Annotated in this window: 66 protein-coding genes (2 of these 66 running past the window's edge); 23 read left to right on the forward strand and 43 right to left on the reverse strand. The window is 63.6% G+C overall.

Annotation, left to right across the window (positions count from 1 at the left end):
• Both JY96_RS18445 and JY96_RS23345 read right to left on the reverse strand, forming a co-directional pair.
• Window positions 1-380, reverse strand: the 5' portion of a protein-coding gene (locus JY96_RS18445) for a GNAT family N-acetyltransferase (protein WP_081961409.1). It extends 73 nt beyond the left edge of the window; only the first 380 of its 453 coding nucleotides appear in the window; its start codon is at window positions 378-380; its stop codon lies beyond the left edge, outside the window.
• A 78-nt stretch (window positions 381-458) separates the two neighbouring features.
• The gene (locus JY96_RS23345) at window positions 459-1037 is read right to left on the reverse strand and encodes a putative adhesin (protein WP_152606572.1); all 579 of its coding nucleotides are present in this window, start codon (window positions 1035-1037) and stop codon (window positions 459-461) included.
• 302 nt (window positions 1038-1339) lie between these two features.
• Here JY96_RS23345 and JY96_RS18455 point away from each other — a divergent pair, with 302 nt between their 5' ends.
• Window positions 1340-3037 (forward strand): NAD(P)/FAD-dependent oxidoreductase, encoded by a 1698-nt coding sequence (locus tag JY96_RS18455; RefSeq protein WP_081961670.1) that lies wholly within the window; start codon window positions 1340-1342, stop codon window positions 3035-3037.
• Between the two features lie 15 nt (window positions 3038-3052).
• On the opposite strand, the gene JY96_RS18460 is transcribed toward JY96_RS18455, so the two are convergent.
• From JY96_RS18460 to nifV, 9 genes are all read right to left on the reverse strand, one after another.
• Complete coding sequence (locus tag JY96_RS18460) at window positions 3053-3541, reverse strand: hypothetical protein (protein WP_235333976.1); 489 nt, start codon at window positions 3539-3541, stop codon at window positions 3053-3055.
• The gene (locus tag JY96_RS18465) at window positions 3535-3858 is read right to left on the reverse strand and encodes a ferredoxin (protein WP_035039683.1); all 324 of its coding nucleotides are present in this window, start codon (window positions 3856-3858) and stop codon (window positions 3535-3537) included. The genes JY96_RS18460 and JY96_RS18465 overlap by 7 nt, the downstream gene beginning before the upstream one ends.
• 12 nt (window positions 3859-3870) lie before the next feature.
• A complete protein-coding gene (locus JY96_RS18470) occupies window positions 3871-4170 on the reverse strand; it encodes a ferredoxin family protein (RefSeq protein WP_035039684.1) in 300 nt (99 codons plus the stop codon).
• A gap of 35 nt (window positions 4171-4205) precedes the next feature.
• Window positions 4206-5513 carry an FAD-dependent oxidoreductase gene (locus JY96_RS18475; RefSeq protein ID WP_035039686.1) on the reverse strand — a complete coding sequence of 436 codons (1308 nt, stop codon included), beginning with the start codon at window positions 5511-5513 and terminating at the stop codon, window positions 4206-4208.
• 32 nt (window positions 5514-5545) lie between these two features.
• Window positions 5546-6655, reverse strand: a complete 1110-nt coding sequence (locus JY96_RS18480) for an electron transfer flavoprotein subunit alpha/FixB family protein (RefSeq protein WP_035039688.1) — start codon at window positions 6653-6655, stop codon at window positions 5546-5548.
• Window positions 6656-6721: 66 nt separating this feature from the next.
• The gene (locus JY96_RS18485) at window positions 6722-7570 is read right to left on the reverse strand and encodes an electron transfer flavoprotein subunit beta/FixA family protein (RefSeq protein ID WP_035039689.1); all 849 of its coding nucleotides are present in this window, start codon (window positions 7568-7570) and stop codon (window positions 6722-6724) included.
• 42 nt (window positions 7571-7612) lie between these two features.
• Entirely contained in the window at window positions 7613-8002 is a 390-nt protein-coding gene (gene nifW, locus JY96_RS18490) for a nitrogenase stabilizing/protective protein NifW (RefSeq protein ID WP_052162711.1), read from the reverse strand.
• Window positions 8003-8004: 2 nt separating this feature from the next.
• Complete coding sequence (cysE, locus tag JY96_RS18495; RefSeq protein WP_235333977.1) at window positions 8005-8838, reverse strand: serine O-acetyltransferase; 834 nt, start codon at window positions 8836-8838, stop codon at window positions 8005-8007.
• The gene (gene nifV, locus JY96_RS18500; protein ID WP_035039691.1) at window positions 8835-9971 is read right to left on the reverse strand and encodes a homocitrate synthase; all 1137 of its coding nucleotides are present in this window, start codon (window positions 9969-9971) and stop codon (window positions 8835-8837) included. The genes cysE and nifV overlap by 4 nt, the downstream gene beginning before the upstream one ends.
• Before the next feature lie 343 nt (window positions 9972-10314).
• On the opposite strand from nifV, the gene JY96_RS18505 reads away from it, so the two are divergent.
• Window positions 10315-11367, forward strand: coding sequence for an amidohydrolase family protein (locus tag JY96_RS18505; RefSeq protein ID WP_161784360.1), 1053 nt, complete (start codon window positions 10315-10317; stop codon window positions 11365-11367).
• On the opposite strand, the gene JY96_RS18510 is transcribed toward JY96_RS18505, so the two are convergent.
• The 3 genes from JY96_RS18510 to JY96_RS18520 all read right to left on the reverse strand — a co-directional run bounded on the left by JY96_RS18510 (window position 11344) and on the right by JY96_RS18520 (window position 14491).
• Window positions 11344-12045 (reverse strand): TetR/AcrR family transcriptional regulator, encoded by a 702-nt coding sequence (locus tag JY96_RS18510; RefSeq protein WP_035039693.1) that lies wholly within the window; start codon window positions 12043-12045, stop codon window positions 11344-11346. The two genes, JY96_RS18505 and JY96_RS18510, sit on opposite strands and share 24 nt — an antisense overlap.
• A gap of 788 nt (window positions 12046-12833) precedes the next feature.
• The gene (locus JY96_RS22510; protein ID WP_052162713.1) at window positions 12834-13166 is read right to left on the reverse strand and encodes a putative quinol monooxygenase; all 333 of its coding nucleotides are present in this window, start codon (window positions 13164-13166) and stop codon (window positions 12834-12836) included.
• 74 nt (window positions 13167-13240) lie between these two features.
• Entirely contained in the window at window positions 13241-14491 is a 1251-nt protein-coding gene (locus JY96_RS18520; protein WP_052162714.1) for an MFS transporter, read from the reverse strand.
• Window positions 14492-14561: 70 nt separating this feature from the next.
• On the opposite strand from JY96_RS18520, the gene JY96_RS18525 reads away from it, so the two are divergent.
• Window positions 14562-15131 carry a TetR/AcrR family transcriptional regulator gene (locus JY96_RS18525; protein ID WP_035039694.1) on the forward strand — a complete coding sequence of 190 codons (570 nt, stop codon included), beginning with the start codon at window positions 14562-14564 and terminating at the stop codon, window positions 15129-15131.
• 37 nt (window positions 15132-15168) lie between these two features.
• Here JY96_RS18525 and JY96_RS18530 read toward each other — a convergent pair whose 3' ends face one another.
• Window positions 15169-16089: a LysR family transcriptional regulator gene (locus JY96_RS18530; RefSeq protein WP_035039695.1), complete on the reverse strand. Its 921-nt coding sequence runs from the start codon at window positions 16087-16089 to the stop codon at window positions 15169-15171.
• Window positions 16090-16223: 134 nt separating this feature from the next.
• Between JY96_RS18530 and JY96_RS18535 the strand changes: the two genes are divergently transcribed.
• The 7 genes from JY96_RS18535 (at window position 16224) to JY96_RS18560 (ending at window position 22043) form a co-directional block, all read left to right on the forward strand.
• Window positions 16224-17180, forward strand: coding sequence for a quinone oxidoreductase (locus JY96_RS18535; RefSeq protein WP_235333978.1), 957 nt, complete (start codon window positions 16224-16226; stop codon window positions 17178-17180).
• A 22-nt stretch (window positions 17181-17202) separates the two neighbouring features.
• Window positions 17203-17529: a YciI family protein gene (locus tag JY96_RS18540; RefSeq protein WP_035039703.1), complete on the forward strand. Its 327-nt coding sequence runs from the start codon at window positions 17203-17205 to the stop codon at window positions 17527-17529.
• Between the two features lie 22 nt (window positions 17530-17551).
• Window positions 17552-18430, forward strand: coding sequence for an alpha/beta fold hydrolase (locus JY96_RS18545; protein WP_161784361.1), 879 nt, complete (start codon window positions 17552-17554; stop codon window positions 18428-18430).
• Window positions 18430-18666: a DUF2917 domain-containing protein gene (locus tag JY96_RS24300; protein ID WP_369796169.1), complete on the forward strand. Its 237-nt coding sequence runs from the start codon at window positions 18430-18432 to the stop codon at window positions 18664-18666. The genes JY96_RS18545 and JY96_RS24300 overlap by 1 nt, the downstream gene beginning before the upstream one ends.
• A 22-nt stretch (window positions 18667-18688) precedes the next feature.
• Window positions 18689-19432, forward strand: coding sequence for an SDR family NAD(P)-dependent oxidoreductase (locus JY96_RS18550; protein WP_035039704.1), 744 nt, complete (start codon window positions 18689-18691; stop codon window positions 19430-19432).
• A gap of 29 nt (window positions 19433-19461) precedes the next feature.
• Window positions 19462-20550 (forward strand): nitronate monooxygenase family protein, encoded by a 1089-nt coding sequence (locus JY96_RS18555; protein WP_052162717.1) that lies wholly within the window; start codon window positions 19462-19464, stop codon window positions 20548-20550.
• 344 nt (window positions 20551-20894) lie between these two features.
• Window positions 20895-22043 carry a DUF4238 domain-containing protein gene (locus tag JY96_RS18560; protein ID WP_035039706.1) on the forward strand — a complete coding sequence of 383 codons (1149 nt, stop codon included), beginning with the start codon at window positions 20895-20897 and terminating at the stop codon, window positions 22041-22043.
• Between the two features lie 239 nt (window positions 22044-22282).
• Here the strand turns inward: JY96_RS18560 and JY96_RS18565 are convergent, their stop codons facing one another.
• Window positions 22283-22795 carry a hypothetical protein gene (locus tag JY96_RS18565; RefSeq protein WP_152606573.1) on the reverse strand — a complete coding sequence of 171 codons (513 nt, stop codon included), beginning with the start codon at window positions 22793-22795 and terminating at the stop codon, window positions 22283-22285.
• Window positions 22796-23032: 237 nt separating this feature from the next.
• Here JY96_RS18565 and JY96_RS18570 point away from each other — a divergent pair, with 237 nt between their 5' ends.
• Both JY96_RS18570 and JY96_RS18575 read left to right on the forward strand, forming a co-directional pair.
• Window positions 23033-23587, forward strand: coding sequence for a hypothetical protein (locus JY96_RS18570; protein ID WP_035039710.1), 555 nt, complete (start codon window positions 23033-23035; stop codon window positions 23585-23587).
• On the forward strand, window positions 23584-24129 hold the full coding sequence (locus tag JY96_RS18575) for a flavin reductase family protein (protein WP_235333979.1): 546 nt from the start codon (window positions 23584-23586) through the stop codon (window positions 24127-24129). Before JY96_RS18570 ends, JY96_RS18575 begins: the two co-directional genes overlap by 4 nt.
• Window positions 24130-24147: 18 nt before the next feature.
• Here JY96_RS18575 and fdx read toward each other — a convergent pair whose 3' ends face one another.
• Genes fdx through JY96_RS18605 form a run of 6 tightly spaced genes read right to left on the reverse strand, consistent with a single transcriptional unit; the run spans window position 24148 to window position 28874 of the window.
• A complete protein-coding gene (fdx, locus tag JY96_RS18580) occupies window positions 24148-24483 on the reverse strand; it encodes an ISC system 2Fe-2S type ferredoxin (RefSeq protein ID WP_035039715.1) in 336 nt (111 codons plus the stop codon).
• Between the two features lie 29 nt (window positions 24484-24512).
• Entirely contained in the window at window positions 24513-26369 is a 1857-nt protein-coding gene (gene hscA, locus JY96_RS18585; RefSeq protein ID WP_035039717.1) for a Fe-S protein assembly chaperone HscA, read from the reverse strand.
• Between the two features lie 12 nt (window positions 26370-26381).
• Window positions 26382-26705 (reverse strand): iron-sulfur cluster assembly protein IscA, encoded by a 324-nt coding sequence (gene iscA / locus JY96_RS18590; protein WP_035039719.1) that lies wholly within the window; start codon window positions 26703-26705, stop codon window positions 26382-26384.
• Window positions 26706-26713: 8 nt separating this feature from the next.
• Complete coding sequence (gene erpA, locus JY96_RS18595) at window positions 26714-27088, reverse strand: iron-sulfur cluster insertion protein ErpA (RefSeq protein WP_035039721.1); 375 nt, start codon at window positions 27086-27088, stop codon at window positions 26714-26716.
• Window positions 27089-27137: 49 nt separating this feature from the next.
• Complete coding sequence (iscU, locus tag JY96_RS18600) at window positions 27138-27584, reverse strand: Fe-S cluster assembly scaffold IscU (RefSeq protein WP_035039723.1); 447 nt, start codon at window positions 27582-27584, stop codon at window positions 27138-27140.
• Between the two features lie 60 nt (window positions 27585-27644).
• Window positions 27645-28874, reverse strand: coding sequence for an IscS subfamily cysteine desulfurase (locus JY96_RS18605; RefSeq protein WP_035039725.1), 1230 nt, complete (start codon window positions 28872-28874; stop codon window positions 27645-27647).
• Between the two features lie 296 nt (window positions 28875-29170).
• On the opposite strand from JY96_RS18605, the gene JY96_RS18610 reads away from it, so the two are divergent.
• Complete coding sequence (locus JY96_RS18610; RefSeq protein ID WP_035039727.1) at window positions 29171-29407, forward strand: zinc ribbon domain-containing protein; 237 nt, start codon at window positions 29171-29173, stop codon at window positions 29405-29407.
• Between the two features lie 11 nt (window positions 29408-29418).
• Here JY96_RS18610 and JY96_RS18615 read toward each other — a convergent pair whose 3' ends face one another.
• A complete protein-coding gene (locus JY96_RS18615; RefSeq protein WP_052162718.1) occupies window positions 29419-30090 on the reverse strand; it encodes a DUF2325 domain-containing protein in 672 nt (223 codons plus the stop codon).
• 150 nt (window positions 30091-30240) lie between these two features.
• The gene (locus tag JY96_RS18620; protein WP_035043617.1) at window positions 30241-30735 is read right to left on the reverse strand and encodes an SRPBCC family protein; all 495 of its coding nucleotides are present in this window, start codon (window positions 30733-30735) and stop codon (window positions 30241-30243) included.
• Between the two features lie 294 nt (window positions 30736-31029).
• Between JY96_RS18620 and JY96_RS18625 the strand changes: the two genes are divergently transcribed.
• The 8 genes from JY96_RS18625 (at window position 31030) to JY96_RS18660 (ending at window position 37706) form a co-directional block, all read left to right on the forward strand.
• Window positions 31030-31422: an NAD(P)H-dependent oxidoreductase gene (locus tag JY96_RS18625; protein WP_369796171.1), complete on the forward strand. Its 393-nt coding sequence runs from the start codon at window positions 31030-31032 to the stop codon at window positions 31420-31422.
• A gap of 114 nt (window positions 31423-31536) precedes the next feature.
• On the forward strand, window positions 31537-32238 hold the full coding sequence (locus JY96_RS18630; RefSeq protein WP_035039729.1) for an energy transducer TonB: 702 nt from the start codon (window positions 31537-31539) through the stop codon (window positions 32236-32238).
• Window positions 32239-32244: 6 nt separating this feature from the next.
• Window positions 32245-33012, forward strand: coding sequence for a MotA/TolQ/ExbB proton channel family protein (locus tag JY96_RS18635; RefSeq protein ID WP_035039731.1), 768 nt, complete (start codon window positions 32245-32247; stop codon window positions 33010-33012).
• Between the two features lie 15 nt (window positions 33013-33027).
• A complete protein-coding gene (locus JY96_RS18640) occupies window positions 33028-33453 on the forward strand; it encodes a biopolymer transporter ExbD (RefSeq protein WP_035039733.1) in 426 nt (141 codons plus the stop codon).
• Window positions 33450-33659, forward strand: a complete 210-nt coding sequence (hemP, locus tag JY96_RS18645) for a hemin uptake protein HemP (protein WP_035039735.1) — start codon at window positions 33450-33452, stop codon at window positions 33657-33659. The genes JY96_RS18640 and hemP overlap by 4 nt, the downstream gene beginning before the upstream one ends.
• A gap of 104 nt (window positions 33660-33763) precedes the next feature.
• Window positions 33764-35956 (forward strand): TonB-dependent siderophore receptor, encoded by a 2193-nt coding sequence (locus tag JY96_RS18650; RefSeq protein WP_035039737.1) that lies wholly within the window; start codon window positions 33764-33766, stop codon window positions 35954-35956.
• A gap of 20 nt (window positions 35957-35976) precedes the next feature.
• Window positions 35977-36663 (forward strand): Fe2+-dependent dioxygenase, encoded by a 687-nt coding sequence (locus JY96_RS18655; protein ID WP_035039739.1) that lies wholly within the window; start codon window positions 35977-35979, stop codon window positions 36661-36663.
• Window positions 36663-37706, forward strand: coding sequence for an alpha-hydroxy acid oxidase (locus JY96_RS18660; RefSeq protein WP_200883529.1), 1044 nt, complete (start codon window positions 36663-36665; stop codon window positions 37704-37706). The genes JY96_RS18655 and JY96_RS18660 overlap by 1 nt, the downstream gene beginning before the upstream one ends.
• Here the strand turns inward: JY96_RS18660 and JY96_RS18665 are convergent.
• The 17 genes from JY96_RS18665 to nifB all read right to left on the reverse strand — a co-directional run bounded on the left by JY96_RS18665 (window position 37690) and on the right by nifB (window position 49689).
• Window positions 37690-38673, reverse strand: coding sequence for a hypothetical protein (locus JY96_RS18665; protein ID WP_035039741.1), 984 nt, complete (start codon window positions 38671-38673; stop codon window positions 37690-37692). The genes JY96_RS18660 and JY96_RS18665 overlap by 17 nt on opposite strands.
• A gap of 93 nt (window positions 38674-38766) precedes the next feature.
• A complete protein-coding gene (locus JY96_RS18670) occupies window positions 38767-39126 on the reverse strand; it encodes a hypothetical protein (protein ID WP_035039743.1) in 360 nt (119 codons plus the stop codon).
• A 10-nt stretch (window positions 39127-39136) separates the two neighbouring features.
• Complete coding sequence (locus JY96_RS18675) at window positions 39137-40741, reverse strand: FAD-dependent oxidoreductase (RefSeq protein WP_035039745.1); 1605 nt, start codon at window positions 40739-40741, stop codon at window positions 39137-39139.
• A 38-nt stretch (window positions 40742-40779) separates the two neighbouring features.
• Window positions 40780-41076: a 2Fe-2S iron-sulfur cluster-binding protein gene (locus JY96_RS18680; protein ID WP_035039748.1), complete on the reverse strand. Its 297-nt coding sequence runs from the start codon at window positions 41074-41076 to the stop codon at window positions 40780-40782.
• 56 nt (window positions 41077-41132) lie between these two features.
• Window positions 41133-42002 (reverse strand): SIR2 family protein, encoded by an 870-nt coding sequence (locus tag JY96_RS18685; protein ID WP_200883530.1) that lies wholly within the window; start codon window positions 42000-42002, stop codon window positions 41133-41135.
• A gap of 19 nt (window positions 42003-42021) precedes the next feature.
• The gene (locus JY96_RS18690) at window positions 42022-43209 is read right to left on the reverse strand and encodes a DegT/DnrJ/EryC1/StrS aminotransferase family protein (protein WP_035039750.1); all 1188 of its coding nucleotides are present in this window, start codon (window positions 43207-43209) and stop codon (window positions 42022-42024) included.
• A 24-nt stretch (window positions 43210-43233) separates the two neighbouring features.
• Window positions 43234-43497: a hypothetical protein gene (locus JY96_RS18695; protein WP_035039752.1), complete on the reverse strand. Its 264-nt coding sequence runs from the start codon at window positions 43495-43497 to the stop codon at window positions 43234-43236.
• A 1-nt stretch (window position 43498) separates the two neighbouring features.
• Window positions 43499-43720 carry a putative nitrogen fixation protein NifT gene (gene nifT / locus JY96_RS18700; RefSeq protein ID WP_035039754.1) on the reverse strand — a complete coding sequence of 74 codons (222 nt, stop codon included), beginning with the start codon at window positions 43718-43720 and terminating at the stop codon, window positions 43499-43501.
• The gene (locus tag JY96_RS18705) at window positions 43717-44928 is read right to left on the reverse strand and encodes a cysteine desulfurase family protein (protein ID WP_052162719.1); all 1212 of its coding nucleotides are present in this window, start codon (window positions 44926-44928) and stop codon (window positions 43717-43719) included. Before JY96_RS18705 ends, nifT begins: the two co-directional genes overlap by 4 nt.
• Window positions 44929-44945: 17 nt before the next feature.
• Window positions 44946-45287, reverse strand: coding sequence for a DUF3024 domain-containing protein (locus JY96_RS18710; RefSeq protein WP_035043625.1), 342 nt, complete (start codon window positions 45285-45287; stop codon window positions 44946-44948).
• 37 nt (window positions 45288-45324) lie between these two features.
• Window positions 45325-45660 (reverse strand): nitrogen fixation protein NifZ, encoded by a 336-nt coding sequence (locus tag JY96_RS18715; RefSeq protein ID WP_369796172.1) that lies wholly within the window; start codon window positions 45658-45660, stop codon window positions 45325-45327.
• Between the two features lie 13 nt (window positions 45661-45673).
• A complete protein-coding gene (locus tag JY96_RS18720; RefSeq protein ID WP_035039757.1) occupies window positions 45674-46006 on the reverse strand; it encodes a nitrogen fixation protein NifZ in 333 nt (110 codons plus the stop codon).
• On the reverse strand, window positions 45999-46778 hold the full coding sequence (locus JY96_RS18725; RefSeq protein WP_369796173.1) for a 4Fe4S-binding leucine-rich repeat protein: 780 nt from the start codon (window positions 46776-46778) through the stop codon (window positions 45999-46001). Before JY96_RS18725 ends, JY96_RS18720 begins: the two co-directional genes overlap by 8 nt.
• Entirely contained in the window at window positions 46775-47419 is a 645-nt protein-coding gene (locus tag JY96_RS18730; protein ID WP_052162720.1) for a hypothetical protein, read from the reverse strand. The genes JY96_RS18725 and JY96_RS18730 overlap by 4 nt, the downstream gene beginning before the upstream one ends.
• A gap of 19 nt (window positions 47420-47438) precedes the next feature.
• Window positions 47439-47849, reverse strand: coding sequence for an iron-sulfur cluster assembly accessory protein (locus JY96_RS18735; protein WP_035039759.1), 411 nt, complete (start codon window positions 47847-47849; stop codon window positions 47439-47441).
• A 14-nt stretch (window positions 47850-47863) separates the two neighbouring features.
• A complete protein-coding gene (locus JY96_RS18740; RefSeq protein WP_035039761.1) occupies window positions 47864-48058 on the reverse strand; it encodes a 4Fe-4S binding protein in 195 nt (64 codons plus the stop codon).
• A 44-nt stretch (window positions 48059-48102) separates the two neighbouring features.
• Entirely contained in the window at window positions 48103-49689 is a 1587-nt protein-coding gene (gene nifB, locus JY96_RS18745; RefSeq protein ID WP_035039763.1) for a nitrogenase cofactor biosynthesis protein NifB, read from the reverse strand.
• Window positions 49690-49967: 278 nt separating this feature from the next.
• Here nifB and JY96_RS18750 point away from each other — a divergent pair, with 278 nt between their 5' ends.
• Window positions 49968-50405: a nitrogen fixation protein NifQ gene (locus JY96_RS18750; protein ID WP_052162721.1), complete on the forward strand. Its 438-nt coding sequence runs from the start codon at window positions 49968-49970 to the stop codon at window positions 50403-50405.
• Between the two features lie 12 nt (window positions 50406-50417).
• Here JY96_RS18750 and JY96_RS18755 read toward each other — a convergent pair whose 3' ends face one another.
• Window positions 50418-50657, reverse strand: coding sequence for a DUF2789 domain-containing protein (locus JY96_RS18755; protein WP_035039765.1), 240 nt, complete (start codon window positions 50655-50657; stop codon window positions 50418-50420).
• 151 nt (window positions 50658-50808) lie between these two features.
• Between JY96_RS18755 and JY96_RS18760 the strand changes: the two genes are divergently transcribed.
• Window positions 50809-51687 carry a pirin family protein gene (locus JY96_RS18760; protein ID WP_035043635.1) on the forward strand — a complete coding sequence of 293 codons (879 nt, stop codon included), beginning with the start codon at window positions 50809-50811 and terminating at the stop codon, window positions 51685-51687.
• Here JY96_RS18760 and JY96_RS18765 read toward each other — a convergent pair.
• On the reverse strand, window positions 51671-53093 hold the 3' portion of the coding sequence (locus tag JY96_RS18765) for a tetratricopeptide repeat protein (protein WP_161784363.1). It continues 56 nt past the right edge of the window; 1423 of the gene's 1479 nt are visible here — the last part of the coding sequence; its start codon lies beyond the right edge, outside the window; its stop codon occupies window positions 51671-51673. The genes JY96_RS18760 and JY96_RS18765 overlap by 17 nt on opposite strands.

The raw sequence follows: 53093 nt of genomic DNA on the forward strand, positions 1-53093 counted from the left end.
TCTCGCAGCACCATCCAGCCCTGTGCTTGGTAAAAGCGCTGCGCATTGACGTTGGCCTGGAGACACTTGAGCGTGGGTGCCTTGCTGAAATAGGGCGTACAGGCGGCCAGCAGTGCCTCGCCCGCACCTTGACGCAGTGCGCTTGGGTGAACAAAGAGGTTGTGCACGAAGCTGTCTGGCTCCCAGACCGACGCAAAACCAACCACGCGGGTGCCTTTGATCGCCACCAGGATGCGTTCACCCTCAGTGTGCTGGTCAAAGTCGGATGCCTGATGCGAACCGACAGGGTCCCAGGTGAAGGCGGCGTCGCGAGACGCGACGTACAGATCACGCAGGGCCGCCTGGTCTGTTTCTTCAAACTCACGGACGACGAGGGGCATCGCCTGAAGTCCCGAACCCTCGCACTGGGTTGACGGGTCATCTTGGTGTCTACGCATCAAAAAAGTCGGTAAATCTCGTCAGCCCTGTGCCTCGTAGTACAACTTGGCAAGCTCGAGAAGATTTTGAGGCCCTTCTCCCTCATTGACCTGGCCAAATCTTGCACGTGCGGTAATGTTCTCGGCACAGGCCGACCAATGAACATTGGCGCCACCAGGGAATTCATATTGTAAGTTGGCAAGAAAGTCTTCCAGCGATCCAACGCGGTCCACTGTAAATAGTTTGTGCCCTTCTGCAGGCTTGCCCGTTTTGTTTCTGCGAGGAGGGAGAATCATCAGGTTTGCAATCTTCTCGCCAGCTTCGTAGGTAATTGGCAATTTCAATTCGGCACCAGATGCGCCGTACTGGTTAACCTTGGCATACGCCTCCTGAAAATGGCCTGAATCTATCAGGTTTCCAATTGAATCATCCAGAAGCCACAACGATGGGTCTGCTCCGGTTCCACGGTGCCACGTCCAAACCGTCACAGTGAATCGGGCTGGAATAGTGATGAATTTTCTGATAAAGGTTTTCGGATCTCCAGGAAATGCTCCGTGCCCGGATAGGATGACAACATTATTTTGAAAAACTGTCTCGGTCAATGACAAGGTTTTTGGCATTGGGGCCTCCTGTTGAAAATTCTAAGGATGCGGTAGTTACATGAAGAAGGTCGTATGTTGTGCGCGTGAATATTGTTTTGTTGACCGGCCCTTATTCTCACCTTCGTGAGGGCCTCCTTGAATACATCGCAGAAGTCTTTCGCAAGCGTAGCCCAGCGGGCCGGTAAAGGTCGTAGAGCCGTTGAGAAGAGAAGGGGTTTGCGAGGGGGGGATTTTTGGGTGCTGTAGATTGGTGTTCACAATGTCAACATTGTGTGCTTAAATCCATCCCATCGCAGCCAACGCCGATGATGGAGCCCCGCATGAGCCACGCCAAAGCTGACAAAGCCAACTGCCCGCGCATCGGCACGCGCTACCGTGACTGGCGCCTCAATGGCCCTTACGACGCGCTCATCATCGGCTCCGGCATGGGTGGGCTCACCACGGCGGCCTTCCTGTCCGAGCTGGGCTGGAAGGTGGCGGTGCTGGAGCAGCACTACACCGCCGGCGGCTACACCCACAGCTACGAGCGCGAAGGCTATGAGTGGGATGTGGGCCTGCATTACGTGGGTGACATGGGTGCGCCCACCATGCCGCGCAAGCTGATGGATTTCCTCACCGGCGGCCGCCTGCAATGGGCCGCCATGGACCAGGCTTACGACCGCTTCTTCATCGGCGACAAGGTGTTTGACGCGCTGGCAGGCAAGCAGGCCTACCGCGACGAGCTGGTGCGCCGCTTCCCGCAAGAGGCCAAGGCCATCGACCGCTACATGGCCCGGCTGGCCGAGGTCAAGAAATACGTGCCCCTGTTCACCATGGCGCGCCTGCTCACGCCCTGGCAGCGCAAGCTGGCCCAGCCGCTGCTCAACATGCTGCTACCACGCAGCTTCGGCATGACCACCGGCGCCGTGCTGGCGGAGCTCACGCGCAACCCTGATCTGTTGGCGGTGCTCACGGGCCAGTGGGGTGACTACGGCATGTCGCCCAATCAGTCGTCTTTCATCATCCATGCGCTGGTGGCCAGCCATTATCTGCACGGGGGCTACTACCCGGTGGGCGGCAGCTGGCGCATTGCCGAGGCCATCCTGCCCAAGATCCGCGCGGCTGGTGGCGAGGTGTTCACGTATGCCCGAGTCAAGCAGATCGTGTCCGAGCAAGGCCAGGTCAATGGCGTGCTGATGGAAGATGGCACCCGCATCGATTGCGCCTGCGTGGTCTCCAGTGCCGGCGTGTTCAACACCTTCGGGCACTTGCTGCCCGCAGCCGCGGTGCAGCGCGCGGGTTATGACCAGTTGCTGCCCAAGGTCAAGCCCAGTGCAGCCCACCTGGGTGTCTACATTGGCCTCAAGCAGACGGCCGAAGAGCTGGGCCTGCCCAAGACCAATTTCTGGGTCTATCCAGGCAGTGATTTCGACGGCATCACCCAGCGCTTCATGGATGACCCGGATGCGCCGTTCCCCGTGGTCTACATCTCCTTTCCCTCGGCCAAGGACCCGGACTTTGCGCGGCGCTACCCCGGCAAGGCCACCATCGAGATCGTGGCGCCGACCAACTACGCCTGGTTCGAGAAGTGGGAAGACACCATCTGGGGCAAGCGCGGGCAGGACTATGACGCCATGAAGGCCCAATGGGGTGAGCGCCTGATGGAGGTGCTGTACGACAAGTTGCCCCAACTGCGGGGCAAGGTCGACTACTTCGAGGTGTCCACCCCCTTGTCGACCAACTGGTTTGGCGGCTACCAGCGAGGCGAGCTGTATGGGCTGGACCATGACCCGCAGCGCTTCCAGCAGGACTGGTTGAGCCCGCGCACCCGCATCCAGGGCCTGTGGCTGACAGGGCAGGATGTGCTGTCATGCGGCATCGTGGGCGCCATGATGGGTGGCGTGCTCACGGCCACGGCCGTGGCAGGCTTCAGGCAGATGGGGCCCGTGCTCAAGCGCGTCATGCAGGCGCAGGCCAATGGCGCCCGCCATGCCGGGCTTGGCGAGCAGGATGAGGCCGAGCGCGCCGCTCAGGCTTGAGGCGCGGCGGGCGCCTCATTGGCCGCTGGCTTTGATCAGCGCCTCAATGACCTCGGAGCCTGTGCCACCTTGCGGGTCCAGTTGCTGGACCTTGGCCAGGTAGGCCCGTGCTGATTCGGGATCCTGGCGCCGCAGGCGGATGAAGGCCAGCGCCTTGAGCGTGAAGGCCCAGAAGCGCGCAGGGCCTGGCGTCATGAAGTCCGCCATGTCGGGCGTGACGATGCGCCAGTCATCGGGCAGGCCGGCCTGTTCGGCAGCCACCTCCAGCCCCTTGAGCGCGGCCAGTTCGGCTTGTTCAAAGTCCGCATGGCGCGCATGGAACTTGTAGAGCAGGTAGTACAGCGAAGGGCAATTGGGCGCGCAGACCTGGGCTGTCCACAGCAGGGCCAGCGCGCGTTCAGGCGTTTCTGCCACGCGTGCCTGTTCGACCAGGGACTTGACCTGCGGCGGCACGTCGCCGCCGAACAGGTCGGTCGATGATTCGCCGGTGAGGATGTTCACCATGCCCCCGCCGAGGCCGCCAGGCGGGTCACCACTTCGCCACCCAGCAGGTGCTTCTCGAAGATCTCGGGCACGTCTTCCGGCTTGACGCGGCTGTAGAGCACGCTGTCGGGGAAGACGAGCACGTTGACACCGCCATCACAAGGGCCCAGGCAACCGGAGTAGGTCACGCCCACTTGTTCATAGGCGTTGCGCACCTGCAGTTCCTTCCAGAAGGCCTGCAGCACGGCCTGGCTGCCCTGTGCAGCACAGCAGCCCCGAGGGTGCCCGGGTGGGCGTTGTTGAGAGCACACGAAGACACTGCGTTCGGGGCGAGACATGGCGTTTTCCTTTTAGCCAAACTTGAAGAGGATGCCGTGGCCGCCGCGTGGGTACTCCCACGCCACATTGCTGTGTTCGGAGCAGATGATGCGGCAGCTGCCGCATTCCAGGCAGCCGTCGGTGATCAGGGTCACCGCGCCATTGCCTTCGGCCTTGTAGCAGGAGGCCGGGCAGATGAAGGTGCACGAGCGGTCCTTGCATTCGCTGCGGCACACCTCGGCATCCTTGATCTGGATGTGGGGGCGGCCGGCGTCGACCTTGTAGCGGTTCTGGAAGAGCTTTTCTTCCACGTTCACATTGAGGGGGATCATGGTGTCACTCCTGAGTCAAGGTGTGGAAGGGCTGATCAACGGAAGGCGCGCCACAGCTTGAAGGCGTCGCCCACCAGACCGCTGAAGGTGCGCGCCGTCTTGAAGCTGGAGAAGATTTCGCGCTCCTTGGTCTTCTTGTCGACGTTGTCCACCGTCACCATGGTGCGGGCCGCCTTGTTGAGCAGCTCGGGGTAGGTGGTGAAGAACTGCGGGTTGTCGTGGAAGACCTTGGGCATGTCGCGGTACTTCTTGAGGTCCTTCATCACGAAGGATTCGTCCAGCGCCTTCTGGTAGGCCTTGAGCGCGGCTTCATTGCATTCCTTGCCGGCGGCCTTGGCATTGATCACGGTCTCGGCAGCAAGACGCCCCGTGGTCATGGCCAGGTTGGAGCCCTCGCGGTGCACGGCGTTCACGAAGCCGCCCGAGTCACCCACGATCATCCAACCGTTGCCATACACCTTGGGCACGGCGAAGAAGCCGCCCTCGGGGATCAGGTGGGCGCAGTACTCCTTCATCTCGCCGCCCTGAATCAGCGGTGCCACGGAGGGGTGTTGCTTGAGCTGCTCCAGCAGGGTGTAGGGCGAGGTCTTGTTCTCGTTCTTCTTGAAGTCCGACAACATGCAACCGATGCCGATGGTGAGCGAATCCTTGTTGGTGTAGAGGAAGCCCGTGCCCATCATGCCGTCGGTGATCTTGCCGACCATCTCGATGACCACGCCTTCTTCATCCTTGATGTTGAAGCGCTGCTGGATCAGCTCTTCGGGCATGAAGAGGATTTCCTTGACGGCCAGGGCCACGTTGTTGGCCTTGATCTCGCCATGGAAGCCGGCCTTGCGGGCCAGTGTGCTGTTGACACCATCAGCCAGGATCACCACATCGGCGAACACATCGCCGGCCTCGCGGTCGCAGCGCACGCCCACCACCTTGTTGCCGTCCATGATCAGCTCTTGCACCGTGGTCTCGCAGATCAGCAGGGCGCCTGCTTCGCGCACCTTGGAGCTGAACCACTTGTCGAACTGCGCGCGGATGATGGTGTAACGGTTGTAGGGCGGCTTGTTGTAGTCCTCGCTGCGGAAGTGGCTGCCCACGAAGCTGGCGTCGTCCAGCACCCACATGCGTTGCTCGATGATGTGGCGCTCCAGCGGCGCGTCTTCGCGGAAGTCGGGGATGATGCGCTCCAGGGCATCGGCGTACAGGATGGCGCCTTGCACGTTCTTGGAGCCCGGGTACTCGCCACGCTCGATCTGCAGCACCTTCAGGCCCGCCTTGGCCGCGGTGTAGGCCGCCGCGTTGCCAGAGGGGCCGGCGCCCACGACGATCACATCAAAATCTTTCTTGCTCATGTCAGTGCTCCTGATCGGTCATGGGGGTGGGGTCAAGCGACCTTCTTGATGCGCTGGTCGATGTGCGCCTGGAAGGCTTGCGTCAAGGCGGGCAGCACCTGCATGGCGTTGCCCACGATGCCGTAGTGCGCGAAGTCGAAGATCGGGGCGTTCGGGTCGGTGTTGATGGCCACGATGACGTCCGAGGCCTCCATGCCCACGCGGTGCTGGATGGCACCTGAAATGCCGGCGGCGATGTACAGCTTGGGGCGAACCGTCTTGCCGGTCTGGCCCACCTGGCGGTCCGCTTCGACCCAGCCGGCTTGCACGCAGGGGCGCGTGGCGCCGACCTCGCCGCCCAGCACGCGGGCCAGGTCGAACACCAGCTTGAAGTTGTCGGGGTTCTTCAAGCCCTTGCCACCGCTGACGATCACGTCGGCATAAGGCAGGTTGATCTTGTTGGAGTTGGCGTCGGCAATGAAGTCCAGCAGCTTGGTGACGATGTTGGTTTCGATCAGGCCCAGTGCGTCTTCGCTGGTGGTGCCCGTGCGATCGGCCTCGGCGCGGGGCATGGCCATCACGCGCGGCCGCACGGTGGCCATTTGCGGGCGGTAGGCCAGGGTCATGATCGTGCACAGCAGCGAGCCGCCAAAGGTGGGGCGTGTGGCCGCCAGCGCACGGGTGTTGGGGTCGATGGCCAGCTCGGTGCAGTCTGCCGTGAGGCCGGTGAGCAAGGTGGTGGCCACGGAGCCGGCCAGATCGCGGCCTTGCGAGGTGGCACCCAGCAGCACGATCTCGGGCTTGTACTTGTTGACCAGGTCCGTCAGGCCTTTGGTGAAAGGCTCGTTGCGGTAGCCGTTGAGCACGGTGTCGCGCATGATGTAGACGTGGTCGGCGCCGAAGGTGTGGGCCTCCTTGGCGAACTCGTCCAGGTTCTCATCGGGGCCGCCCAGCACCACGCCGCACAAGGGTGAGCCCAACTGGTCGGCCAGCTTGCGGCCTTCGCCCAGCAGCTCCCAGGACACGCTGTGCGCATGGCCACGCTCGTGCTCGATGAACACCCACACGCCTTTGTAGGCCTTGAGCTCTTCAGACAGTTCCAGGTTGCGGCCGCGTCCGGCGGGCCTCAGTGCTGGCGTACTGGCGGGTTTGGCTTCACTCATGATGGGGCTCCGAGGTAGGTGATGACAGCGTGGTGGACGGGGCTTGAATGAGGGACACGCATGGAGTCAGGCGCTGAACTTCTCGACCAGGTCCTGCTCCAGCGTGGGGTGGACGGTGAAGATGGACTGCAGCAGGTTGAGCGAGATGTCGCGCAGGCTGGAGTTTTCGACGTTCATCATCTCGGCCTTCTCGGAGCGCGGGGTGGGCCCGAACACGCGGCTCACCACCGTGGGCGAACCCTTGAGGCCGATCTTGCTGATGTCTTCGATGCCGGCGTCGTCCTTGTTCCATTTGCGAACCTGGTAGGCCGCGGCGTGGATCATCGATGGCAGCGAGGCAAAACGCATCTCGTTGGTGTTCTCCAGCATCGTGATCAGGCAGGGCAGGGCGGTCTTGAGGATCTGCACGCCCCCTTCGCCACGGCGCTCCACGGTGATCGTGCCGGCCTCCAGGTCGGTCTCGACAATGCGGGAGACATAGGTCAGCAACTGCAGGCCCATGCGTTTGGCGATGCCCGGGCCCACCTGGGCGGTATCGCCGTCGATGGTTTGCTTGCCGGTGAAGACCATGTCCACCTTCTGCTCGCTGTTGAGCTTGCGGATGGCGGCGGCCAGCGCGTAGGAGGTGGCCAGCGTGTCGGCACCGGCAAAGGCGCGGTCGGTGACCAGCACGGCGTCGTCGGCGCCAAAGGATACGCACTTGCGCAGGGCCTCTTCAGCTTGCGGCGGGCCCATGCAGATCACCGTGACCTTGCCGCCGAACTTGTCCTTCAGGCGCAGGGCTTCTTCCAGCGAGAACAAGTCATACGGGTTCACGATCGCCGGCACGCCCTGGCGCATGATGGTGTTGGTGACCGGGTGCACGCGGATCTGGGCCGAGTCCGGGACCTGTTTGATGCAGACGACGATGTGCATGGTGCTCTCCTGCGAGGCGGGTTTTGTTTTGGTGGCGAGGGGTCAGGCAGCGTGTGACGCAGTGGGCACGGCCGGCACGGTGTACGAAGGCACCGTGCCGCCTTGTGAGGGCAGCGTGGCCTTGAGGTTCTGCAGCGTCACGTGCTGGTGGCCATCGGCATCCTGGAAAACCTTGAACACCTTTTCTTGCGCGGGCGTGGACTTGACGAAGTCCTCATAGGCCTTGATCAACAGGCCCCGATAGCACTGGTAGAGCGCCTGCTCGTTGTTCTCGGGCAGATGCGGCTCCTGGCGGATGTACTGGTAGAAGCGCTTGAGGATGTGCAGGCGGCTGACGTTCACGACGGCCTTGTCATAGGGCACGCCAAAGAAGGACAGAAAGTCTTCAGCTGCGGAGAGCTGACGCAGTTGCGCGGCAAAGGTGTCGGTCATGATCAGGCTCCTGTGGTGGATCTGGGGGACAGGCTGAAGGTGGGTTGCGAGCAGGTGTCATCGCAGGTGTGGCAAACAGACTCCACAGCGGCATCCTTGGATGCAAGCCCCTTGATGAGCTTGAGTTCGTGTTCCAGCTCGCTGATGCGATCCAGCAGGCAGCCAATGGCCTTGCCCACTGGATCAGGGATGAGGTGGTGGTCGAGATTGATGTCGCGGCCGGCCTTGCCGGTGCTGGCGGGCGTCTGGCGCACCACCACGCGGCCGGGGATGCCGACCACGGTGGCAGCGGCGGGCACGTTGTCGATGACCACGGAGTTGGCCGCCACGCGGGCGCGTTCGCCCACGGTGATGGCGCCCAGGATCTTGGCCCCAGCACCCACGACCACACCATGCCCGAGCGTCGGGTGGCGCTTGCCTGGGCGCCAGGTGGTGCCGCCCAGCGTCACGCCGTGGTAGAGCGTCACGTCATCACCGATCTCGGCGGTCTCGCCGATCACGACGCCTGCACCATGGTCGATGAAGAAGCGCCGGCCAATGCGGGCACCGGGGTGGATGTCGACATTGGTGAAGCCGCGCGCCATGAAGGACAGCCAACGTGGCAGGTAGCGCCAGCCACGCGTCCACAAGGCATGGGCCATGCGGTGCAGGGCCACGGCCTGCACACCGGGGTAGATGGTCCAGACCTCGAAGCGGCTGCGGGCGGCCGGGTCACGCGCCAGCACGCAGGCCACGTCCTCGCGCAGGCAAGCCCACCACGATGGCATCGGCTCGGCGGTGGCCGCAGAAGCAGGCATCGCGGCCATGGCTTGCAGGGCAGGGTCTTCGCGCTTCATGATGCCTGTCCTTGCGCGCTCATGGCTTCCAGGAAGAAGCGTTGCAGGTCATCGGGCGTGGGCGCGCGCTTGGTGTTGACGGCATGCATGCGGATGCGCTCCAGCAGGGAAGGCACCTGCGGGTCGATCACCGGCAGGCCCAGCGCCTGATACGCCACGCGCACGGCCCGCGAGCCCGAGTGCTTGCCCAGCACCGTGCGGCGCTCGCGGCCCAGCTCGGCGGGGTCGAAGCCTTCGTAGTTGCTGGGGTTCTTGAGCAGGCCATCCACATGGATGCCCGATTCGTGCGTGAACACGGCCTCGCCCACGATGCTCTTGTTGGCTGCCACCGGGCGCCCCGAGGCTTGCGCCACCAGTTGCGAGATGGCGACCAACTCGGTGGTGCGCACACCGCAGTCCAGCCCATGCAGGTGGCGCAGGCTCATCACCACTTCTTCCAGCGCCGCGTTGCCGGCGCGCTCACCCAGGCCGTTGACGGTGGTGTTGGCATGCGTGGCGCCGGCGCGCAAGGCGGCCAGCGTGTTGGCGGTGGCCAGCCCGAGGTCGTTGTGCGCGTGGATTTCGATCTCGATGTCCACGGCTTCACGCAGGCGGGCAACGGCTTCGTAGGTCGAGAAGGGGTCCAGCACACCCAGGGTGTCGGCGAAGCGGATGCGGCGGGCACCCGCGCGTTGTGCTTGCGTGGCCAGTTGCGCGAGGAACACCGGGTCGGCACGCGATGCGTCTTCAAAACCCACGGACACCTCATGGCCCGCTTCATGCACGGCGCTCACGTAGTACAGCACCTGATCCAGTGCCCACTCGCGGCTTTGTTGCAGCTTGTGCTGCAGGTGGATGTCGGAGGCGGGAATGGACAGGTGGACGATGTCGACGTCGCATTCGAGTGCCGCGGCGATGTCTGCCTCGCACATGCGGCCCCACACCATGAGCCGGCTGTTCAAGCCCATCGCTGCGATGCAATTGATGGTCTCGATCTCGGCCTGGCCCATGGTGGGGATGCCGACTTCCAGCTCCGGCACACCCGCATCTGACAAGGCTTTGGCGATGGCGCATTTCTCCGCCACGGTGAAAGCCACGCCAGCGGTTTGTTCGCCGTCGCGCAGGGTCGTGTCGTTGATGGTGGCGCTGTGCATGGTGGTGTCGCAAGCAGAGGGTGGGCAACTTGTCTGTTGCTTGGACTGCAAGCGGTGTGCCAGCGCATGCGCGGCTCATTGGTGTTGTCAACCTGTTGATTTGATTGATGTTTTACCGATGTGTGGACTGTGAGCCTGGCTGCAAATGGCCTGTCGGGTTTGCGCCATTTCCCACACAGTGGCGGGATGGTCGGCCCCACGGGACATGGTGAAAGCCCTAGCGGTACTTTTGATCAGGATGTGTACATTTGGTCGCATCTTGATTGGCGCTTGATCGGCGCTTGTGAGCGACACCACCATGGCAACTGACAGACAACCCCACTCGACAGATCGACGCCAGCTCGTGAAGTCCGCCCTCGGTCTTGGCGTCATGGCCGCCAGCGGTCTGACGCCACTCATGGCCAAGGCCGCAACAGCCCCATCGCGCATTGATGTGCACGCCCACCTTATTCCTGACTTCTACAGACAGGCGATGACGGACTACAACGTCGCAGGCGATGGCGGCATCCCCATCCCCGCCTGGTCGCCCGGTGCCGCCGTGAACTTCATGAACAAGTTCGGCATCCAGACCCAGGTGGTGTCGCTGTCGGAGCCTGGCTTTGCGTTCCTGCCTGATCTCGACGCGCGTGTGCAGATGGCCCGGCAGATCAACGACTACATCCGCGATGGCCTGATCAACGTGTCGCCTGCTTCGCCGCTGTACCGGCGCTTTGGCGGCTTTGCATCACTGCCTCTGGGCGACCCCGACAACCCCAGCGAAGTGGCCGCAGCCTGCGCTGAAGCCGTGAGGGCCATCAACACGCTGGGTCTGGATGGCATCGGCCTTTACTCCAGCTACAAGGGGGTCTACCTGGGCGACCCGAGGCTGGACCCACTGATGAGAACCTTGAACGAGTTGTGCGCCTATGTGTTCATCCACCCGGTTGCACCGCCCGTTCGCCCGGACTTGTCCATGCCCAATTTCGTGCTGGACTTCCCCTTTGAAACGACGCGGGCCATCACCAACATGCTCTACAAGGGCATCTTCCTGAGGTACCCCTTCATTCGATGGCAGGCCGCGCATGCTGGCGGCACCATCCCGTTCGTGTCGTACCGCAGCGCCTTGCTGGCCTTGAACCTGAACCCGCGCAGCAGCTCGTATTCAAGGCTCTTCTACGACACGGCGCTGTCAGCCGCACCGCCAGCCATGGCGGCCGTCCGCAAGGTGACAGACGTCAGCCACATCCTGCTCGGCACGGACTACCCTTACGCGGGCATCGTTTACGCGCTCAAACTGCCGGGTGATCCCAATTCGGAATTGAACGACTCGTTCTCGGCTTCCGAGCGCCAGCAGGTTGACCGGGGCAATGCGCTGGCACAACTGCCGCGCCTGTCAAAGCGACTTGGTCTTGGCTAGTGCTGACGGTGTCTTGTTGCCCGAAACCAGCGCCGCACCCGCCAGGCACCACGCGAAGATCAATTCGGCTTCGGCCAGCAGGGCTTCGCGGCGTTCAGGTGTTTCGATGTACGCCAGGCACAACTCGAATGTCTGCTGGACGATGAGCCTCAGTGCCAGATCCAGTTTGTCTGCTGGCAAAGGCGGCAGGCGACCCGCCTGGCCCAGATCGCTGCGCATGTCTGCCACGATCTGATGTGCCCCTTGCTCGATGGCTGATCTCGCCGGGCCATGGGGCCCATGCCGTTCACGCATGGCCACGACGAAGGTGTCCTTGTTGGCCAAGGCAAAGTCGAACAGCCAGCCCACCACGGTGCGCGACGACAGCGCATTGGGCGGCACCTGGCCGCGGGCCCGGCGCAAGCCATCCCGAAGCTCAAGGGTGAAGTCCCCGATCAGCGTGGGCATCATGTCGGCCACGCTCGGAAAATGCCGATAGATCGAGTTGTGGCTCATGCCGGCCTCTTTCGCCAGCTCGCGCAACGTCAAGCGTGCGCTGCCCTCCCTGGCCACCAGGCGAGCGACGGCATCCAGCAGCTTGCGCCGACCTTGCCCGTACTCGGTCTTGAACGAGGTATGCGCTGGCTCTGCCGTTGGCGGCTTGGAGGATTTTCGGCGGAGGGGCTGCCCGTTTGACATGCTGGGGATTCTAGGTTTGTTCGCCCAGGGTGAGGTTCACTTTCAGGCTGGAATTGCTGACGCCAGTTTCAGCGTGATGGGTTCTTTTGCGGATGGATCCGAATAGCTGGGTTGCTGCGAATGCTGCCATCCGCCGGCGGCAAACGAACTTCCGGTAAGCGCTATCAAGCTGACGTTCGCCCAGGAGGCCGGCAGGGCTTCGGATGTCAGCTATTCGACGTACAACTGAGGTCAGCGCCTCAACTGTTCGGGCTTGCGCCGAGAACGGCTGCTTCCGCAGCACGCGATGGGCTCAAGTCGCCCATCAGAGACACTCGCCGCCTCCGATTCGACGTCTGAAACCTGTCCTTCGGGCCGGCTTGCGCGCGAAACCGATGCATTTCCGCAATGGCCGTGCGGACCCTGTTTCGTTTTCAACAGGATGTCCCGAAGGCTGAGCGGAGTCACTCGCTGCGGTCAGCAACCTTGGGGAGTCTACGAGGTGACGGGCGAAAACCGCCTGTTCCTGCGGCGTCTCACGGGGCACCCCATCGACACGCGCGGTCAAGGGAAGCTATTCATCAGAGCTGTCGGAGGTGGTGTTCCGATGGCGTCGAGATCGCCTGCGACAACCAGCAGAACATTCGTGTCGCCTTCAAGCGCGACGACGTTACTCCCATGGATCTGCGCGGTGCCCAAGGGTATTGCCAACCAGCACACTCAGCGGGAATCCGTATCCAGAACTGCGGGTGCAACTTTAACGCCACCAATCACTAGCGACTCATCCGCACATCGAAAACAGTGAGGCGCTATTTCTTGGAAGCGCTAGGGCTGTGCTCTTGTCGGAGCTGTGTGGTGCAGATACTCGTGCAACGTGTGATGCCTGGCGCCTTCTCTAGCAAGTTGCCGAACTGTTCAATGGCGGCTTGAATTTCGGAGACTTGCATGTGCGTCTCCCAAGCGGCCTCGTCTTTGTAGCATTCATAAAGCAGGAAGGTGTCAGGACGTTCGCTGGGCCGGTGAACAGAGTAGAAAAGGATGCCTTCCTCTTGTGCAGCCACCTTTGTCATGGATCTCAGTAATGATTCCAGCTGCTCCTTGTAGGCGGGCTTGGGGGTGAGTTCTACAAACAAGACAAACACGTGAGACTCCTTTGGTGGTGAGTTTATGAGTTGGTGATTGCGCTGGAATACGCATTCGTGATAGCGCGGCGGTATCAGCGTGGGCTGAGCGACTTGGGCGCAATGGGCACCGCCAGCAGCGCAGCCGCTGCGATGACACCCCAAGTAATCGGCCACGAGGTGCTAGATAGGATGAAAGGGATGAGCACTGGCGTGAGAAACGCCGAGGCAAAGATGGTCATTCCCATGATGCCCAATGCCGTGCCTGCTCTCATGGGGCCGGCCATGATCGCGATTTCGGTGTACGCAACGCCATGCCATGCGCTGGCGGTCAGGCCGCTGAGGCAGAGCAGCATGGCTGTGCAGTAAGCGTTTGCGTTTGCAAAGAGGGCCGTACAAGCAGTGGCGCTGGCGGCGAGCAGGCCGATGCTCCGCAGCAGCGCGCGTCGATCTGCGCCCCGGTCTGAGCGTTGCCCGATGACAATGCGAGCGATGGATCCGGTCACTTGAACCATCACGATCACACCTGCTATCAGTGGGAGGCTGGCCGACTTCATATCCTGCAGGAATACGCCACCAAACGCGAGGACGGAAATTTGCGGGGCAGTCAGCAAGCCGCAGGCAATTGCAAGCCTCCAGACGTCCATGCGATACAGCGGCGAGGGATCAACGGACGCGGCACCGTGGTTCGAGCGAAATGGGGCAGACGCAGTGGGCTCGTGAAGCCAGAGCCAGGTGAGCAGTGCACTGAAGACGCAGAGTGCGGCCAGCGCGAAGAACACGGCTCGAAAGCCCCAGGGTTGCGCCAGCATCGGTAGCAGCGCGGCGCCAATCGCTCCCCCGGCGGGCACGGCGGTCTGGCGAATGCTCATGGCTAGTCCGCGCTGTCCATCATTGAACCAACCCATGATGGCCCGGCCAGAGGACGAGTTGACGCTGCCGCCCAGGAGGCCTACCAGCACCAGTCCCATGCAGAGATGCAGGTAGCTTGGTGCATGCACGCCCTGTGGCACCTCAAACACCCCGAGCCCGAACAAGGCCAGCCCGGTCGACAGCAAGCCGGTCAGCAAGACTTTCCGGTCTCCGTATTTGTCGGTCACGAGTCCCCAGAACACCTCTGAGAAGGTGACGCCGAGGGCCATGCAGCCCAACACCAGGCCAAGCTGTGTCGTCGTCATTTGATAGGCATTACGCATCAGCACGCCTGTGACGGGGAGCCCTGAGAAGGCGGCGGCGAAGCTCGCTTGAGCGGCAACCCCGATGGCCAGCACGGTCCATCGGTAGTGACGCTCGCTTTGGCTGGGCAGGAATGCGGGCAGAGCCGAAAAACGCAAAAAGGAAGACATGCGACACCTCTGTACCTACTAGTAGGTCTAAAGTGTAGCATGAAAACCTACCAGTAGGTACAATGCGGAAATGAGCACCACCATCGACAAACTGATCGAAACCACCCAGGCGCTGCTTTGGGAGCGCGGCTATGTCGGCACCAGCCCTCGTGCCATTCAGGATCGGGCCGGTGTTGGTCAGGGCAGCATGTATCACCACTTCCGCACCAAGGCGGCCTTGGCACAGGCGGCGGAGGAGCGCTCGGCCTCCGAGTTGATTGAGGATGTCCGCAGGGTGCTGGAGGGGCCTGGTGATCCGCTGGATCTGGTGATCGGCTATCTGAGGCTTGAACGTGACGTTCTCAAAGGGTGCCGCATCGGGCGTTTGACTGCTGACCCCGAGGTGGTGGCGGACCCGGCGTTGCGAAAGCCTTTGGAGGAGGCGTTTCGGTGGGTTACGGAGCGTTTGGCTGTGCTGCTGAAAGAGGCTCAGCGGCTTGGTCGTTTGCCGGCGGGCCTGGATTCACAAGCATTGGCTGCCACTGTGCTGGCTGTGCGACAGGGTGGCTATGTACTGGCGCGTGCAGCTGATTCGACGGCCCCTTACGAGCAGGCGATCGAAGGGGTGGTCTCGCTGCTGCAAGTGCCACCCTCAACCTGAGCATCAGGTGAGTGGCTGTTGCGTGTTGCCTCGGTATTCAGCGCCCCGGCGGCGCACCCTCTGACAACAGGGCCTTGGCTTCACCAATCACTTCCACTAGCAGGTCTGCCATCAGCCGCACCCTTGGCGAGCGTTTGACGTCGGGGTGCATGACGAGCCAGATCTGCCGCACCGTGGGGCATACCGGGGCGATGAGCGACAAGGCGTCATCCCCTGCGGCGAGGAAGTGGGGCAACACGGCGATGCCCAGGCCCACGCGGGCCGCGTTGAACAAGGCCGTCAGGTCGTTGCTTCTGAAGACGAAGCGGCGGTCGCCCGCCACCTGGTTCAGCCACCGCTGCTGGGGCACCTGCTCCAGGCTATCGTCATAGCCCAGAAACTCCCAGGCATTACTGGGCCGTCTTTGGGTGTAGCCATGGGCGGCGTAGAGGCCATAACCCATGTCGCCCATGCTGCGGGCGGTCAGGCCGGGGGCTGTGGGGCGCGACATTCTGATGGCCAGGTCAGCCTCACCTCGCGCAAGATTCGCTTCGCGCGATTCGCCAATCATTTCCAGATGGATGTTTTGCCAGCGGTCGTGCATGGCCGCCAAGCGCGGCACCAGAAAGTGCCCGGCCATCACAGGGGGCGCCGACACCCGCACCGTGCCTTGCAGTGAAGACACCCCCAATGCCACGCGCGAAAACGCTTGGGCCTCGTCATCCAGCCGGCCGGCCTGCGCCACCAGTGTTTCGCCTTCGGCTGTGAGTGACCAGGCCTTGGGCAGCCGGTCAAACAGCTTAAGCCCCAGCGCTTGTTCGAGCGACTCCACCCGCCGTGCCACGGTCGAATGCTCCACCTGAAGCCGGCGGGCGGCGCCAGACAGGCTGCCCGTGCGCGCCAGCTCCAGGAAGTAGCGGATGTCGTCCCATTGCGGGCCCCGCTTGTCGGGGGCGGTTTTATCTGATTTTTTTTGCACAGATGGTGGCGATATTTTTGGAATTGTGGTGCGATTTTGAACAACTTAAGCTGAGCCTGCAAGTTCAATCACAGGAGAAAACCATGGGCCAGCGTGAAACGCTCATCGCGGCAACTGCTACGTTTCAAATGATCATGAGCCAACACGGCGATGCGTCTGTGCTGGTCGCCACCGAAGCGGTGCTGCCACCGCCGGCAGCTGGCGAAATTCGTGTGCGTCATACCGCCATCGGCGTGAACTATGTCGATGTCTATCACCGCACGGGGCTGTACGACTTGCCCTCTTTGCCCGCCGTGCTGGGGGTGGAGGCAGCAGGAGTGGTGGAAGCGCTGGGCCCGGACGTCACCACCCTTCAGGTGGGGCAGCGCATTGCCTATGCGGGCCCGCCGGTGGGCAGCTATGCGAGTGCTCGCAACCTGCCGGCCGCCAGGGCCATTGCACTGCCAGACGACGTGTCGGACGACACGGCGGCTAGCTTGCTGCTACGCGGCATTACCACCCACATGCTGATGGCCTATGTCTACCGCTTGCAGGCGGGCGACACGGTGCTGGTGCACGCAGCGGCCGGTGGTCTGGGCTTGGTGATCGTGCAATGGGCCAAGGCGATGGGCGCGCGGGTCATTGGCACTGTGAGTACCCCCGCCAAGGCCGAGGTGGCCAGGTCTCATGGGCTGGACCACGCCATCCTCTACCGTGATGAAGATGTGGTTGCCGCCGTGATGCGCCTCACCGATGGCGGCGGGGCGGACTACGCGATTGATGGCATTGGTGGCCAGACCTTGCTGGACACGCTGGGCTGTGTTCGCCCCTACGGGATGGTCGCCAGCGTGGGGCAGGTGGCGGGTGACTCAGGTCCGCTGGACCTGTCGCTGCTGGGGCCGGCGCGCTCGGTGGCGCTGTCTCGCCCGGGTGTCTTCCGCTTCATGACCGACTTGGCGCGGTACCGGGAAGGGGCTGCCGCCACGCTGCGGCACCTTCAAGCGGGGCTGCGGCCAACCATTGGTGCCGTTTTGCCCTTGGCGCAGGCCGCCGAAGCGCACCGCCTGCTGGAAGCCGGCGCCACGGTGGGTTCAGTTCTCTTGCGCCCTTGATGGGCACGTTGCGAGGTATCTCATGCTATTTCTCATCTTGCTCGACTATCAGCGCCCGCTGTCGGAAGTGGATGCCCACATCGAAGCACACCGCGCTTTTTTGACCCGCCACTACGAGGCCGGGCATTTCGTGATGTCGGGGCGCAAGTCGCCGCGCACCGGCGGTGTGATCCTGGCCAAGGCGAGTGCGCTCCACGAGGTAGCGCGCTGGATTGCGGACGATCCGTTTTGTCAGGCACGGGTGGCGAGCTATCAGGTTGTGGCCTGGGAGCCGACGATGGTGGCCGCAGACCTGTCGCCTGAGGCCATTGCGGCCGATGCGCTGCGTATGGTTGCGAGCCCTGCGTGAAGAACTCTTCAGGAGAGGTCACATGGCTTCTATTCGAGCAATGGCGTTGGCTGCGGGCGTGCTGGCCCAAATGAGTGTGGGCGTGTCGGTCGCTGCAACGCAGTTTCTTACGCGTGAGGGCGGGTACCTGGCCTATGAGGTGAGCGGCGACCTCGGCCCGTGGGTCATTGCCTTGCCTGGCATGGGCGACCTGCGCACGCAGTATCGATTCCTCGCACCACGGCTGGTGCAAGCGGGCTACCGCGTGGTCACCATGGATGTGCGCGGCCAGGGTGAATCGTCTGCCCATTGGCACGACTATTCGGCGCGGGCCGCCGGCGCTGATGTGCTGGCGCTGATGCAGCACCTGGGGGCCGACAAGGCCGTGGTGTTGGGCAACTCCTTTGCGGCTGGCGCCGGTTTGTGGGCTGCCCGTGAGCGGCCTGATCAGGTGCTGGCCGTTGGCATGCTGGGCCCCATCGTGCGTGACTTGCCCGCCAGTTGGTTGACCCGCTCGGTGGTGCAACTGGGCTTTGCCGGCCCGTGGCGACGCTGGTTCTGGATGACCTACTGGGACAGCCTGTTTCCTCTGCGCAAGCCAGATGATCAAGCTGCTTACCGGGTGCAACTCGAAGCCAACCTGGGTGAGGAGGGGCGCATGCCCGCCCTTCACACCATGGTGGCCTTGTCCAAAGCAGACACGGCGGGCTTGCTCGGCAGCGAGACGGTGCCGGTGCTGATCGTCATGGGGACCCGTGACCCGGATTTCAGCGACCCCACCACCGAGGCACGCTGGCTGGCTGGCCAGATGAAGGCCCGGTTGAGCTTGGTGGAAGGGGCTGGCCACTACCCGCACGTTGAGACCCCGGAGCGGGTTGCACATGACATCTTGCAGTTTCTCGATGGGCTGGAGCGCAGATAGTGTCAGGACGTCCGACCTCTCATCGCTTGACGCCGGCTGAGCTATTCAGACTGAAACGTGCCCAGGGAACGATCGTCCGGGTGCAGTGCGGCACCGTGTGGCTCACAGAGCATGGCGATTGGCGCGACCACTTTCTCTCGCGGACACAGAGCTATCGCATTCGCGGTCATGGCTTGGTGCTGATTGGTGCAGCCAACCCGCAGGTCATTGAGTTTGATCTGGTCCCACCCCCATGACCATTCACATGAAGGAATCAACATGAACCGTACACGACAGCCTGTTGCAGTGGTTACAGGTGGTGCCACCGGCATTGGCCGGGCCACGAGCGAGCAACTGGCGGCCATGGGGTGCATCGTGGTCGTTGTCTATTCGCGCAGTGAAGCCGAGGCGGTTGAGACGGTGGCCACCATTCGCGCCAAAGGCCAGGAGGCCACGGCCATGCGTGCCGATGTTGTCCACGATGACCAGGTCAAACTCATGGTGGCGAACGTGGTCGAGCGCCATGGTGGCATCGACTACCTGGTCAACAATGCGGGAGCCACGCGTCAACTGCCATTTGCAGATCTCGACCTGGTCACCGATGCCATTTGGGATGAGCTGTTTGCGGTGAACGTCAAAGCGGCTTTCAACTGCAGCAGGGCGGCGGCGCCCTACCTTCGGCAGCGCCCTGGCAGTGCCATTGTCAATGTGGGCAGCATTGCGGGTGAAACCGGCTATGGCTCGTCGCTGCCCTATGCGGTCTCAAAGGCGGCGCTGCATGGCATGACCCGATCGCTGGCCCGTGCGCTGGCACCGGACATCCGGGTCAACTGCATTGCGCCTGGCGCGGTGGACACACGGTGGTGGGCTGGCCTGGAGGCGAAGATGTGGGAACTGGCCGGTCACCTGCCGCTGCAGAGAATCTCAACGCCACAGGACATTGCTGAAACCATCTGGGGCTTGCTGACGGCACGGTCCATCACGGGGCAGATCGTCAAGGCGGAGAATGGGCAGACGCTTTGAGCGCTGTGGACCCGGTCGAAGGAACCCCAATGGACCTTATCGAAACACTTGGAATGGCGTTGCCCATCATCCAGGCACCCATGGCGGGTGCTCAGGGCCGTGCCCTTGCCATTGCCGTATCCGAGGCAGGTGGACTGGGTTCCTTACCTTGTGCCATGTTGTCGCCCGACATGCTCGAACGAGAGCTGGCCGCGATTCGTCACGCCACCAACAAGCCGTTCAATGTGAACTTTTTCTGTCATGAGCCGCCGCAGGCTGAGGACAGCGTTGAGGCCCGTTGGCGAGAGCTGCTGGCCCCCTATTACCGGGAATTCGGGCTACCCGTGGAGACACCGGGCAGCGGTGCCAGTCGTGCTCCCTTTAGCCATGACATCGCCGATGTGGTCGAGCCGTTCCGGCCGGCCGTGGTGAGTTTTCATTTTGGGTTGCCAAGTCAGGACTTGCTGGCGCGTGTCAAATCCTGGGGGGCGATGGTGTTGTCATCTGCGACCACGGTGGAAGAGGCCCTGTGGCTCGAACACCATGGTGCAGACGCGATCATTGCGCAGGGCCTTGAAGCAGGCGGCCACCGAGGCATGTTCCTGGATGACGATCTTTCAAAGCAGATGGGAACGTTCGCTTTGTTGCCTCAAGTCGTGCAGGCTGTAAATGTGCCGGTGATTGCTGCCGGCGGCATCGCTACCCCTGAGGGCGTGGTCGCTGCACTCACACTCGGGGCGTGCGCTGTTCAGGTGGGGACCGCCTATTTGCTGAGTCATGAGGCAACGACGAGCCCTGTGCACCGCAAAGCCATTGAAAGCAGCGCCTCCCGCCACACAGCGCTGACAAACCTGTTCTCCGGAAGGCCTGCTCGCGGGATCGTGAATAGGTTCATGTCTGAACAAGGTCTGCTTAGCCGGTACGTCCCGCCCTTCCCATTGGCCTCGGGCGCCCTTGCCCCGCTTCGAACGGCAGCAGAGGTCCGAAACGATTGTTCTTTCAGCCCTTTGTGGTGCGGCCAAAATGCAGTCGGTTGCAGAAAATCCGGTGCTGCGGAGATTACTCACTGGCTTGCCGTCGCTGCGAATTTACACACGACGCAAGCGGCGATGAATGCGCCGACGATTGCCCTGTCATGAGACACCAATGAGTCCCTTGAGCCGTTACGCGCTTGGCCTTGGAAATTGTCATTGGGTGTTGAAATGAAATGCACCGAGCTTAGGACTTCATGCCGTCTGCAGCGAGCGCGACGATCTTGGCCGCCTCAGCCGGAGACAGCTCTCGGCCAGGAGCAGCAGTTTGCCACTGACAGCTTTCAGGCAGGTACGCATCGTAGACCCATAAAATCACGCGTCTTTCGATGCTAAATAGCCGAGTAAGGCGGGTACTCATTTGAGCCCATCGAAGAGACATATCTATGAGCGATTACCCGTTTGCGAGCGGCAAGGCCTGCCCACAGCTTCGGAACAGAAAGAGGACATGAATGCCAGACAACAAGCGGCAGCACTTTGTCTCCAAGTTCTATCTGAAATATTTTTCGCCAGACACTTGTCTGCCGCCGAAAAACCGAAAGACGATAAATGTCTTCAACATCAAGCGCGGCATAGTGATCCCCAAGGCAGGTTTAAAGGAGCAGTGCTACCGCGATTATTTCTATGGCAAAGATCTGGTTGTAGAAGATGAGTTTTGCAAGCAGGAAGGCATTACTCAGCCGGTCTTCAGCCACATCCTTGCAAACTGCAGCTTGCCGCCCTACGCCAGCGTGGAGCACATTGTCATGGTCATGTTCGTTCACATGCAGGCTTTTCGCACTGAACAGGCCGCCCGCAAGATCAGAGAGACGGACGACAAGGTCAATGCTGAGATCATGACGATGAACTCAAGCGAGGCCGCAAAGATCAAGGCGCTAGTCAAACACGAGAGCCACGTTAACGCATCGCTGGAATACAGCAAGCGGCACTTCCCGTTGTTGCTTGATTTGGAGTGCAAACTTCTTGTAGCCGGAAAAGGGTTGGAGTTTCTGACGAGTGATCACCCGGCAGTTTTGTATAACCAACTTTTTGAGTTTTGGGATCAATCAAGCCACACAGGCTTGGCATCAGTGGGTTTGCAGATTTATTTCCCATTGAGTCCTAAAGCAATGCTGGTGATGTACGACTCCAACGTCTACCAGGTCGGCGTACAAGGCAAGCGAATCGTCACAGTAAGTGATAGGAAGGACGTGCGGGCACTCAACGTCCTTCAAGTGGTTAACGCCAACAAAAATCTCTATTTCCAGACAAATGCCTGCGAGCCATACGTTGCCTACCAGCAAGGCAAGCCATACATCCGCCAAGAGTTGGGCAGGATATTGGTGGTTCCTGAGCGGTACCCAGATGGTCGCACGGGCAAGTTAATTGGACTGACATCGATAGACGTAAAGTCCAATCTGAAACTGTCCTTCGTTAGCATCAAGAAGGCCGGGAAAGAATTCGCTGAGCGTTACAAGGTTGCTCAAAGGAAACCGCCGAGGGTAATCCGTAATGAGGAGCTTTGGCAAGACCACGATTGGTTCCTTGAGGAAGTTGAAGCAGGTCGCCGAACTGGCGTTGAGTTCCGTCATTTTCTCGGTAAGCATTTCTTTAGGGATTGAGAACCAGGCCTCATCAGCTCACCTAGGGTGAGAGCCCTGTTTGGGATGCCTCTAGTCAGTGACTGCTTTGTAGCGACGAGGATCGGGCCGTGTAGTTCCGCATTGGGTCGGATGCCGCCAGTCGTTGTGCATGAGGTGGAGGTCAGCCCCCAGCCTCAAGCAGCCCCCACCGCTGATGGCGCCACCCACGTGCACGGCCAGAATCGCCCAAAACAAAGTCTGTTTACCCACCTGTCGCGCTAGCAATGCCCCGAACGCGCAAGGAATCGTCCAGGATTGATCGGAACAGTCTCCAGCAGATCCAGATACTGACGCCAGTCTCCAGTCATGTCGATCTGGACTTGATGAAACAGGCCCATGTTCTTGAAGTAGGCGTATTGGTCGAAAGGCACTTCAATGGTCCTCGTGCCAACTTGACGCAACTCCACACCTTGAAAGCTGTCCTGCGCGATGGGGCCGATCTTGTAGTTCACGCCAGGTAAGACACGAAACTTCGCGAGGTACTTGAAGTCGTTGCCCCAGAGTGCGGCATTCAGCTCCCGCTCCAGGAGGTCCGCCGTCCAGTTCATGCGCGGAATGCCGCAGATCTGGGGGGTGAAGTAGAAACGTCCGATCATCTGCGAGGTGCTGCCGTGGGCCCGATACACCACCAGCACCTGCCCATCCCCGACGCGCCTGGTTTCCGGGGTTCGATCAAACCCGTCGCGGATTGCAGCCGAGGTTCGCTCCATCGGGGTGTACGGTCTGACCATCGTGCGCGCTCCAATCGTGACGGATTTTTTCGGGGCCCGATGAGGGCTGCGTCTGGCAGGTCATTGCGTCTACCTCGCCGTCAGACCGGAAGGATATTCACCTCGGCGCTCCACGTCAAAGGGCGCCACGCCTCTTCGCTTGCCTTGAACCTTGCGTCGTCCCCGGATCAAGCTACCATCCAGCCTGCGGCTTGTGCACCTGCAAGCTCGCCGCCAAGGTTCACAAGGTGTTGCCTGATGAAAATGGACGCAAGGCTGTCTTTCCTGCTTGCCCTCGGCATCCTGGCTGGCTGTGCCAGCAACCCACCGCCTGACAAGCCCTCATCCAGAGAGCGCTGCTACAGCCACGGCGAGATCCGAACCTGCACGGATTACCCCGCGCCATCTCACCAGCAGGTGGCTGATCTCAAAGGCCTGCGCCCGCCGCCCGCGGGTGTCAGCCGTCTCGTGCTTGTTCGCAATGATTGGCGCGATGCCTATGGCCAGGCCCAGCTTGTGCTGGATGGGGCGGATCTGCCCAGGCTGATCCCATGCTCGGTGGTCGGCGCCGATGTGCCACCCGGCGAGCACCAGTTGCATGTGAGCCATGTGGCCGTGGCCGAGCCGCCTCTGCGCCTCGTGCTGAAGTCGCAAGAGGTCACGGTGGTAAACGTGAAACGCATACCCCGTGGTGCCGGGTCGCGAGGCTTCAGCCTGCAGCCCCTTGAGCGCGCCGAGGCCCTGGCCTTGATTCAGGAATGCGCCGTGGTGGGTTTTGCCGACCAGACGGTGCGCAAAGTGCCCGCACGATGATGAAACCGTTGCCATTGAGCCGGGCCTTCACCTTGCTCGAACCGGGCCCCGTCGTGCTGGTGACCACGCGCAGCGCCACGGGCATCAATGTGATGACCATTTCGTGGACGATGGTGATGGACTTCACCCCGCGTTTTGCGCTGACCACTGGCCCGTGGAACCATTCCTATGCCGCGCTCAAGCAATCCAAAGAGTGCGTGATCGCCATTCCCGCTGCGGATCAGATCGATCTCGTCGTGGGCGTCGGCACCTGCTCCGGCACCGAGACGGACAAGTTCGCGCACTTCGGCCTGACACCGCTGGACGGGCAGTTCGTCAAGGCGCCCTTGATCAAGGAGTGCCAGGCCAACATCGAGTGCAAGGTGGTGGACATCGTGAGCAAGCACAACATCGTTGTGCTGGAAGGTCTGGCGGCCTATGTCGATGCCAGGCGCCCGGACAAGCGAACACTCCACGCGGTCGGTGATGGCACCTTCATCGTGGACGGCGAGCGGCTCAACCGAAAGCGCATGATGCGCAGCAAGATCCCGCCAGGCGTCTAGGTCGGCCAGGGGCCAGGCTCATCGCTCCCGCGCATGGTTGCGGCTGAACTTGGGCAGCTCCACGGTGATGTCGCCATCCTTCACACGCACGCTGCAGGCCAGCCGTGAACAGGGCTCCAGCCCCCAGGCGTTGTCCAGCTGGTCGTTCTCGTCATCGTCAGGCTCGTCCAGTGTCTCGGCGCCTGCGCGCACCAGCACATGGCAGGTGGCACATGCCGCCACCATGTCGCAGGCATGCTCGATGGCCACGCCATGCTTGAGCAAGGCCTCACACAGCGAGGCGCCTTTCTTGACATCGAACTGCTGGCCCTGCGGGCACAGCTCTTGGTGAGGCAGGACGGTGACCAGGGGCATGGGGCAACTCGTTGAAGGCGTCAGTCGGATCAGGAAATGGTGTCCAGCACACGCCCCGTGAGCGCCTTGCGGATGCTGGCGTCCATGCGGCGTGCGGCGAAGCTCGACGTGATCACGTTCAAGGTCTGGCAAACCGCCTTGACTGTGTCGGTGTCGGCCTCGGTCTCCAGCGCGTCGGCCACCAGGTTCATCGCATCCTGGATGTGCGCCCGCTCGGCGGGTGACAGCAGCGCCTGCCCGTCTTCCGCCAGCGCCGATTCGGTGGCGTCCAGCAGGCGGCGGGCATCCACTTGCGCCTCGCGCAGCATGCGCAGCTGCATGTCGGCCTGGGCGCGGCCCACGCTGTCGGTCAGCATCTGCGCGATCTGATCGTCGCTCAGGCCATAGGACGGTTTGACCTCGATGTGTGCCTGCACGCCCGTGCTTTGTTCCATCGCGGAGACGGACAGGAGCCCGTCGGCATCGATCTGGAAGGTCACGCGGATGCGCGCGCCACCGGCCACCATGGGCGGGATGCCACGCAGATCAAAGCGTGCCAGCGATCGGCAATCGTTGACCGCCTCGCGCTCGCCCTGCACCACATGGAAGGACATCGCGGTCTGGCCATCCTTGAAGGTGGTGAAGTCCTGTGCGCGTGAGGTGGGCAATGTCGAGTTGCGCGGGATGATCTTCTCGACCAGGCCACCCATGGTCTCGATGCCCAGGGACAGGGGCGACACGTCCAGCAGCAGCCACTGGCCGTCCGCACCCGCATTGCCGGCCAGCACATCTGCCTGCATGGCGGCTCCCAGCGCGACCACCTCGTCGGGATTGATGTCGGTCAGGGGCGGCTTGCCAAAGAACTGGGCCACGGACTCACGGGCCACGGGCATGCGGGTCGAACCACCCACGAGGACCACACCGTCCACCTCGTCGGTGCTCAACCCGGCATCCTTCAAGGCGCGACGTGTGGCTGACAGCGTGCGCTGGATCAGGCCCTGTGTGCACTGCGCAAAGACCTCACGGGTGACCGTCACGCCCGCCACGTCCACGGCATCGAAGCTGGACAGCGCCTCTTTGCCCGCGCGGGCCGAGGTCAACAGGTGCTGCTGCTCCTGGGGGCTCAGCTCGGACCAGGTCAGCTGGTTTTGCTCGGCTAGCCACAAGGCCAGGGCGCGGTCGAAGTCATCACCGCCCAGAGCGGAGTCCCCGCCGGTGGACAGCACTTCGAACACCCCGCGCGACAGGCGCAGGATGGAGATGTCGAAGGTGCCGCCGCCCAGGTCATACACCGCGAACACGCCTTCGGCCGCCTTGTCCAGACCATAGGCGATGGCTGCTGCGGTGGGCTCATTGAGCAGACGCAGGACATGCAGCCCCGCCAGGCGCGCGGCGTCCTTGGTGGCCTGGCGCTGGGCATCGTCGAAATAGGCCGGCACGGTGATGACCACGCCGGTCAGTTCGCCACCCAGCGAGGCCTCGGCCCGGGCCTTCAGCGCGCGCAGGATGTCGGCGGAGATCTCGACGGGGCTCTTGGCGCCTGCTGCTGTTTCAACCGCCACCATGCCGGGGCCGTCGAGCAGCTTGTAGGGCGGCGCGCCTGCCTTGATGGCGTCGGCCATGGCCCGCCCCATCAGGCGCTTGACCGAGGCAATCGTGTTGAGCGGGTCCTGCGCTTGCAAGGCCAGCGCCGGGTAGCCCACCAGTGGCGGCTCGCCGCAGTCGGCGCTGTAGTGCACGACAGAGGGCAGCAGGACCTGATCGGCCATGTCTGCCAAGGCACGTGGCACCGCGCTTTGCACGCTGGCGACCAGCGAGTTGGTGGTGCCCAGGTCGATGCCGGCCGCCAGTCTGTGCTGGTGAGGGGCCGCGCTTTGCCCGGGTTCAGCGATCTGCAGCAGTGCCATGGTGGGCCTCTTTCAGACAGCGAAGCTCTCGCCGCAGCCGCACTCGGCCTTGGAGTTCGGGTTGTTGAACTTGAAGCCTTCGTTGAGGCCCTCGCGCACGAAGTCGAGTTGCGTGCCATCCAGGAAGGGCAGGCTCTTCTGGTCGACCAGCAACTGCAGGCCGTGGCTTTCAAAGCTGACGTCCTCTGGTGAGGTCTCGTCGGCGAACTCGATCGCATACGACAAGCCCGAGCAACCGCTGGTCTTCACGGCCAGGCGCAGGCCCAGGCCCTTGCCGCGCTTGTCGATGGATTTCTGAACATGGCGGGCAGCCGCCTCGGTCATCGTGATCGCCATGGCGGGCCTCACATCGAGAACGAACTGCCGCAACCGCAGGTGGTCTGCGCGTTGGGGTTGTGGATCACGAAGCGCGAGCCTTCGAGCCCGTCTTCGTAGTCGATGTCGGCACCCATCAGGTATTGCAGGCTCATGGCATCCACGACCATGGTCACGCCATCTTTGTCGATGCGGGTGTCGTCTTCATTGAGCTGGTCGTCGAAGGCAAAGCCATACGAGAAACCCGAGCAGCCACCGCCTGTCACGTACAGGCGCAGCTTGAGCTGGGGGTTGCCTTCGTCGGCAATCAGTTCGCTGACCTTGGCGGCTGCGGCGGCGCTGAAGCTCAGGGGGGCGGGCGGGGGCATGTCGCTGCCCACAGAGGCGGTCATGGTCGATTCCATTTGCGTGGCTCCTTGGTCGGTTGGCGGGTGAGGCTGATAGGTCAGGGGATCAGTTCGGGGCACAGATGGGCTGGTCGGCCAGCGTGGTGCTGCCGGTGCTGCCCGTGTTGCCTTGGGCGTGCTTGTTCTGGTAGTCCGCTACGGCTGCCTTGATGGCGTCTTCGGCCAGGATGGAGCAGTGGATCTTCACGGGCGGCAGGGCCAGCTCTTCAGCGATCTGCGTGTTCTTGATCGACAGGGCTTCGTCCAGCGTCTTGCCGCGTACCCACTCGGTCACCAGCGAGCTCGATGCAATCGCAGAGCCACAGCCATAGGTCTTGAAGCGGGCGTCTTCGATCACGCCGGTGGCAGGGTTGACCTTGATCTGCAACTTCATGACATCACCACAGGCCGGGGCGCCCACCATGCCAGTGGCCACGCCGTCTTCGTCGGCAGCAAAGGAGCCGACGTTGCGCGGGTTTTCGTAGTGGTCAATCACCTTGTCGCTGTATGCCATTTGCTTCTCCAATTTCAGTTAGCGAGGCGGGGCCGCGGTACGCCGCAGCCAGGGGCTTGTTCAATGCGCAGCCCATTGAATGCTGTCGAGGTCGATGCCGGCCTGGACCATGTCCCACAAGGGGCTGAGTTCACGCAGGCGGTTGACGACCTCGGTGACGCGGGCGATCGCGAAGTCGATTTCCTCCAGCGTGGTGAAGCGGCCGATGGTGAAGCGCACCGAGCTGTGGGCCAGCTCATCACTGCGGCCCATGGCGCGCAACACATAGCTGGGCTCCAGGCTGGCCGAGGTGCAGGCCGAGCCGGACGACACGGCGATGTCTTTCATGCCCATCAAGAGCGATTCACCCTCGACGTAGTTGAAGCTCACGTTGAGGTGGTTGGGCGTGCGCCGGTCAAAGTCGCCGTTGAGGTGGACCTGATCGATGCGCGACAGGCCGGCCCACAGGTGGTCTCGCAAGCTGCGGATGCGCTCCAGCTCGGGGCCCATCTCCTTGGCAGCGAGGTGATAGGCCTCGCCCATGCCGACGATCTGGTGGGTGGGCAGGGTGCCCGAGCGCATGCCGCGTTCGTGCCCACCGCCGTGCGTCATGGCTTCGATGCGCACACGCGGCTTGCGGCGCACATACAGGGCGCCCACGCCCTTGGGGCCATAGCTCTTGTGGGCCGACATGGACATCAGGTCAATGGGCATGACGCTCAGGTCGATGTGGACCTTGCCCGTGGCTTGCGCGGCATCCACATGGAAGATCACGCCTTTGCTGCGGCAGATGGCACCCAGCGCTTCGATATCCTGGATCACACCGGTTTCGTTGTTGACGAACATGACCGAGGCCAGCACGGTGTCCGGGCGGATGGCCGACTTGAACAGCTCGATGTCGACCAGGCCGTTGTCCATGACGGGCAGCACTGTGACGTCCCAGCCTTCACGTTCCATCTCTCGCATGGTGTCGAGCACAGCCTTGTGTTCGGTGGCAAGGGTGATGAGGTGGCGGCCCTTGGTCTTGTAGAAGGTCGCGGCGCCCTTGATGGCGAGGTTGTTGCTCTCGGTGGCACCGGACGTCCACACGATTTCGCGTGGGTCGGCACCAATCAGCAAGGCGACTTGTTCACGCGCCAGTTCAACGGCTTCTTCGGCGGCCCAACCGTAGGCATGCGAGCGGCTGGCCGGGTTGCCAAAGCGTTCGCTGAGGTAGGGAATCATCTTGGCCGCCACGCGCTGGTCCACGGGCGTGGTGGCTGCGTAGTCCAGATAGACGGGCCGGTTGGGCTGCACGATCAACGTCGTCATGAGGGCTCCTTGTTCTGCGCGGTCGGTATCGACTCAGGCGTCGCTTGCAAGGGCTCATTGCAACTTGGGTGCCAACACAGTGGGTTTGCTTAAGTGCTTGATTTCATTTGACAAAGGTCAAAGTGACCATGGCCGCAGTAGTGAAATCGTCGCGACAAGCGCATGTGGCTTTTGTCGGGTTTGTTGTGCGCATGCGAGGTCCTGCGCACGGGGCCAGGGCTGCGTGGACAAAGGCATTGATCTTGCAAAGCGCTCGGGTACTGACTGCAACAGGGTCGCCCCGCCGACACCACGCCATGCCCATCTATGAATACCACTGCCCGGCCTGTGACAAGCACTTTGAACTGCTCGTGCGCAGCAGCACCATTCCGGCTTGCCCGCAGTGCGGCTCGACCGTGCTGGACAAATGCGTGAGTGCGCCGCAAGCGCCTGGCAAGAGCGCCGGCATCATCAAGCGCGCCCGCGCTCGAGCGGCGGCTGAGGGGCACATGAGCAACTACAACCAGGCCGAGCGAGGCAAGTTGTTGTCTTGAGGTGGACAGCTTCAATCGCTGGTGGCGTTGTTCCCGGCGCGGGCCCGTTGCAATCGGGTGATGGGGCGCTCGTCCCTGTCGGCCGAGCTTTGGCTCAATCCGCTCAACGCCTTTTGCAGCGCGGCCTTGCTCGGCGTTTCCACAAACGCGCAGCGCTTGCCGGTGCGTTTGCAGTGCTCTTTGACACGCCAGTAGGCGTCGTGGCTGATGCAGCCCGTCTGGCAGATGACGAGGTCCGCCGCGGCCAGGGTGGTATCGAGCTTGCCAATGCAGTGGTGCTCGCCGCCATCATGGTGGAGGAAGCGGCCACCGGTGCGCTCGATGACGTAGCGGTAGAGGGGCACGGCGGCCGTTCTCCCCCCTACGCACAACACGGTCTGGTTTGACAGGGGCTTTGCGTCTGTCGATTTGTCGGTGTCTCGCACGGGCTCCGAGGTGGCCCCCGGCCGGGCCGCTTCAATGCGGGCGAGTTGTTCCTGGAGCCTCGACCGGTCGGTCTCGCTGCGGATCAGGTCACCCCTGAGCCTCACCAGCATGGCTTCCAAGCTTGCAATCCGCTGGGCCTGCTCCTGCGCAATGTGGGTGCTGCGATTCTGGGCGGCTGCCAGCTCGCGAGCCAGCACGGCGTTTTCGCCCATCAGGGCGACAAGATGGGCTTGTTGCTGATCGAGATGGAGGAGCATGGGGCAGTGGGCCGCAGCAGGGCGTTGGACTTGAGATGTTTGCTATCGTAAATAAGAATCATTCGTAAAGACAAGCCGAAAACGACAACAAGCCTGATGCCGGAGGGGTTGATCAGCCTGCCTGGCCGTGCGCGCGGCCGGGATGAGGCCTCACCGCCTGCGCATGAGGGTGATGAGTTGGTCCAGTGCCTTCCCCCAGCCTTCCTGGAAGCCCATGGCCTCATGCTGCTGACGGCTGGCCTCGTCCTTGTGAATGGCCGTGCCACGGTAAAGCGTCCCGCTGCCATGGGGTTCCATGCTGATGATGGCGGTGATCATCAAGGCTTCGGGCGGGTGGTTGGCTGGCCTGAAGTCGGGGCCAAGGCAGCTCGTCCACGTCAGGCGGCGCTCGGGCACCACCTCCAGATAGCAGCCCGTGTTGGCGAAGTGCTGCCCCTCTGGTCCATGCATGATGGTGTGGAAGCGCCCGCCTGGGCGCAGATCGATCTCGCAACCGGACGTGCGCCAGGGTGCCGGTGTGAACCATTGGTTGATCAGCTCGGGCGTGGTCCAGGCGGCCCATACCTGGGCGGGCGAGAGATCGATGGCGCGCTCGAACACCAGATCCAGCTGGGGATCGGGTTGGAATGGCTGGTGCGTGGACATGTTCGAAGGCTCCTGTTTGGTGATGAATGGGGAAAGGCGCATGGGCCGCTTGCGCCGTATCAAAGGCGTGATGCCTCGATGGCCAGATCATGAACACATGAACAAGCGCATTTTGATCATCCAGGGGCACCCCGATGCCCAAGGGGGCAAGCATCTGTGCCATGTGTTGGCCGAGGCCTACACGCAAGGCGGGCAGGCGGGTGGCCACGAAGTGCAGATTGTGGACGTGGCAGCACTGGACTTTCCGCTGTTGCGAAGCCAGAAAGAGTGGGAGCAGGGGTGCTGCCGCCTGGCTTGCTCGCCTCGCAAAAGGCGATTGCCTGGGCCGATCACCTCGTGTTGTTCTTTCCCCTGTGGCTGGGTGACATGCCTGCCGTGCTCAAGGGCTTTCTGGAGCAGGTGGCGCGGCCCGGCTTCGCCTTGAGCAAGGGCGGGGACGGGCGGCTGCCCGCCAAGTTGTTGACGGGGCGCTCCGCCCGCGTGGTGGTCACCATGGGCATGCCTGCCTTGATCTACCGGTGGTACTTCCGCGCCCACAGCGTGAAGGCGCTGGAGCGCAACATCCTGGGTTTCGTCGGCATTGCGCCCGTGCGCGAGACCCTGATCGGTGGCGTCGATGGCTTGGGTGAGGCGGGCGTCCGTACTTGGTGTGGCAAGTTGAACAAGCTGGGGCGGCGGGCGCATTAGCGCCGCAGGCCCGGCGAACAGTCACCCATTCACGGGAGATGCCAGTCCGTGTATTGAAATGAGAATCATTCTCGACTACAATAGGTTAACAATGATTCGCATTCGCAGTAAAGCATGCCTGCCTCGATCGCCATCCACGATGGCCAGCCGTACACCTTCAGGATCTCGCCCCTAGCCTTGGCGATGGTCGTGGCGGCGCATGCGGGCGTGGCGCTGCTGCTGACGATCTCCCGAACCTTGCCCAGCACGCCGCCGCAAGCACCGTTGATGGTGGAGGTGATCACGGCCAAGGCGCCCGTGCCGCCTGCGCCCAAGGCCCCGGACATCACGCCGCCCAAGCCCAAACCGGTGGCCCGCCAGGAGCGCTTCACCCGCGCGCAAGACGTGCCCGTGCTCGCTGCCAAGCCCGTGGCGCAAGAGCCGGTGGCCAACGAAACCAAGGCGGTGCCGCCGGCTCCCTTGCCCCCCATTCAGACGCCGCCTGCGCCTGCACAGGCGGCGCCGAGCTCGCATGCCGTGCCAGCGGCGGCACCCACATCGCCCCAATTCGACGCCGACTACCTGGACAACCCCAAGCCGGTCTACCCACCCATCTCCCGCCGCGAGCGCGAGCAGGGCAAGGTGCTGCTGCGCGTGTATGTCGAGGTCTCGGGTGCCGCGGGCAAGGTCGAGCTGGTTACCAGCTCCGGCTACGACCGGCTGGACAAGGCCGCGCGGGCTGCCGTGGGCCGCTGGCGCTTCGTGCCTGCCCGTCAAGGATCCGAGGCCGTGGCCGCCTGGGTCACCGTCCCCATCATCTTTAGTCTCAAGGATTGAACCGCCATGAACGAATCACTTGACCTGGCCCACTTCTGGGCGCACCTGGATCTGGTTGCCCGCTTCGTGCTGGCGCTCCTGCTCTTGGGCTCCATCACCTGCTGGTACCTGATCGTCACCAAGACGGTTCAGGTCTACCGCACCAGCCAGCGCAGCCGCCGCTTCCTGAAGGCCTTCTGGGATGCGCCCAATCTGGATGCCGTGGCCCGTGACATCAAGGCCCAGGGCTCATCCGATCCGTTCTCGCATCTGCTGCACCATGGCTTCACGGCGCTGGACCACCTCAGCCGCCGCGAAGAAGCGGCCAGCCTGATCGACGCCGGTGCCCCTGATGAAATGCTGACGCGCGCCCTGCGTCGGGCCATTGAAGAAGACAAGGCGCACATGGAGTTTGGCCAGTCCTTCCTGGCCACGGTGGCATCGAGCGCGCCCTTTGTCGGCCTGTTCGGCACCGTCTGGGGCATCTACCACGCACTGGCCGCCATCAGCCTGACAGGGCAGAGCACGCTGGACAAGGTCGCCGGCCCCGTGGGCGAGGCCTTGATCATGACCGGCATCGGCCTGGCTGTGGCCATCCCCGCGGCCATTGCCTACAACTCGTTTGCCCGTGTGAACCGCAATGTGATGTCGCGCCTGAACTCGTTTGCGTACGACGTCTTCAACTTCATGGCCACAGGCATCAAGGCTTCGCCCCGCGGGGCTGATAACGGTGGCAGCGGCAGTGGCGACAAGGTGATCGGCCTGCCACGCGCTCAAGCGCATGCCGCACGCTGATCGGGGAGCGAGAACATGGCATTTGGAAGCCTCGAAGGCGAAGAGGACAACGCCCCTCTGGCCGAGATCAACATGGTGCCGCTCATCGACGTGATGCTGGTGCTGCTGGTGATCTTCATCGTCACGGCGCCCATGCTCACGCATGCGGTCAAGGTGGACCTGCCCAAGGCGAGTTCATCGCTCAATGTGAGCAAGCCTGACAGCGTGCAACTGGCCATTGATGGCGAAAGCCGGCTGTACTGGAATGGCGCTGCCATCGAAGCCGATGCGCTCAAGCTGCGCCTGCATGATGCGGCCGCCTTGCAGCCTCAACCCGAACTGCACATCCGTGCCGACCGCAGCACGCCTTACGAGAAGGTGGCCCAGGTGATGTCCCTGGCCGCCAGCGAAGGCCTGGGCAAGATCGGCTTCATCACCGACCCGAGCACGCCTGCGCCATGAACCCAGCGAGCCCCCAGCGCCTCCACGCCGGCGCCTCTGCGGACAGCAGCACGCCGGCATCACCCGCGCGCCAGCCCGCGTCGCCACCGGCCAAGGTGGACAGCGCGCAGCTGTTCGAAGGCCAGCGCGAGCTGATCATCCAGCACCAAGGCGAGACATACCGCCTGAGGATCACGCGTCACGACAAGCTGATCCTCACCAAGTAGCTCGCCTCCGAGCTTCATCACTGTTTCACCGCAGCCAGCCAGTTGCAATGCCTTGCACAAGCCAGCCAGCCTCCATGACTTCACCATTCAGGATTGACTGACTCATGTCTCATTGCAAACCAAAACGCACCAGCCACCAGACCTTGCTGCCACTGGGCGCGCTCATGATGGCGGGCCTGGCCCCCTTGTCCCAACAGGCGCTGGCCGACGAGGCCACGCCCGCCAAGGCCAAGGAACTGGCACCCATCAAGGTGCAGGCCGACGCCGACAAACCCGATGGCGCCCGCGCCACCACCACCCGCGTGGGCAAGGTGCTGCAAGACCCGCATGACGTGCCACAGGCTGTCACCACGGTGACCAGGAGCATCATGGAACAGCAGCAGGTTGGCTCTTTGAAAGAAGCGCTGCGCAATGTGTCGGGCCTATCGTTCAATGCGGCTGAAGGCGGCCGTTCGGGCGACAACATGAACCTGCGCGGCTTCTACACCTTCGGGGACATGTACCTTGATGGCATCCGCGACACGGCGCAATACAACCGCGAGACCTTCAACCTCGAACAGGTGGATGTGTTGCGCGGCGCCGGCGCCATGCTGTTTGGCCGCGGCCAGGCCGGCGGCGTGATCAACCAGGTCAGCAAGACACCCTTGAGCCGGGATCAGTACAAGCTCACCGGCAGCGTGGGCACCCATGGCTACCAGGAGGCCACGGCCGACCTCAACAAGGTCATCAACGAACAGACGGCCATTCGTGTCAACGCCATGCAGCGCGATGAAGGCAACTGGCGGCGCAACCCCACCACGGGCAGCGAACCGGAGATCCACCGCACCGGCCTGGCTGTGAGCCTGGGTTTGAACCTCAACACGGACAACCAGTTCTGGCTGAATCACTACACAGCCTATGGGCGAGACAACCCGGACTACGGCAACTCTTTTGATGCGGCCACGCGCAAGCCAGGCGAGCGCCTGCCGGCCAGCACCTACTTTGGCAACGACAAGACCTTCGACGACAGCGACACCAGCATCACCACGCTGGTCAACGAATACCGCATCACGCCCAGCACCCAATTGCGCACCCAGCTGCGCAGCGCCGACTACAAGCGCAGCTATTGGGCCAAGACGCCCAACCTGAGCACGCTGCCTGATGCCGTGGGGGGCGTCGGGGGCAACGTGGCGCGGTTGCTGGACTACCGCACCATCACGCTGCAATCAGACTTGTCGACCAAGTTCGAGCTGGCCGGCATGAAGCACGAGGTGATCACGGGCCTGGAGTGGCTGCGTGAAGACAGCTACCGCAAGGCCTTGCAGAACTACGGCACGAACACCGCGCCGGACTACCGCCCCTACCAGGAGGCGGCCACCGGCACAGCCTCTGCCTTCACCAGTGACTCGTATGCCTACTACGTGCAGGACACGGTCGAGTTCATCCCGAAGTGGAAGGCCACGCTGGGCGTGCGTCGCGACCAGATGGATGCCGAGTACAGCAGCACCACCTCGCCCAAGTTGAAGTATGGCGAGAACAGCTACCGCAGCGCCTTGTCCTACCACCCCACGGATGACACGCACTACTACGTGGGCTGGAGCGATTCCTTCAGTCCCACGGCCGACCTGTATCAGCTGACGGTCACGCCCCAACCGCCGGAGCGCAGTGCCGTGCTGGAGCTCGGCGCCAAGTGGCTGGTGATGGACGGCGACCTGGCCTTGCGTGCTGCCGTTTACCAGGCCACCAAGAACTGGGAGCGCAACACCGATCTGGAGTCCACCTCCAGCATCCTGACCAAGAAGCGCCGCACGCGCGGCATCGAGCTGGAAGCTGCTGGCCGGGTCAACGAGGACTGGGAAGTGTTTGCCGGCCTGGCCTTGATGAACGCCAAGATCCTGGAAGTGGCCGAGAACGTGAACAGCACGACGGGCGCCATCACCTCGGCCAATCCAGCGTACGCCGGCAAGCGCGCGCGCAACACGCCGGAGTACACGTTCAACCTCTGGTCCACCTACCAGCTGAACTACCAGTGGAAGCTGGGCGGTGGTGTGGAAACCAAGGGTGACCGCCAGGCCGTGAACCCGAGCGGGACGGGCGCCGTGCCCACGCTCAATGGCGTGTACTACCCCAACACCGCACCGTCTTATGTGCGCTGGGATGCCATGGTCGAGTTCGAGCCGAACAACAAGTGGCTGTACCGCCTCAACGTGAAAAACCTGTTCGACAAGCTGTACTACGACGCGGTGTACGACAACGGCGGCTTTGCCGTGCCGGGGCCGCGCCGCACCGTCACCCTGACGGCCGAGTACAAGTTCTGATGTAAACCGATGGAGGGGCCATGCTCATCACGATCGACCACGTTCTGACGCCGGATGAGCTGGCCCGGGCCCGCGAACTGTTGAACCAGTCCACCTGGCACAGTGGTGCCATCACGGCGGGCGCACAGGCCGCGCAGGCCAAGAACAACCAGCAACTGGCCGAAGAGGCACCCCACCTGCCGGCGCTGCGCCAGCTGGTGCTGGGCGCCTTGAACCGCTCGCCCTTGTTCTTCACGGCGGCCTTGCCGCTCAAGGTGTTGCCGCCGTTTTTCAACCGCTATGGCGGTGAGGCCAATACCTACGGCTTCCACACCGACTGCGCCATGCGCCTGTCGCCGCAGCGTGGCGAGGGCTATGTGCGCGCCGATGTGTCGGCCACGCTGTTCTTGTCAGACCCTGATGAGTACGACGGCGGCGAGCTGACCATCGAGGACACCTTTGGCACGCATGGTGTCAAGCGCAAAGCAGGCAGCCTGGTGCTGTATCCCTCATCGTCGATCCATGCGGTGACACCCGTGACGCGAGGCCAGCGCCAGGCCTGCTTCATGTTCATCCAGAGCATGGTGCGTGATGCGGGCCAGCGGCGCCTGCTGTATGACATGGACATGGCCTTGCTGCAGCTGCGCCAGCAGGTGGGTGAGTCCGACCCCGTCGTGCGACTGACGGGCACGTATCACAACCTCTTGCGCCAATGGGCGGACAGCTGATGAGCCTGCCACCCGTCGAGCGCGCGAGCGACTACATGAGCCTGGCCCGCGCGTGCCTGGACGAAGCCACGTGGCGCTATCTGCAAGATGGCGATGGCACTGGCAACGAGCGCGCGCTGTCCGAGGTGCGCCTCATGCCCAGGCCCTTGAGCGCCGTGGCCGGTGGGCACACGCGCTTGCACCTGTTCGGGCAGGCGCTGGCGCACCCCTTCGTGCTGGCGCCGGTGGCCTACCAGCGCTTGTTCCATGCCGACGGTGAAGTGGCCACGGCGATGGCTGCCGCGGCACAAGGCGGCCAACAGGTGATCAGCAGCCTGGCCAGTACACCCGTCGAGACCATCGTGCAGGCGGCGGTGGAGGGCGGAGGGCCTGCGCCCTGGTTTCAGCTCTACTGGCAGCGTGACCGCGCGCGTACCTTGCGTCTCTTGCGCAAGGCCGTGGACGCCGGTTGTTCGGCCATCGTGTTCACGGTGGATGCACCCGTGAAGCTGGCCACCATGCGCCTGCCTGCTGACATTCACGCGGTCAATCTGGAGGCGTCAGCCCATGCCGACAAACCCGCCGAGGGCGGCAGTCTGGTGTTCGATGGCTGGATGGCGCAGGCCCCGACCTGGGATGACGTGGCCTGGTTGCGCACGCAGACCACCTTGCCACTGTTGATCAAGGGCGTGCTGCACCCGGATGACGCGGCGCGGGCCCTGGACCTGGGCTGCGATGGGCTGATCGTCTCCAACCACGGAGGCCGCGTGCTGGAGGGCGCCGCCTTGAGCCTGGCCGCCTTGCCACGCGTGGTGGCGAGGGTGGCAGGCCGCGCGCCGGTGCTGTTCGACAGCGGTGTGCGTGGTGGCCGGGACGCCCTGGTTGCCATGGCCCATGGCGCCACGGCCGTGTTGCTGGGGCGACCTTATGTCTGGGGCCTGGCCAGCCATGGCGCGCTGGGCGTGGCCCATGTGATCCGCCTGATGCGCGATGAGCTGGAAATGACGATGGCGCTCACGGGTTGCGCCACGCTGGCGGACATCGACCTCAGCCGGCTGGTTTGATGTCGCTGGCCAGCTTGCCAGCGAGCAGCAGGGCCATCAGCGGGATGAACTCCGCGAAGATGCGGATCTCTGACAGGTTGCCCACCACCATCATCCCCAGGAAAAAGGGGATGAAGCACAACATCATGTTGCGCAGGCGTGTGTCGGCTTGGCCGCGCATGAACAACAGCACCCAGGCGAAACCGAAGGCGAAGAACACATTGGCCGTGCCGCGGTACTCGGGCCCCAGCCAGATGAAGGCGAAGTTGTAGTACAGGCGCAGGAAACCGGGCACGTGGTAGAGCGAGACCATGTCATCGCTGGATGCGCCCAGCACCGCCGAGATGATGAGCTTGACGGCCACGCTCACGGCCAGCAATGCCAGAAACTGGCGCCAGACCGTGCGCCAGGCCGGCCAATGGAAGGCCAGGTAGAAGAAGGGCAGGAGGATGGCGGTTTCCCGGTTCATCATCGCCGGCACACAAAAGGCCAGCAGCATGAGCCAGGGTTGCTTTGACACGATCATCCATACGCCGACGGCCATGAAGGCCAGCGAGGTCATGTCGTACGGATAGTAGTAATTGTTGTAGCTGGACGCGACGAAGGTGGCGAACAGTTGCCACCAGAACAGGAAGAACATGGTCAGCAGGCTGCCTCTGTGTTTGCCCATCGCAGACCAGGCCTTCCAGACGAAGATGAAGGCGATGACGGTTGCGGTGAAGTCCATGGTCATGAACAGGAAGGCCAGGCCGCGGTCACCCAGGGGGTGCAGCCTGTCGACACCGTTGGCGATCATGAAGGTCAGCACGCGGGACTGAAAGGGCTGCTCGCCGTCGAAGTCCACCAGGAAGCGCCACTTGAACAGCACGCGGCTTTTCGCTGCGTGACCAAGGGTCAGCGCGGCGGCGAGCAAGAGGTTGACCAAGGCGATCAGCCAGAGGTGGGTCTTCTTGAGCGGGCTTGTCGTGCCGCTGGCTTCTGTTTGCATGACTGGGTTGGAGGGTACCGGACCCGGCCGAATGTAGCACCCGGTTCCAGCAGGCGCGGGCTGGGGTAAATGCCGGGGGGCGCCCGAACACCCTCAAGTCGGGGTCATCCGAAACCACTGCGGGTGCTGCTGCCGGTAGACGCGCAGCCACATCATCAAGGCGGGCGTCAGCGCGCGTGCGCCAAACACCAGGGCATCGTCGAGCGCTCGGCCGCTGGGGCCTGCCAGGGCTTGCCCGGCCGCAGCCAGACCTGCCCAGTCCACCTCGGGCATGCCCTCGCGCAGCTCAGCCGGGAGCGCGGCGGCGGCTTCCGTGAGCAGGCGCAATTGCCGAGCCACCTCCTGACGGGTCAGGCGCGAGGCCAGCAGCTCGCCGTCTTGCAGGCCTTCGGTGAGGGTCAGCACGCCGATGCCGGCCTCTTCCATGGTCTTGAGCAGGGCGGCGCCAAACATGGTTGGTGTGTCAGTGGGGTTGAAGGGCGCGGCTGCACAACAGGTCGTTGGTGGCCCAGGCAAACTCGACCCAGGCAGCCGCCAGGTCGGCGGTGATGGTGCGCAGGTAGTCGGGGTCGGGCTGGTGCTCATCGGGAAAGTTGGACAGCGCGCAGGACTGGGCGTTGAAGACCAGGGCATCGGCCACCAGCGTTTTGCTGAAGCCGGCGAACGTGGTCAGGACAGCTGGTGTCAAGGCGTGGCGACCCGATTCCCCGGTGGATGTGCTTCCAGAGGGTGCCGGATCGCTGGTGCCAAGGGCGAGGCGGGCCAGCTGTTCCAGCGCGTGGCTGTAGGTCTGCTCGACCGTGGCCAGCACGGCTCTCTGGGTGACGCGGTCACGGTCCTGCCGCGACAACATCTGTTTGACATGCTGCTGGTAGCGGGGCAGGGCATGTTGCCGCTCGGTGGCAACCCATTGCTGAAACTGCGCCAGGGCCGTGTCAGCGTGTGAGGGGATGCCTGGCTGGCTTGAAGAGGCCGGCCGCAGGAAGTCCACCAGCCGTGCCGCGGACTCGAGCGCGCCCTCCATGTGACCTGCGGCTTGCCGGGCCGTTTCCGTGCCGCCGAAGAACAGCCGGCCGGACCAGTGGGGGCGGCGCAAGACGGGGTCTGCCTGAGGTGGGCCGCCGAGCGGGTCGGTGAGGTCCAGTTCGCTGCAGGTCAGCGGGTCGGTGGCCCAGTCCTGGGTGGTGATGGTGTCGGCCTGTGCGTCAAGGCCGAACAGCTGGGCAAACTGGCTGGACACCAGCAGGGCCATGCTGCGGGCGAAGCTGGGGCGCGCATCGGGCGGGATGGCGTGGAAGCCGGCCAGTGCGGCCCCTTGCTCGTCACTGGCATCCCACACCTCGCGCAACACGGCCTGCGAATGGCTCACGAAGGCACTGCCAGACCAGCCTTGCTGGAGCCAGAAAGGCTGGGCGTAGCGGGCAAAGGACTTGGCTTCGCGGGCCATCCAGGTCGACACGGCGTTCATCGCGTCGACAGTGAAGGTAGGCAGGCTCGGCTCGAACTGGACATGCTGGGCCACCAGCCTGGGCGGCATGGCCAGCACCACGCGTCGGGCCATGACCCGCCGCTCCACCAGCATGCTGCCCGATGTGTCTGGCGTGATGCGGTTGAAGCGCAGTTCGATTTGCTCGCCCCGGTCATGCACGGACATCAGCCGCAGCCCCAGCTGGACCGTACCCTCCGGCAGGTGATGCGTGAGGGCCTTGACCAACTGGCTCATGCCGCCCGAGAGCCTGCGTGCGCCGCCATGGATGCCATCGGTGTCCAGCGGCTCGGGGGCGCGGCTGGCATCAGCCAGGTTCAGCACCGTGCCGCTGTCCGGCTGGGCCAGGGAGCGCAGCCCCAGTGACTCGATGAGCGCCGTGATGCGGGGCTCGGTGTCCGGCCAGTACCAGCTTGCACCCAGGTCGACCGCCGCGCCGCCTTGGGCCGGCACATCGGTGAGGATGCGCCCACCCGTTCGCATGCGGGCATCGAACAGGGCCACACGCAGGCCTTGCAGATGCAACTGCCGGGCCAGCGCCAGGCCGGTGAGGCCGGCACCCACAATGGCGACATCGATCATGGTGGACCTCCTGTGTGCAGGCTGCTTGGCCCCTGGGCTCAGACGAAGCTCAGCAGCTCGACGGTGACGGGCTCTTCACCCAGCGTGGCCTGGCAGGCCAGCCGGGATTTGGAGCTCACGCCCACCAGGGCGTCGAGCTTTTCGTTTTCGGTGCGCTGGATCTTGGACAGACTCTTGCGGCCTTCCTGGATGAAGACGTGGCAGGCACCGCATTGGGCCTTGCCCTCGCACTTGCTCATGATGGCGGCGCCGGCGGCCTTGATGGCGGCCATGAGGGTGGTACCGGGTGCGGCTTCAAAGGTGATGCCGGCGGGCAGGATGGTCAGGGTGGTCATGGTGCGACTCCTAGTTGTGGTCAGCGGTTGGCGGGAAAAATGTGGAGCCGTGCGGATCAGGACGCGCACAAGAGCGTGGCCATCTCGGCCAGGCTCAGTTCGATGCGGGTCACGTTGTTTTCTTCCAGGAAGCGGGCTTCCATGCGCGTGGGCTCGCTGGGCAGCACGGCCCAGTGGCGCTCGCCCGATCGCTTCATGATCTGGCGGGCAAAGCTGCGTGTGAGCTGGTCGTTGAAGCGGCAGCCCATGAACAGGAAGCCTTTGCCTTTGCGCAGCGCCTGCACTTCGGCGGGGATGGGCGTCTGGATGTCGATCTCGGTCAGCACCTCGACGTAGTCCGAATCCGACACCAGGTAGTTGCTCGCCGGTGAGTGGCCACCAATGGGCCGGTACACCAGCGACTTCCAGCCGGGCGGGCAGCTCTCGGCCAGCTGGCCATCGGCATCGTAGAAGGCCGTCCAGGTGCCGAAGTGTTCGGATTGGGACAGGCCTTGCACCTGGCCCCAGTCCTTGGCCGGGCGTTGGGCCGCATAGGCCTTGACCAGGGTGTCGTCGTACCAGCTCTCGACCACCAGTGGCGGGGCGAGCCGGGCGATCCAGTCATGCAGGGGGCTGGCGCTCGGGACCTTGGCGAAGACCTCGTCCATCTGGTTCACCACGCTCTTGCGGTGCTTGAAGTTCTCGATGTACTGGGCTGCCTGCGTGAGCCGATTGCGGATCTTGTGCGGCACGGTGACCTTGGCGGTCAGCAGGGCCACCAGCGCTTCCGGCGTGGAGGGCACGGGGCAGTCGGGTATCAGGTCCAGCAGGCCGGGGCCGAGGTAGGGGACGACGCGGCCTTCCTTGAGGCCGCTGGCCAGCTCGGGCAGCCATTCGTTCGTGTTGGCTGCAGCAAGAGGCTGCAGCCGGGCTTCGATGACGGGCATGTTCAACTCCGTGTTCGTGTCAGTAGATGGCCGCACCCGCGCCCACATTGACGGACGCGTCCTTGAGCGTCTTGACGATGTACTTGACCTCGTCTTCGTCCAGGTGGGTGTGGAAGGGCAGGGTGAGCGAGCGGTCTGCGATGCGCTCTGTGTTGGGCAGCAGGCCCCGATGCCAGCCGCTTTGCTGGTAGTGGAACTGCTGGTGCAGCGGCACGCAGTAGATGGCGGACTCCACCGAGTTCGAGTCCATGTCCTCGATGATCTGGTTGCGTGCGCTGCCGGTGAAGCGTTTGCCCAGGTGGATCTTGTAGAGCATCCAGTGGACCTCGTCGATGTGCTCGGCCAGGTAGGGCGGCTTGATGCCCTCGAAGCTCTGCATCTGCGTGTGGTACCAGGCTTCCACCTGCTTGCGCTTCATCAGGATCTCGTCGATGCGCTTGAGCTGGGCCAGGCCTACAGCCGCATCCAGATCGCTCATGCTGGCCTGCCAGGGCACGCGGCTGCCCACGGACACCGAGTTGCGGTCGCTGATGCGGCGCTCGCGCAGGTAGCCCAGCTCGCTGGCGAGCTTGGGGTCATCGGTGAGCACCATGCCGCCCTGGCCGCAGCACAGTGCCGAGGGTTGCGAGAAGTCGAAGATGGCCACATCGCCGAAGCTGCCAGTGAGCCGACCCTGGTAGCGCGAGCCGATGGCCTCGGTGCTGTCTTCGATCAGCTTGAGGCCGTGTGCATGGGCCAGGGCGCGCAAGCCTTGCCAGTCAGCCGGGTGGCCGTTGACGTTGCTGGCCAGGATGGCCTTGGTGCGCAGCGTGATCTTGTCGGCGGCCTTGGCCGGGTCGATGCAGCCCGACCAGTAGTCGATGTCGGCCAGGATGGGCGTGGCGCCCACGATGGTGATGGCGTGGGCAATCTGGTGCCAGGCATACGCCGAGGTGATGACCTCGTCACCCGGGCCGATGCCCATCACCTTCAAGGCCAGGCAAGCGCCCAAGGTGCCACTGGCCACGGCTGCGGCGTGCTGGCGCCCGATGTAGGCGGCCATGGCCTGTTCGAAGTCCGCCACCAGCGGCCCGGCAGACAGCTGGTTGCTGCGCAAGGTCATCACCACGGCCTCCAGTTCGTCGGTGGTGATGTCGGGGTCCGACAGGTAGATCCAGTCGCCCGTTTCTTCTTCGGTGCCGGGGGCAAGTTCTGCTTGGGTGTCCATGGCGCGGGCCTTTCAGATCGGGGCTCAGTTCTGGGTCAGCACGAAGGCCGAGGCCTGTTGTGGCTCGGCGGTGACCGTCCAGCAATGGCCGTCGGTCGACATGAGGTAGATGGCGCGCTCGGGCGTCACCTGCATGGCAGGCTGCTCGCCGCGCATGTCGAAGGCATCGAGCACCAGGGCGCGCAGGGGCGCAAAGCGCTCGCGGATGGTGGATGCCGCTGCACGCACCGTGGCCGACTGGCCCAGGATGGCGGCGGCCTCGCTCAGTTGCTCGGGCGAGATGGCCATGTCAGACCTCCTCGCCGGTCGTGGTGCGCCGGGCTTCGACCGTGATGGGCAGGCGGGTGTCGTCAGGCATCTCGGGCAGGGCGAGTTGCCAGCCATTCGCCATGGTCACCAGGCCGCCCCACATCGTGGGCCGTTCCATCGACACGATGGGCTCCTCCAGGTCCTTCTTGGGGATGTAGACGGACAGGATGCCGTCGGCACCCTTGCGAATCATGACTTTCATGCGAATACTCCGGTTGGAATGGGGGAAGGGCTGGTCGGTGCCGTGTGCGCCGACGCCTGCTCGGCCATGAGGGGTGCCAACTCCAGGGGCAGGCGTTCGATCACGGTCTGGATCTGTTGCGCCGTGGTCTGGCTGGACAGGCTCAGCCGCACGGCACACAAGGCTTCTTCACGCGTGAGGCCCATGGCCAGCAACACGGGCGAGGGCTCGTTGCCGCTGGCCGAGCAGGCAGCGCCCGACGAGGCCATGACACCCATGCGGTCCAGCTTGTTGAGCACCACATCCGCATGCACCAGGCCGAAGCGCAAGTAGCTGGTGTTGGGCAGGCGGGCGGCCTGCGCGCCGAAGATGACGGTGCCGGGCAGGGCAGCCAGCAAGCCTTGCTCGAGCGTCAGTCGCAAGCGGGCCTGGGTGGCCGTGTGGTTCACCCAGGCTTCGGGTGCCAGGGTGAGGCGCTCTGCCGCCGCGCCCAGGCCCAGGATGCCGGGCAGGTTTTCAGTGCCGCCACGCCGCGCGCGTTCTTGCGTGCCCATGAAGAGCGCCGGCCAGTTCAGACCCTGGCGCACCAGCAGGGCACCCACCCCTTTGGGGCCGTGGAACTTGTGCGCCGACAGCGAGACCAGGTCGGCACCTGATCTGGCGAAGTCAAAAGGCAGCTTGCCGATCAGTTGGGTGGCGTCCACGTGCAGCAGGGCGCCTTGCTCGTGCGCGAGCCGAGCCAGTTCACCAATGGGCATCAGCACGCCGGTTTCGTTGTTGGCGGCCATCACGGAGACCAGCGACACCTGTGGCGTGATGAGCTCGCGGGCCTGGGCCAAGTCCAAGGTGCCATCCGGCATGAGCCCGATCCAGTCGACCTCGACCTGCTGGCGCTGTGCCAGATGGCGCGCCAGTTTCTGCACACCGGCATGCTCCCCCGCGCTCAGGACCAGGCGCTGGCGGCCATTGAAGCCCACGGCACCCCGCAGGGCGATGTGATTGGCCTCGGTTGCGCCGCTGGTGAACACCACTTCGGCCGGCTTGCAGTTGAGGAAGCGGGCGACCTGGGCGCGCGCCATGGCCAGGGCCTGCCGGGCCTCCTGCCCCATGGCATGCGAAGACGAGGCATTGCCCCAGGTCTGGCTGAGCGCCAGCGCCATGGCGCCGACCACGCCGGTAGATGGCGCCGTGGTGGCGTTGTTGTCGAGGTAGATCCAGTCTGGGTTCATGATGGACTCGGTGCGGTTCAGGGCCAGAACACCCGCATGGGGTCCACGCAGATTTCGTCGAGCAAAGGCTGCAGATGACGGGATTCGTCGTGCAGCACCCAGCGGTCGTGCACGTGGTCCTTGAAGTACAGGGCCCAGGCGTCTTCGACCGGCTCCACCCAGGCGATGTCGATCACCCCGCCGTTGGGGTCGATATTGCGTGAGCAGCAGGGACTGGTGATGAGCCAGCCGCCGCGCTCCGCGCGCTCGATCTGCGGCTGCACATAGCGGTAACGCACACGGTGGCGCAAGGCCCGCTCGATGCGGACCCGGTCCATGTCGTGGACGCGGGCCGCTTGTCTGGCCTGGGCGATGGGCATGGTGTTCACGGCTGGGCCCTCCGGGTACGCACGCGAATCAGGCGCCCGCCGTGCTCGAGCCGGCATCGTTGAGCAGGCTCATCTGCCCGGCTGATTGCGACCGGGATTCGGCCAGCATCTGGTCCAGCTCCATGCACAGCAGGATCTCTTCTTCCAGGCAGCCAATGACCAGGCCGCCATCGAACTCGACCATGTAGACGGGCTGGTTGAGTTCCTCATGGCGGCCGACCTGCACGATCTCGCCTTCGCTGCCAGTCTCCACCAGCACTTCGCGGTCGGCGCGGTCGGGGTAACTGCCGTCGTTGATCAGGTCGACCAGTGCGACCACTTGCTGGCCCCACTGGTATTGGGGCTCACGGGGTTCGATCATCATGGGTTGGTCCTCATCAAAGTTCTTTGAGCGCGCTGGCGCGGTCGCCCAGTTGGGCCAGGATGTCGTCGGGCAGGTTGTCCAGGGTCATCAGCTCCTTGGCCCGCATGCCGACGCGGTAGCCGTAGTCGGTGAACTCGACCGCGTAGATGTAGAACTGCTGCAGGAAGGTGCCGATGGACACCACGTAGCCGATGTCGCCCTTCTTGACCAGCACATCGCCGATGTCCTTGCCATTGAAGGTGCCGTCGTTGCGGATGGTGGTGCGGCTGACCACGCGCTCACCGAACACGAAGCGCGGCGGGTCGGCGACCTCGATGGTGTCCTCGTCACGATTGATGTCAGCCATGGGAAGCCCCTGTGTCGTTCAGGCGTTGTTGCACGGCGGCGCGTACTTCGCTGTCTTCGTCTTGCTGCATGCGCTGCAGCAGGTCGGGCAAGGCGCGTTGCGCGACTTCCCAACGCACGATGAGGTCCGGGTCAAAGGCGAGGCGCTCCAGCAGGCCGGTTGGCAGGCGTTGGGCCACGATGCGACGCACTTCTGGTGCCGGGTCATCGATCAGGCGCATCAAGGCGGGCATCTCGATGCGTTGCGCCACCTCTTGCCTGACCACGGATTCAGGGTCGCTGACCAGCACGGCCAGCAGCGTGACTGGCAGGCGACGGGCAACCCATTGGCGCACACCGTAGTCCTCGTCGTGGACCATGGCAGGCAGTTGGGCCGTGTCCAGCCTTTGCGCGACACGGATGCGCACTTCCCGGTGCGGGTCCTGGATCAGCCTTTGCAAGGCACGCTGGGGCAGGCGCAAGGCCAGTTGCAGACGCACGGTTTCATCCGGGTCGTCCAGCATGGCGGGCAGGTGGAACACGTCGGCATACCGCGCTGCAATGGCGCGTACCTCAAAGTACGGGTGGTGTAGCTGCTCCTTGGCCAGTTCAGGATGCCAGCGGAAGAAGCGGTCGATGCGTCTCGCATAGCCGTCCTGCATGCAGGCATGGCCGATCTCGCAAGCGCCTGTGGCCTTGAGGGGCTGGTAAGGGCAGGTGGTGCAGTCAATGGGCTGGCCGAGCCAGTTCATGGCGACGATGTCACCGGCTGGGGCGCGTGCGGCGGCCATCATGGGTTCCCCCAGCCGCGATGAGGCAGGCGGCCTTGCGCGCGGGCGCGGCCGTCATAGTCGTCTTCGCTGTCGTTGCCTTCATGTCCGTTGGCGGACTGGGCTTGTTCCGCGCGGGCCAGCACCACCGCCAGCACGGCACCACCGACGCGGTCTTGCGGGTCGAGCCTGCGCAGCTCCTGCAGCGCAGCGCGGCCCACTTCGATGTCGCCCAGGCGCAGGTTCAGGTAGGCGAAGCCCTTGAGCGTGAACAGGTAGAAGCGCACGGCCGCGTCAAAGCGGGCCTGTTCGTCCGAGATGGGCGGCAGGTCGGCGGCGACCGGGTCGGGATGGCCTGCGGGCAGCAAGGCGGCGCGGGCAATGCCCAATGATTCGCGCGCCACCTCGCGGGCCTCGCGCAGGCGGTGCCCATAGAAGTGGAAGCGGTACAGCGCGATCAGCGTGGCCGGGTGCGTGGGCGCCAAGGCCCGGGCCCGAAGCAGCAGGGGTTCAGCCTGGGCCCGGTCCTGCCGGACCAGGCCTGCCGCCGCGATCAGGGCTTCGACTTCGGGTGGCAGGCCTCGGCCCAGCACCGCACTGTCAAAGCCCTGGTCGTCCATGAGCGTGACGCCAGGGCCAGTGTCGGGGGCGGCTGTCGCGTTCATGTGGGCCTGCTTGTGGGGGTCAGGCCAGAGGCCGTGTGGTCGGGCTCAGCTTGATCGAGCCAATGTCGATCTTGGACACCGAAGGTGGTGCCGCACTGGCCGCATCCCCGCTGCTGCTGCATGCACAAGGCGCCGCACCGGGGTTGACGAAGGTCAGGCCGGATTTGGTCGGGGTGTCGGCGAAGTCCACGATCACACCTTCCAGCAGCAGGCGGCTCTCGGCGGGCAGGAAGACCTTGACGCCGTTGACGTCGGCCACTTCATCGCCCGGTGCGGGTTCGGCCTCCACCGTGAACTCCGAGTTGTAGCCTGAGCAGCCACCCGGTGTCACGGTGAGTCGAAAGCCCGCGGAAGCCGGCAGGCCAGAGAACTTCACCATGCGCCGAATGAACTTCTCGGCTGCAGGGGACACGGTCCAGTTGGGAAGCATGATCGTGTCCTTCCTCAGGCCTTGACGATGCAGCCGTCAACCGGGCACACGGCCAGGCATTGGGGCGAATCGAACTGGCCTTCGCATTCCGTGCACTTGGCCGGGTCGATGATGAAGGTGCCGCCCTTTTCGCGGATGGCAACGTTGGGGCATTCCGGTTCGCAAGCGGAGCAGCCGGTGCAGGTGGAGGCAATGATCTTCAGAGGCATGGTGGTTCTCCTTCAGTGGCAGTGGTGAAAGGTCGGTCCCGTGTTCAGGCGGCTTCTGCGGTGTAGGCGCCCTGGCGGATCGAGGCATCGCCGCGAGGCTGGTGGCTGATCTCACCGCGTGCGATGCGGCCGGTGTAGTCAGCAAACCAGCTCAGCGCTGCTTTTTCGATGAACTCGTGGGCGTACTGGTCAACGGGTTCGATGCCGGCGGCCTGGAGCTCGTCACGGGGGCAGGCGCCGATCTTGGCGACCAGCACGGCGTGGCAGTCGTTGATGGCCTTGACGATGGACGGCAGTTGCTCGTCTTCGCCATAACCGCCCTGACAGTACAGGTCCACACGGCGGTGACCGACGAACAGGGCCTCTTGCGCAGAGACCTCGAAGATCTGGAACTCGGTGGCATGCCCGAAGTGCAGGTTGACGCGACCATGGCCTTCGGTGGCCACGGCGACCAGCACCTTCATGTCGGGGGCCACTTCGCCCATCTGGGCCTTGGCGCTGGCCAGCGCTTCTTGCTTGGCCGCGTGTTGCGACTGGCGCTCTTCTTCGACCTTGTCCTGGTAGTGCTTGCGCTTGTCCAGGTCGTAGACGATCTCCATCTCTTCGATCTTGTCGAGCGTGAACTCTTCGGAGCGATCCTCGCCCAGCAAACCCACGGCATCAGCACGGCATTGCCTGCAATGGCGCATCAGGTTCGCGCCGCCCATGCAGGCGTCCTGCACGGCCTTGAGCTCTTGCGCCGTGGGGCCGCGCTGGCCGGTCAGGCCGAACACGGTGCCGTGCTCGGCTTCGGAGATCAGCGGCATGATGTTGTGCAGGAAGGCGCCGCGTTTCTTGACCTCTCGGTTCACCTCGATGAGGTGCTCGTCGTTGATGCCGGGTATCAGCACCGAGTTGATCTTGGTGAGCACGCCACGCGCCGTCAGCATCTCCAGGCCGAGCATCTGGCGTTCATGCAGGATCCTGGCGGCTTCATAGCCGGTCACGCGCTTGTGATCCCAGAAGATCCACGGGTAGATCTTCTCGCCCACGGCCGGGTCGACCATGTTGATGGTGATGGTGACGTGGTCGATGTTGTACTTGCAGATCTCGTCGACCAGATCGGGCAGGGCCAGGCCATTGGTGGAGATGCACAGCTTGATGTCCGGTGCCGTTTCCTGCAGCATGCGGAAGGTGTCGAAGGTCTTCTTGGGGTTGGCAAGCGAGTCGCCGGGGCCGGCCACGCCGAGCACGGTCATCTGCGGGATCTCGCTGGCCACGGCCAGCACCTTCTTGACGGCCTGTTCGGGCGTGAGCTTCTGAGAGACCACACCGGGGCGCGACTCGTTGGAGCAGTCGTACTTGCGGTTGCAGTAGTTGCACTGGATGTTGCAGGCCGGGGCCACGGCCACGTGCATGCGGGCATAGTGGTGGTGGGCCTCTTCGGAGTAGCAGGGGTGGTTCTTGACCTTTTCCCAGATCTCTGCGGGCATGTCATCGGGCCCGCCCGACGAGCCGCAACTGGCCTTGCCCTCGCCGCCGGTGGTGCCGCAGCCCCCGCCGGATGAAACAGGTTCAACTGGTGCGCCCAGCGGGCGGATCTGGCCGATGCCGATGAAGGCCTTGGCGGCCAGTGATGACGATGCGTCCATTTGGTTTCCCCGTCAGTGGGCCGAGGGCCCGGAATGAGGGGCCTTTTGCCAGTTCCGTGCCACCTTTTTGAGTACGGAAAATCAAGCACTTAGCGCGCTTTTGAACAGCCGGGCGACGCTGCGTGAATGCTTTGGTACAGGCCTTGTCGCAAGGCGCTGTCATGGTTCTGACAAAGCTGACACGAGTGCATTGACCTGACGCCGTGCAGCCGGCTCGGCACGTGTCTTGCACGTTGTTCCGGGTGTCTTACAGCCGCATGCACGGTCGGGAGTTGCACATGGGCGCGATCAGCATTCCACTCAGCCAGTTAGAGCCCCGCCTGACGCTGCCCGCGCAAGTGGGGGAGCCTTTGCCCCAGCCCACCTTGAGCTGGCAGGCCGATGGCAGTGGGCGGCATGACGATGAAATCGAAGACCTGGTGGCCTTGCTGATGGAACACGCCACTTACCCAGGCGTGTTGTCGCGCCATCTGGCGCGGGCATTGGCCGAAGCCAGCATGGGCCCCAACCATTTGTGGGAAGACCTGGGGCTGGCCAGCCGGGATCAGCTCAATGCGCTGATGCAGGCGCACTTCACGTCATTGAAGGCGCTGAACGTGAACAACATGCGCTGGAAAAAGTTCTTCTACCGCACGCTGTGCGAGCGCGCGGACATCCTGATCTGCAAATCACCCCACTGCGAGCAGTGCGACGACAAGCCGCAGTGCTTCGAGTGAGCCCTTGGCTGATCAGTTGGGTTTGCGCAGGGCCACGTCGAGCTGGTCGACCACCTCGGCCCAGTCGGCGTCTTCCAGCAACTCTTCCCTCAGAAGGGCTGCTTGAGCCGGCGACCAGAAAGGCGCATCGGCCAGCTTCACGTTGGGTGACAGCCGTGCATGGATGTTCAGAAAGCGCGCGATGCCGAGTTCGTCATTGGGCAGGCCCAGTTGGGCGAACAGCTCGGGGAGTCGGTGAAACGATGGGTTCATGGCTGCACCTCGCGGTGGGGACGGTGGCCCGGGTGGGCCCCATGCTTCATGATCAGTGAAAAGGGCTGGCTTGTCAGCCTTCGCGTGGTTTCACCCTGCTGGCGTCGAACTGAATGCAAAATGGGCCGCATCGACACAAGAGAGGCTCAACATGGATGCTCGCCTGACCTTGAACGGCCACGTCAGTGACCTGGGCGGTGGCTTTGTGGTGCGGCGCCTGCTGCCCGCGGCGAGGCGTCAATCCGTCGGCCCCTTCATCTTCTTTGACCATTTCGGGCCATTGGTTCAGCAGCCTGATGCGCAAACCGATGTTCGCCCGCATCCGCATATCGGGCTGGCCACGGTGACCTACCTGTTCGAAGGCGCCATGATGCACCGTGACAGCCTGGGCTCGGTGCAACGCATCGAGCCCGGCGCCATCAACTGGATGACCGCAGGCAGTGGCATCGTGCATTCCGAGCGCACGCCCGATGACCTGCGCCACGTGACGCGCCCCATGCACGGCTTGCAGTTGTGGGTGGCCTTGCCGCAGGCGTTGGAGGAGGTGTCGCCCAGCTTCACGCATACCCCGGCCGACGCCATCCCCGAGGTGCGCTTGCCGGGGTGCTGTGTTCGCGTGCTGGTGGGGCAGGGCTGGCAAGTGAGCTCGCCGGTCAAGGCGGCATCACCGACCCTGTACCTGGACGTGCAGCTGGATGCCGGTTGTAGCCTGGACCTGCCGGCCTTGGCGCCGGAGATGGCGGTCTACACCGTGGCGCAGGCTTTGACGCTGGATGGCGAGGCCTTGCCGGCTCAAACGATGGCGATGTTGAGCGGCGCCACCCGCTTGGCCAATGAAGGCGATGCACCCGCGCGCTTTGTCGTGATCGGCGGCGAGCCGCTGGACGGCCCGCGCTTCATCTGGTGGAACTTCGTGTCCAGCGACAAGGCCCGCATCACCCGTGCGGCGCAGGACTGGGCGGATGCCCGCTTTGCCAACGTGCCTGGCGAGACCGAGCGCATCGAGCTGCCCGCTAGGCGGCCTTGGTGAGCAACTGGTCGAGATCGGCCCGCACCGCTTGCAGCACGCCAGCCCAATCCCCCGGCTTGTCTTGTCGGTAGAGCTTGAGGCTGGGGTACCAGGGGTTGTCCTGGCGGTCCTGCAGCCAGCGCCAGTCGGCGCTGCGCGCCAGCAGCATCCAGGTGGGCTTGCCCATGGTGGCGGCCAGGTGGGCCAGGCTGGTGTCCACGGCGATCACCACATCCAGCAATTCGCAGATGGCGGCGGCATCGGTGAACACCTTCTGCTCGGTACCAAAATGCCGGATGGCCGGATGTGAGGCCAGCACCGCCTGGTCAGACGCGCGCACGTCCTTGTGCAGGCTGATCCATTCGACGTCGTCACCCAGGATCTGAACGATGTGCTGCAGCGGGATGCTGCGTTTGTAGTCGTCCACGTGGGAGGGGTTGCCGCTCCAGACCAGGCCGACGCGGGGCTTGCGTTTTGCGCCCAGCAAGGTTTGCCAATGCGACAGCTGAGCGGGCTCGACGCGGATCACATCCGGCGGCGGGGGCATGTTGCTCAGATCGGTCTTGAGCAACATGGGCAGGCTCATCAGCGGGCAATAGAAATCATGTGCGGGTGGCTCGCTGCCTTGGGCAATCAGCTCGACCGAAGGCAGGTGCTGCAGCAAGTCCATCAAGGCCGGCTGCACCTCGAACACCACGCGCGCGCCCATGCCAGCCAGCAGCGGGGCGTAGCGGCAGAACTGGATGGTGTCACCCAGGCCTTGTTCGCTGCACACCAGCACGGTCTTGCCCGCCAGCGGCTCAGCGCCGGTCCACATGGGCGCAGCGTAAGTGTCCTTGAGGCCCAATGCCTGTGGCCGTTTGAGGCGCCACTCGCTTTCCAGCCAGCCTTGCTCGAACTCGCCCAGGCGCAGCAGCAGCATGCCCAGGTTCCAGTGCGCATCCACCGACTCGGGATTGAGCTCGATGGCGCGGTTCAGGCTGGCGCGCGCCTCGTCGTAGCGCAGCAGGTCGCTCAGCACGGTGGCGCGGTTGTTGTAGGCCGCGAAGTAGACCGGGTCCAGCTCGATGGCCTTGTCGAAGTCCTGCAAGGCTTCATCCAGCCGGTTGAGCTTGCCCAGGGTGTTGCCCCGGTTGTTGTAGGACTTGGGGGCCTTGGGGTCCAGCGAGATCGCCTTGTTGTAGTTCAGCAGGGCCAGGTCGTACTGGCGCAGCTCCATGTAGGCAGCACCCCGGTTGTTGAGCGCGCTGACGCTGTCGCGGTCGATCTTGAGCGCGCGGGTGATCAGGTCGACGGCCTTGTCGGCATGGCCCAGTTGCAGCGAGATCACGCCGGCGAGGTGCAGGGCGTCGAAGTGCTTGGGTTGGGCCTGGATGACCTGCTCATAAAGCTGCAGCGCCTGCGCCAACTGGCCGCCCTGGTGCAGC

This window comes from Aquabacterium sp. NJ1, from assembly GCF_000768065.1.
Classification (GTDB): domain Bacteria; phylum Pseudomonadota; class Gammaproteobacteria; order Burkholderiales; family Burkholderiaceae_C; genus Aquabacterium.

Coding starts and splice junctions, on each gene's coding strand:
- JY96_RS23345 (WP_152606572.1), bottom strand. CDS start 1,037: ATGCCAAAAACCTTGTCATTGACCGAGACAGTTTTTCAAAATAATGTT.
- JY96_RS18455 (WP_081961670.1), top strand. CDS start 1,340: ATGAGCCACGCCAAAGCTGACAAAGCCAACTGCCCGCGCATCGGCACG.
- JY96_RS18460 (WP_235333976.1), bottom strand. CDS start 3,541: ATGGTGAACATCCTCACCGGCGAATCATCGACCGACCTGTTCGGCGGC.
- JY96_RS18465 (WP_035039683.1), bottom strand. CDS start 3,858: ATGTCTCGCCCCGAACGCAGTGTCTTCGTGTGCTCTCAACAACGCCCA.
- JY96_RS18470 (WP_035039684.1), bottom strand. CDS start 4,170: ATGATCCCCCTCAATGTGAACGTGGAAGAAAAGCTCTTCCAGAACCGC.
- JY96_RS18475 (WP_035039686.1), bottom strand. CDS start 5,513: ATGAGCAAGAAAGATTTTGATGTGATCGTCGTGGGCGCCGGCCCCTCT.
- JY96_RS18480 (WP_035039688.1), bottom strand. CDS start 6,655: ATGAGTGAAGCCAAACCCGCCAGTACGCCAGCACTGAGGCCCGCCGGA.
- JY96_RS18485 (WP_035039689.1), bottom strand. CDS start 7,570: ATGCACATCGTCGTCTGCATCAAACAGGTCCCGGACTCGGCCCAGATC.
- nifW (WP_052162711.1), bottom strand. CDS start 8,002: ATGACCGACACCTTTGCCGCGCAACTGCGTCAGCTCTCCGCAGCTGAA.
- cysE (WP_235333977.1), bottom strand. CDS start 8,838: ATGAAGCGCGAAGACCCTGCCCTGCAAGCCATGGCCGCGATGCCTGCT.
- nifV (WP_035039691.1), bottom strand. CDS start 9,971: ATGCACAGCGCCACCATCAACGACACGACCCTGCGCGACGGCGAACAA.
- JY96_RS18510 (WP_035039693.1), bottom strand. CDS start 12,045: ATGTCAAACGGGCAGCCCCTCCGCCGAAAATCCTCCAAGCCGCCAACG.
- JY96_RS18520 (WP_052162714.1), bottom strand. CDS start 14,491: ATGTCTTCCTTTTTGCGTTTTTCGGCTCTGCCCGCATTCCTGCCCAGC.
- JY96_RS18525 (WP_035039694.1), top strand. CDS start 14,562: ATGAGCACCACCATCGACAAACTGATCGAAACCACCCAGGCGCTGCTT.
- JY96_RS18535 (WP_235333978.1), top strand. CDS start 16,224: ATGAGCCAACACGGCGATGCGTCTGTGCTGGTCGCCACCGAAGCGGTG.
- JY96_RS18540 (WP_035039703.1), top strand. CDS start 17,203: ATGCTATTTCTCATCTTGCTCGACTATCAGCGCCCGCTGTCGGAAGTG.
- JY96_RS18545 (WP_161784361.1), top strand. CDS start 17,552: ATGGCTTCTATTCGAGCAATGGCGTTGGCTGCGGGCGTGCTGGCCCAA.
- JY96_RS18550 (WP_035039704.1), top strand. CDS start 18,689: ATGAACCGTACACGACAGCCTGTTGCAGTGGTTACAGGTGGTGCCACC.
- JY96_RS18555 (WP_052162717.1), top strand. CDS start 19,462: ATGGACCTTATCGAAACACTTGGAATGGCGTTGCCCATCATCCAGGCA.
- JY96_RS18560 (WP_035039706.1), top strand. CDS start 20,895: ATGCCAGACAACAAGCGGCAGCACTTTGTCTCCAAGTTCTATCTGAAA.
- JY96_RS18565 (WP_152606573.1), bottom strand. CDS start 22,795: ATGGTCAGACCGTACACCCCGATGGAGCGAACCTCGGCTGCAATCCGC.
- JY96_RS18570 (WP_035039710.1), top strand. CDS start 23,033: ATGAAAATGGACGCAAGGCTGTCTTTCCTGCTTGCCCTCGGCATCCTG.
- JY96_RS18575 (WP_235333979.1), top strand. CDS start 23,584: ATGATGAAACCGTTGCCATTGAGCCGGGCCTTCACCTTGCTCGAACCG.
- fdx (WP_035039715.1), bottom strand. CDS start 24,483: ATGCCCCTGGTCACCGTCCTGCCTCACCAAGAGCTGTGCCCGCAGGGC.
- hscA (WP_035039717.1), bottom strand. CDS start 26,369: ATGGCACTGCTGCAGATCGCTGAACCCGGGCAAAGCGCGGCCCCTCAC.
- iscA (WP_035039719.1), bottom strand. CDS start 26,705: ATGGCGATCACGATGACCGAGGCGGCTGCCCGCCATGTTCAGAAATCC.
- erpA (WP_035039721.1), bottom strand. CDS start 27,088: ATGGAATCGACCATGACCGCCTCTGTGGGCAGCGACATGCCCCCGCCC.
- iscU (WP_035039723.1), bottom strand. CDS start 27,584: ATGGCATACAGCGACAAGGTGATTGACCACTACGAAAACCCGCGCAAC.
- JY96_RS18605 (WP_035039725.1), bottom strand. CDS start 28,874: ATGACGACGTTGATCGTGCAGCCCAACCGGCCCGTCTATCTGGACTAC.
- JY96_RS18610 (WP_035039727.1), top strand. CDS start 29,171: ATGCCCATCTATGAATACCACTGCCCGGCCTGTGACAAGCACTTTGAA.
- JY96_RS18615 (WP_052162718.1), bottom strand. CDS start 30,090: ATGCTCCTCCATCTCGATCAGCAACAAGCCCATCTTGTCGCCCTGATG.
- JY96_RS18620 (WP_035043617.1), bottom strand. CDS start 30,735: ATGTCCACGCACCAGCCATTCCAACCCGATCCCCAGCTGGATCTGGTG.
- JY96_RS18630 (WP_035039729.1), top strand. CDS start 31,537: ATGCCTGCCTCGATCGCCATCCACGATGGCCAGCCGTACACCTTCAGG.
- JY96_RS18635 (WP_035039731.1), top strand. CDS start 32,245: ATGAACGAATCACTTGACCTGGCCCACTTCTGGGCGCACCTGGATCTG.
- JY96_RS18640 (WP_035039733.1), top strand. CDS start 33,028: ATGGCATTTGGAAGCCTCGAAGGCGAAGAGGACAACGCCCCTCTGGCC.
- hemP (WP_035039735.1), top strand. CDS start 33,450: ATGAACCCAGCGAGCCCCCAGCGCCTCCACGCCGGCGCCTCTGCGGAC.
- JY96_RS18650 (WP_035039737.1), top strand. CDS start 33,764: ATGTCTCATTGCAAACCAAAACGCACCAGCCACCAGACCTTGCTGCCA.
- JY96_RS18655 (WP_035039739.1), top strand. CDS start 35,977: ATGCTCATCACGATCGACCACGTTCTGACGCCGGATGAGCTGGCCCGG.
- JY96_RS18660 (WP_200883529.1), top strand. CDS start 36,663: ATGAGCCTGCCACCCGTCGAGCGCGCGAGCGACTACATGAGCCTGGCC.
- JY96_RS18665 (WP_035039741.1), bottom strand. CDS start 38,673: ATGCAAACAGAAGCCAGCGGCACGACAAGCCCGCTCAAGAAGACCCAC.
- JY96_RS18670 (WP_035039743.1), bottom strand. CDS start 39,126: ATGTTTGGCGCCGCCCTGCTCAAGACCATGGAAGAGGCCGGCATCGGC.
- JY96_RS18675 (WP_035039745.1), bottom strand. CDS start 40,741: ATGATCGATGTCGCCATTGTGGGTGCCGGCCTCACCGGCCTGGCGCTG.
- JY96_RS18680 (WP_035039748.1), bottom strand. CDS start 41,076: ATGACCACCCTGACCATCCTGCCCGCCGGCATCACCTTTGAAGCCGCA.
- JY96_RS18685 (WP_200883530.1), bottom strand. CDS start 42,002: ATGCCCGTCATCGAAGCCCGGCTGCAGCCTCTTGCTGCAGCCAACACG.
- JY96_RS18690 (WP_035039750.1), bottom strand. CDS start 43,209: ATGGACACCCAAGCAGAACTTGCCCCCGGCACCGAAGAAGAAACGGGC.
- JY96_RS18695 (WP_035039752.1), bottom strand. CDS start 43,497: ATGGCCATCTCGCCCGAGCAACTGAGCGAGGCCGCCGCCATCCTGGGC.
- nifT (WP_035039754.1), bottom strand. CDS start 43,720: ATGAAAGTCATGATTCGCAAGGGTGCCGACGGCATCCTGTCCGTCTAC.
- JY96_RS18705 (WP_052162719.1), bottom strand. CDS start 44,928: ATGAACCCAGACTGGATCTACCTCGACAACAACGCCACCACGGCGCCA.
- JY96_RS18710 (WP_035043625.1), bottom strand. CDS start 45,287: ATGCCCATCGCCCAGGCCAGACAAGCGGCCCGCGTCCACGACATGGAC.
- JY96_RS18715 (WP_369796172.1), bottom strand. CDS start 45,660: ATGATGATCGAACCCCGTGAGCCCCAATACCAGTGGGGCCAGCAAGTG.
- JY96_RS18720 (WP_035039757.1), bottom strand. CDS start 46,006: ATGGCTGACATCAATCGTGACGAGGACACCATCGAGGTCGCCGACCCG.
- JY96_RS18725 (WP_369796173.1), bottom strand. CDS start 46,778: ATGATGGCCGCCGCACGCGCCCCAGCCGGTGACATCGTCGCCATGAAC.
- JY96_RS18730 (WP_052162720.1), bottom strand. CDS start 47,419: ATGAACGCGACAGCCGCCCCCGACACTGGCCCTGGCGTCACGCTCATG.
- JY96_RS18735 (WP_035039759.1), bottom strand. CDS start 47,849: ATGCTTCCCAACTGGACCGTGTCCCCTGCAGCCGAGAAGTTCATTCGG.
- JY96_RS18740 (WP_035039761.1), bottom strand. CDS start 48,058: ATGCCTCTGAAGATCATTGCCTCCACCTGCACCGGCTGCTCCGCTTGC.
- nifB (WP_035039763.1), bottom strand. CDS start 49,689: ATGGACGCATCGTCATCACTGGCCGCCAAGGCCTTCATCGGCATCGGC.
- JY96_RS18750 (WP_052162721.1), top strand. CDS start 49,968: ATGGGCGCGATCAGCATTCCACTCAGCCAGTTAGAGCCCCGCCTGACG.
- JY96_RS18755 (WP_035039765.1), bottom strand. CDS start 50,657: ATGAACCCATCGTTTCACCGACTCCCCGAGCTGTTCGCCCAACTGGGC.
- JY96_RS18760 (WP_035043635.1), top strand. CDS start 50,809: ATGGATGCTCGCCTGACCTTGAACGGCCACGTCAGTGACCTGGGCGGT.